63 protein-coding genes and 1 pseudogene (1 of these 64 only partly in view) are annotated in these 56881 nt (G+C 34.2%); 26 read left to right on the top strand and 38 right to left on the bottom strand.

Annotation, left to right across the window (positions count from 1 at the left end):
* Positions 1 to 163 carry the 5' portion of a hypothetical protein gene (locus SIB75_RS11005; protein ID WP_269612303.1) on the bottom strand. It extends 23 nt beyond the left edge of the window, so only the first 163 of its 186 coding nucleotides appear in the window; it begins with the start codon at positions 161 to 163; the stop codon falls past the left edge of the window.
* 460 nt (positions 164 to 623) lie between these two features.
* Between SIB75_RS11005 and SIB75_RS11000 the strand changes: the two genes are divergently transcribed.
* The 5 genes from SIB75_RS11000 (at position 624) to SIB75_RS10980 (ending at position 2297) form a co-directional block, all read left to right on the top strand.
* Positions 624 to 794: a hypothetical protein gene (locus tag SIB75_RS11000; protein ID WP_413683367.1), complete on the top strand. Its 171-nt coding sequence runs from the start codon at positions 624 to 626 to the stop codon at positions 792 to 794.
* A gap of 684 nt (positions 795 to 1478) precedes the next feature.
* Positions 1479 to 1682: a hypothetical protein gene (locus tag SIB75_RS10995; protein WP_413683366.1), complete on the top strand. Its 204-nt coding sequence runs from the start codon at positions 1479 to 1481 to the stop codon at positions 1680 to 1682.
* Positions 1679 to 1888 carry a hypothetical protein gene (locus tag SIB75_RS10990; protein ID WP_413683365.1) on the top strand — a complete coding sequence of 70 codons (210 nt, stop codon included), beginning with the start codon at positions 1679 to 1681 and terminating at the stop codon, positions 1886 to 1888. The genes SIB75_RS10995 and SIB75_RS10990 overlap by 4 nt, the downstream gene beginning before the upstream one ends.
* Entirely contained in the window at positions 1885 to 2151 is a 267-nt protein-coding gene (locus SIB75_RS10985; protein WP_413683364.1) for a hypothetical protein, read from the top strand. The genes SIB75_RS10990 and SIB75_RS10985 overlap by 4 nt, the downstream gene beginning before the upstream one ends.
* Complete coding sequence (locus SIB75_RS10980) at positions 2151 to 2297, top strand: hypothetical protein (RefSeq protein WP_413683363.1); 147 nt, start codon at positions 2151 to 2153, stop codon at positions 2295 to 2297. The genes SIB75_RS10985 and SIB75_RS10980 overlap by 1 nt, the downstream gene beginning before the upstream one ends.
* Before the next feature lie 274 nt (positions 2298 to 2571).
* On the opposite strand, the gene SIB75_RS10975 is transcribed toward SIB75_RS10980, so the two are convergent.
* Together SIB75_RS10975 and SIB75_RS10970 are read right to left on the bottom strand one after the other, a co-directional pair.
* Positions 2572 to 5064 carry a tetratricopeptide repeat protein gene (locus SIB75_RS10975; RefSeq protein ID WP_413683362.1) on the bottom strand — a complete coding sequence of 831 codons (2493 nt, stop codon included), beginning with the start codon at positions 5062 to 5064 and terminating at the stop codon, positions 2572 to 2574.
* A 510-nt stretch (positions 5065 to 5574) separates the two neighbouring features.
* Positions 5575 to 5892: a pyrimidine/purine nucleoside phosphorylase gene (locus SIB75_RS10970; RefSeq protein ID WP_413683361.1), complete on the bottom strand. Its 318-nt coding sequence runs from the start codon at positions 5890 to 5892 to the stop codon at positions 5575 to 5577.
* Between the two features lie 90 nt (positions 5893 to 5982).
* On the opposite strand from SIB75_RS10970, the gene SIB75_RS10965 reads away from it, so the two are divergent.
* Positions 5983 to 6126 carry a hypothetical protein gene (locus SIB75_RS10965; protein WP_413683360.1) on the top strand — a complete coding sequence of 48 codons (144 nt, stop codon included), beginning with the start codon at positions 5983 to 5985 and terminating at the stop codon, positions 6124 to 6126.
* Here SIB75_RS10965 and SIB75_RS10960 read toward each other — a convergent pair whose 3' ends face one another.
* On the bottom strand, positions 6127 to 6402 hold the full coding sequence (locus SIB75_RS10960; RefSeq protein WP_413683359.1) for a DUF1651 domain-containing protein: 276 nt from the start codon (positions 6400 to 6402) through the stop codon (positions 6127 to 6129). It lies immediately after the preceding gene.
* A gap of 953 nt (positions 6403 to 7355) precedes the next feature.
* Here SIB75_RS10960 and SIB75_RS10955 point away from each other — a divergent pair.
* The 3 genes from SIB75_RS10955 to SIB75_RS10945 all read left to right on the top strand — a co-directional run bounded on the left by SIB75_RS10955 (position 7356) and on the right by SIB75_RS10945 (position 9817).
* Positions 7356 to 8084 carry a hypothetical protein gene (locus SIB75_RS10955; RefSeq protein ID WP_413683358.1) on the top strand — a complete coding sequence of 243 codons (729 nt, stop codon included), beginning with the start codon at positions 7356 to 7358 and terminating at the stop codon, positions 8082 to 8084.
* A 350-nt stretch (positions 8085 to 8434) separates the two neighbouring features.
* Complete coding sequence (locus SIB75_RS10950; protein ID WP_413683357.1) at positions 8435 to 9202, top strand: potassium channel family protein; 768 nt, start codon at positions 8435 to 8437, stop codon at positions 9200 to 9202.
* A 243-nt stretch (positions 9203 to 9445) separates the two neighbouring features.
* On the top strand, positions 9446 to 9817 hold the full coding sequence (locus tag SIB75_RS10945) for a hypothetical protein (RefSeq protein ID WP_413683356.1): 372 nt from the start codon (positions 9446 to 9448) through the stop codon (positions 9815 to 9817).
* A 210-nt stretch (positions 9818 to 10027) separates the two neighbouring features.
* Here SIB75_RS10945 and SIB75_RS10940 read toward each other — a convergent pair whose 3' ends face one another.
* From SIB75_RS10940 to SIB75_RS10930, 3 genes are all read right to left on the bottom strand, one after another.
* On the bottom strand, positions 10028 to 10420 hold the full coding sequence (locus SIB75_RS10940; RefSeq protein ID WP_413683355.1) for a hypothetical protein: 393 nt from the start codon (positions 10418 to 10420) through the stop codon (positions 10028 to 10030).
* Positions 10421 to 10793: 373 nt separating this feature from the next.
* Positions 10794 to 11033 (bottom strand): hypothetical protein, encoded by a 240-nt coding sequence (locus SIB75_RS10935; protein WP_413683354.1) that lies wholly within the window; start codon positions 11031 to 11033, stop codon positions 10794 to 10796.
* A 476-nt stretch (positions 11034 to 11509) separates the two neighbouring features.
* Positions 11510 to 11827: a hypothetical protein gene (locus tag SIB75_RS10930; RefSeq protein ID WP_413683353.1), complete on the bottom strand. Its 318-nt coding sequence runs from the start codon at positions 11825 to 11827 to the stop codon at positions 11510 to 11512.
* A gap of 312 nt (positions 11828 to 12139) precedes the next feature.
* Between SIB75_RS10930 and SIB75_RS10925 the strand changes: the two genes are divergently transcribed.
* The 3 genes from SIB75_RS10925 to mrdA are packed head-to-tail and all read left to right on the top strand — an operon-like array spanning position 12140 to position 14997.
* Positions 12140 to 12751 carry a hypothetical protein gene (locus SIB75_RS10925; protein WP_413684869.1) on the top strand — a complete coding sequence of 204 codons (612 nt, stop codon included), beginning with the start codon at positions 12140 to 12142 and terminating at the stop codon, positions 12749 to 12751.
* Between the two features lie 16 nt (positions 12752 to 12767).
* Positions 12768 to 13145 (top strand): hypothetical protein, encoded by a 378-nt coding sequence (locus tag SIB75_RS10920; RefSeq protein WP_413683352.1) that lies wholly within the window; start codon positions 12768 to 12770, stop codon positions 13143 to 13145.
* Positions 13146 to 13161: 16 nt separating this feature from the next.
* Positions 13162 to 14997, top strand: coding sequence for a penicillin-binding protein 2 (gene mrdA / locus SIB75_RS10915; RefSeq protein WP_413683351.1), 1836 nt, complete (start codon positions 13162 to 13164; stop codon positions 14995 to 14997).
* A gap of 2 nt (positions 14998 to 14999) precedes the next feature.
* Here mrdA and SIB75_RS10910 read toward each other — a convergent pair whose 3' ends face one another.
* Genes SIB75_RS10910 through SIB75_RS10900 form a run of 3 tightly spaced genes read right to left on the bottom strand, consistent with a single transcriptional unit; the run spans position 15000 to position 19202 of the window.
* The gene (locus SIB75_RS10910) at positions 15000 to 15524 is read right to left on the bottom strand and encodes an NADPH-dependent FMN reductase (protein ID WP_413683350.1); all 525 of its coding nucleotides are present in this window, start codon (positions 15522 to 15524) and stop codon (positions 15000 to 15002) included.
* A 49-nt stretch (positions 15525 to 15573) separates the two neighbouring features.
* Entirely contained in the window at positions 15574 to 17424 is a 1851-nt protein-coding gene (locus SIB75_RS10905; protein ID WP_413683349.1) for a flavin reductase, read from the bottom strand.
* A gap of 2 nt (positions 17425 to 17426) precedes the next feature.
* Positions 17427 to 19202 (bottom strand): flavin reductase, encoded by a 1776-nt coding sequence (locus SIB75_RS10900; protein WP_413683348.1) that lies wholly within the window; start codon positions 19200 to 19202, stop codon positions 17427 to 17429.
* Between the two features lie 295 nt (positions 19203 to 19497).
* Between SIB75_RS10900 and alaS the strand changes: the two genes are divergently transcribed.
* A complete protein-coding gene (gene alaS / locus SIB75_RS10895; RefSeq protein WP_413683347.1) occupies positions 19498 to 22158 on the top strand; it encodes an alanine--tRNA ligase in 2661 nt (886 codons plus the stop codon).
* Position 22159: 1 nt separating this feature from the next.
* Here the strand turns inward: alaS and speA are convergent, their stop codons facing one another.
* The gene (gene speA / locus SIB75_RS10890) at positions 22160 to 24103 is read right to left on the bottom strand and encodes a biosynthetic arginine decarboxylase (RefSeq protein WP_413683346.1); all 1944 of its coding nucleotides are present in this window, start codon (positions 24101 to 24103) and stop codon (positions 22160 to 22162) included.
* A gap of 142 nt (positions 24104 to 24245) precedes the next feature.
* On the opposite strand from speA, the gene ndk reads away from it, so the two are divergent.
* Positions 24246 to 24701, top strand: coding sequence for a nucleoside-diphosphate kinase (ndk, locus tag SIB75_RS10885; RefSeq protein ID WP_413683345.1), 456 nt, complete (start codon positions 24246 to 24248; stop codon positions 24699 to 24701).
* A gap of 37 nt (positions 24702 to 24738) precedes the next feature.
* Here ndk and thiO read toward each other — a convergent pair whose 3' ends face one another.
* A complete protein-coding gene (gene thiO, locus SIB75_RS10880; protein ID WP_413683344.1) occupies positions 24739 to 25842 on the bottom strand; it encodes a glycine oxidase ThiO in 1104 nt (367 codons plus the stop codon).
* Positions 25843 to 25941: 99 nt separating this feature from the next.
* Between thiO and gatB the strand changes: the two genes are divergently transcribed.
* Positions 25942 to 27417, top strand: coding sequence for an Asp-tRNA(Asn)/Glu-tRNA(Gln) amidotransferase subunit GatB (gene gatB, locus SIB75_RS10875; RefSeq protein ID WP_413683343.1), 1476 nt, complete (start codon positions 25942 to 25944; stop codon positions 27415 to 27417).
* Here the strand turns inward: gatB and coaE are convergent.
* Positions 27414 to 28058 carry a dephospho-CoA kinase gene (gene coaE, locus SIB75_RS10870; protein WP_413683342.1) on the bottom strand — a complete coding sequence of 215 codons (645 nt, stop codon included), beginning with the start codon at positions 28056 to 28058 and terminating at the stop codon, positions 27414 to 27416. The two genes, gatB and coaE, sit on opposite strands and share 4 nt — an antisense overlap.
* Before the next feature lie 15 nt (positions 28059 to 28073).
* Here coaE and argJ point away from each other — a divergent pair, with 15 nt between their 5' ends.
* Positions 28074 to 29336: a bifunctional glutamate N-acetyltransferase/amino-acid acetyltransferase ArgJ gene (gene argJ / locus SIB75_RS10865; RefSeq protein ID WP_413683341.1), complete on the top strand. Its 1263-nt coding sequence runs from the start codon at positions 28074 to 28076 to the stop codon at positions 29334 to 29336.
* Between the two features lie 318 nt (positions 29337 to 29654).
* Here the strand turns inward: argJ and SIB75_RS10860 are convergent, their stop codons facing one another.
* From SIB75_RS10860 to SIB75_RS10840, 5 genes are all read right to left on the bottom strand, one after another.
* Complete coding sequence (locus tag SIB75_RS10860) at positions 29655 to 29924, bottom strand: hypothetical protein (protein ID WP_413683340.1); 270 nt, start codon at positions 29922 to 29924, stop codon at positions 29655 to 29657.
* A gap of 221 nt (positions 29925 to 30145) precedes the next feature.
* Positions 30146 to 30340, bottom strand: coding sequence for a hypothetical protein (locus SIB75_RS10855; protein ID WP_413683339.1), 195 nt, complete (start codon positions 30338 to 30340; stop codon positions 30146 to 30148).
* Between the two features lie 3 nt (positions 30341 to 30343).
* On the bottom strand, positions 30344 to 33595 hold the full coding sequence (locus SIB75_RS10850) for a DUF4214 domain-containing protein (RefSeq protein ID WP_413683338.1): 3252 nt from the start codon (positions 33593 to 33595) through the stop codon (positions 30344 to 30346).
* Positions 33596 to 33678: 83 nt separating this feature from the next.
* Positions 33679 to 34836, bottom strand: a complete 1158-nt coding sequence (locus tag SIB75_RS10845; RefSeq protein ID WP_413683337.1) for a tyrosine-type recombinase/integrase — start codon at positions 34834 to 34836, stop codon at positions 33679 to 33681.
* Between the two features lie 675 nt (positions 34837 to 35511).
* The gene (locus SIB75_RS10840; RefSeq protein ID WP_413683336.1) at positions 35512 to 35910 is read right to left on the bottom strand and encodes a hypothetical protein; all 399 of its coding nucleotides are present in this window, start codon (positions 35908 to 35910) and stop codon (positions 35512 to 35514) included.
* 192 nt (positions 35911 to 36102) lie between these two features.
* On the opposite strand from SIB75_RS10840, the gene SIB75_RS10835 reads away from it, so the two are divergent.
* Positions 36103 to 36618, top strand: coding sequence for a hypothetical protein (locus SIB75_RS10835; protein WP_413683335.1), 516 nt, complete (start codon positions 36103 to 36105; stop codon positions 36616 to 36618).
* Between the two features lie 178 nt (positions 36619 to 36796).
* Here the strand turns inward: SIB75_RS10835 and SIB75_RS10830 are convergent, their stop codons facing one another.
* From SIB75_RS10830 to SIB75_RS10815, 4 genes are all read right to left on the bottom strand, one after another.
* Positions 36797 to 37141, bottom strand: a complete 345-nt coding sequence (locus SIB75_RS10830) for a DUF4214 domain-containing protein (protein ID WP_413683334.1) — start codon at positions 37139 to 37141, stop codon at positions 36797 to 36799.
* Complete coding sequence (locus SIB75_RS10825) at positions 37125 to 37685, bottom strand: hypothetical protein (RefSeq protein WP_413683333.1); 561 nt, start codon at positions 37683 to 37685, stop codon at positions 37125 to 37127. The genes SIB75_RS10830 and SIB75_RS10825 overlap by 17 nt, the downstream gene beginning before the upstream one ends.
* 352 nt (positions 37686 to 38037) lie before the next feature.
* Complete coding sequence (gene cynS, locus SIB75_RS10820; RefSeq protein WP_413683332.1) at positions 38038 to 38481, bottom strand: cyanase; 444 nt, start codon at positions 38479 to 38481, stop codon at positions 38038 to 38040.
* Between the two features lie 225 nt (positions 38482 to 38706).
* Complete coding sequence (locus SIB75_RS10815; protein WP_413683331.1) at positions 38707 to 38862, bottom strand: hypothetical protein; 156 nt, start codon at positions 38860 to 38862, stop codon at positions 38707 to 38709.
* Between the two features lie 536 nt (positions 38863 to 39398).
* Between SIB75_RS10815 and SIB75_RS10810 the strand changes: the two genes are divergently transcribed.
* A complete protein-coding gene (locus tag SIB75_RS10810) occupies positions 39399 to 39779 on the top strand; it encodes a VOC family protein (RefSeq protein WP_413683330.1) in 381 nt (126 codons plus the stop codon).
* Between the two features lie 511 nt (positions 39780 to 40290).
* Here the strand turns inward: SIB75_RS10810 and SIB75_RS10805 are convergent.
* From SIB75_RS10805 to SIB75_RS10775, 7 genes are all read right to left on the bottom strand, one after another.
* Entirely contained in the window at positions 40291 to 40908 is a 618-nt protein-coding gene (locus tag SIB75_RS10805) for a tetratricopeptide repeat protein (RefSeq protein ID WP_413683329.1), read from the bottom strand.
* A 2-nt stretch (positions 40909 to 40910) separates the two neighbouring features.
* Positions 40911 to 41378 carry a thermonuclease family protein gene (locus SIB75_RS10800; RefSeq protein ID WP_413683328.1) on the bottom strand — a complete coding sequence of 156 codons (468 nt, stop codon included), beginning with the start codon at positions 41376 to 41378 and terminating at the stop codon, positions 40911 to 40913.
* A gap of 101 nt (positions 41379 to 41479) precedes the next feature.
* Positions 41480 to 42040, bottom strand: a complete 561-nt coding sequence (locus SIB75_RS10795) for an FAD-binding domain-containing protein (protein ID WP_413683327.1) — start codon at positions 42038 to 42040, stop codon at positions 41480 to 41482.
* Between the two features lie 173 nt (positions 42041 to 42213).
* Entirely contained in the window at positions 42214 to 44046 is a 1833-nt protein-coding gene (locus SIB75_RS10790) for a DUF4214 domain-containing protein (RefSeq protein WP_413683326.1), read from the bottom strand.
* A 115-nt stretch (positions 44047 to 44161) separates the two neighbouring features.
* The gene (locus SIB75_RS10785) at positions 44162 to 44752 is read right to left on the bottom strand and encodes a hypothetical protein (RefSeq protein ID WP_413683325.1); all 591 of its coding nucleotides are present in this window, start codon (positions 44750 to 44752) and stop codon (positions 44162 to 44164) included.
* A gap of 138 nt (positions 44753 to 44890) precedes the next feature.
* Positions 44891 to 45223, bottom strand: a complete 333-nt coding sequence (locus tag SIB75_RS10780) for a hypothetical protein (RefSeq protein ID WP_413683324.1) — start codon at positions 45221 to 45223, stop codon at positions 44891 to 44893.
* A 106-nt stretch (positions 45224 to 45329) separates the two neighbouring features.
* Positions 45330 to 45536 (bottom strand): hypothetical protein, encoded by a 207-nt coding sequence (locus SIB75_RS10775; RefSeq protein ID WP_413683323.1) that lies wholly within the window; start codon positions 45534 to 45536, stop codon positions 45330 to 45332.
* A gap of 509 nt (positions 45537 to 46045) precedes the next feature.
* Between SIB75_RS10775 and SIB75_RS10770 the strand changes: the two genes are divergently transcribed.
* Positions 46046 to 47230, top strand: coding sequence for a hypothetical protein (locus SIB75_RS10770; RefSeq protein ID WP_413683322.1), 1185 nt, complete (start codon positions 46046 to 46048; stop codon positions 47228 to 47230).
* 755 nt (positions 47231 to 47985) lie between these two features.
* Entirely contained in the window at positions 47986 to 48162 is a 177-nt protein-coding gene (locus tag SIB75_RS10765; protein ID WP_413683321.1) for a hypothetical protein, read from the top strand.
* Between the two features lie 20 nt (positions 48163 to 48182).
* Here the strand turns inward: SIB75_RS10765 and SIB75_RS10760 are convergent, their stop codons facing one another.
* The 4 genes from SIB75_RS10760 to SIB75_RS10745 all read right to left on the bottom strand — a co-directional run bounded on the left by SIB75_RS10760 (position 48183) and on the right by SIB75_RS10745 (position 50630).
* The gene (locus SIB75_RS10760) at positions 48183 to 48392 is read right to left on the bottom strand and encodes a hypothetical protein (RefSeq protein ID WP_413683320.1); all 210 of its coding nucleotides are present in this window, start codon (positions 48390 to 48392) and stop codon (positions 48183 to 48185) included.
* Between the two features lie 182 nt (positions 48393 to 48574).
* Positions 48575 to 48721, bottom strand: a complete 147-nt coding sequence (locus SIB75_RS10755; RefSeq protein WP_413683319.1) for a hypothetical protein — start codon at positions 48719 to 48721, stop codon at positions 48575 to 48577.
* 262 nt (positions 48722 to 48983) lie between these two features.
* The gene (locus SIB75_RS10750; protein ID WP_413683318.1) at positions 48984 to 49319 is read right to left on the bottom strand and encodes a hypothetical protein; all 336 of its coding nucleotides are present in this window, start codon (positions 49317 to 49319) and stop codon (positions 48984 to 48986) included.
* Between the two features lie 786 nt (positions 49320 to 50105).
* Positions 50106 to 50630, bottom strand: a complete 525-nt coding sequence (locus SIB75_RS10745) for a hypothetical protein (RefSeq protein WP_413683317.1) — start codon at positions 50628 to 50630, stop codon at positions 50106 to 50108.
* Positions 50631 to 50944: 314 nt separating this feature from the next.
* On the opposite strand from SIB75_RS10745, the gene SIB75_RS10740 reads away from it, so the two are divergent.
* Positions 50945 to 51253, top strand: a complete 309-nt coding sequence (locus SIB75_RS10740; protein WP_413683316.1) for a hypothetical protein — start codon at positions 50945 to 50947, stop codon at positions 51251 to 51253.
* Between the two features lie 214 nt (positions 51254 to 51467).
* Here the strand turns inward: SIB75_RS10740 and SIB75_RS10735 are convergent, their stop codons facing one another.
* Both SIB75_RS10735 and SIB75_RS10730 read right to left on the bottom strand, forming a co-directional pair.
* The gene (locus SIB75_RS10735; protein WP_413683315.1) at positions 51468 to 51680 is read right to left on the bottom strand and encodes a hypothetical protein; all 213 of its coding nucleotides are present in this window, start codon (positions 51678 to 51680) and stop codon (positions 51468 to 51470) included.
* A 184-nt stretch (positions 51681 to 51864) separates the two neighbouring features.
* A pseudogene (locus SIB75_RS10730) lies at positions 51865 to 51969 on the bottom strand (hypothetical protein); the annotation flags it as partial.
* A gap of 807 nt (positions 51970 to 52776) precedes the next feature.
* Here SIB75_RS10730 and SIB75_RS10725 point away from each other — a divergent pair.
* The 4 genes from SIB75_RS10725 to SIB75_RS10710 all read left to right on the top strand — a co-directional run bounded on the left by SIB75_RS10725 (position 52777) and on the right by SIB75_RS10710 (position 54718).
* Positions 52777 to 53172, top strand: a complete 396-nt coding sequence (locus SIB75_RS10725) for a hypothetical protein (protein ID WP_413683314.1) — start codon at positions 52777 to 52779, stop codon at positions 53170 to 53172.
* Positions 53172 to 53699: an NAD(P)-binding protein gene (locus tag SIB75_RS10720; protein ID WP_413683313.1), complete on the top strand. Its 528-nt coding sequence runs from the start codon at positions 53172 to 53174 to the stop codon at positions 53697 to 53699. Before SIB75_RS10725 ends, SIB75_RS10720 begins: the two co-directional genes overlap by 1 nt.
* 17 nt (positions 53700 to 53716) lie before the next feature.
* A complete protein-coding gene (locus SIB75_RS10715) occupies positions 53717 to 54286 on the top strand; it encodes a hypothetical protein (RefSeq protein ID WP_413683312.1) in 570 nt (189 codons plus the stop codon).
* A 159-nt stretch (positions 54287 to 54445) separates the two neighbouring features.
* Positions 54446 to 54718 (top strand): hypothetical protein, encoded by a 273-nt coding sequence (locus SIB75_RS10710; protein ID WP_413683311.1) that lies wholly within the window; start codon positions 54446 to 54448, stop codon positions 54716 to 54718.
* 60 nt (positions 54719 to 54778) lie between these two features.
* Here the strand turns inward: SIB75_RS10710 and SIB75_RS10705 are convergent, their stop codons facing one another.
* Positions 54779 to 55081 carry a hypothetical protein gene (locus SIB75_RS10705; protein WP_413683310.1) on the bottom strand — a complete coding sequence of 101 codons (303 nt, stop codon included), beginning with the start codon at positions 55079 to 55081 and terminating at the stop codon, positions 54779 to 54781.
* A gap of 95 nt (positions 55082 to 55176) precedes the next feature.
* Positions 55177 to 55533 carry a DUF2237 family protein gene (locus SIB75_RS10700; RefSeq protein ID WP_413683309.1) on the bottom strand — a complete coding sequence of 119 codons (357 nt, stop codon included), beginning with the start codon at positions 55531 to 55533 and terminating at the stop codon, positions 55177 to 55179.
* 799 nt (positions 55534 to 56332) lie between these two features.
* Here SIB75_RS10700 and SIB75_RS10695 point away from each other — a divergent pair.
* On the top strand, positions 56333 to 56440 hold the full coding sequence (locus tag SIB75_RS10695) for a high light inducible protein (RefSeq protein ID WP_413389548.1): 108 nt from the start codon (positions 56333 to 56335) through the stop codon (positions 56438 to 56440).
* A gap of 11 nt (positions 56441 to 56451) precedes the next feature.
* Here the strand turns inward: SIB75_RS10695 and SIB75_RS10690 are convergent, their stop codons facing one another.
* A complete protein-coding gene (locus SIB75_RS10690; RefSeq protein WP_413683308.1) occupies positions 56452 to 56640 on the bottom strand; it encodes a hypothetical protein in 189 nt (62 codons plus the stop codon).
* Between the last annotated feature and the right edge of the window lie 241 nt (positions 56641 to 56881).

Genomic DNA, 56881 nt, shown 5'->3' with positions numbered 1-56881 from the left:
CAAACTGCAAACATTCATTCTCGTAATCGACCTCATCAAAATCAGTTTCATAATTCGAAACCAGATCGCACCAATCGTTCCCTTGCATAGGAACTCCACAAGATTTTGAGAATGTTTCCTTTACGTCTTCGATTGCATGTTTAAATGGATTACCGCATGACATGGTTTGACCTCCTAATAGTGCCTTGATTTATATCTACTCCTCCTAATTCAAAAAATCTATAGGACAAAAACCCTAAAGTATTAACTCTGATTACCGCACAAAGAAAGACCCCTGAAACTAATCAGGGGTTTGGGTTGTTCCGACCATTGCAGAGACCGCACGAAAGGTGACTCTGTTCACATCAGGAGGTGTGAGATTCCTCCTTAGAGTCAATGCACATTTCCCCTTTTTAATATCTTCGAGAGTGCGATGACTCTTGATTTATGTCTACTCCCCTTCTTAGAAAATATCTATACAGAGAACCCAAATGTAGAAATACTCTGGTGTTCTTACCCATAGCAATTTCCATTCAGTAGTAGTAAAACATTCTCAGGAGTCAACGCACTTCCTTAGGTCTGGAGTGATGGACTCAAAGGGGGCGACCAAAATCTCGCCCCCTTACTACTTTTGAGGTATATCTATGACCAGAAAAAGAGACAAGATCTGGACAGCAATTATTGCAACTAAGCAATGGTTCACTAAACTTTTTACAAGTGAGGCAGATGCTTTAGTTGATAACTTCGGAAATAATCCACCACCAGAGATAGGACCTCAATCTTATTCAGGAGATATTCACGATAAAGGAGACTGATTTCATTCATTTAAATTGCATTAAGAAAGGGACCCTGCTGCTTCAGCGACCTTGAGTCCCTCTCTTCATTTACAGAACGATTTTGGTAAGGAGTTGTTCTGCTTTTCCTTTTCTAATCAATTTCACAAAGGTTCTGCATCCGAAAAAATTCCTAATTAGATATCGTCCTCACTGTTTCCGAATGGGTTGTATCTGATATCAAAAATCAAAACTACTGCTGTGCTTAAAAGCAGTAATCCAAAAACAACTTGGGGAGGTGGAAATATCATTAGACCACTCTAGAAAAGGCACAAAAAAACCGCCCAGTTCTGTTAGGGCGGTTTCTTTGTGAGATCAGGCGCAAGTGTTTCCTTGTTTCCACTGCGGAGGATCTCAACTCCTCACAAAATCAACTTATTAGACGTAACTAGGGGTCTCAAGTGTCAGCAGATGAGTTTCTCAACTGTCACATGTGCCAATTCTATAAAATCAACCATTAAAAAAGCACCCCCACTTACGAGAAGTCGAGTGCCTTTTTACAACAGAACTATTGTGTGAGGAGTTGTTCTGTTATTTCATTTCTACTCCTGTCTGCACCTTTTGTCACTAGGGAAACACAAACTGATGAGACCCTGTAAAAAAGGAACAAGAACACATGAATAGATCTACAGTTCAAAAGATTATTGAAAGAGAAGGAGTGGCAGCATGACTAAAAAAAATAATTATGCAGGTGGATTATCTAATTACATTGTTTTGAAGGGAGAGAAGGAAGTTATTTTTTATTTGCATAACCCCTATCCAGATTGCTTGGAAATTCCAGCAATCATGAAGGCACGCTTCCCTGAGGATTACAAGAGCATAGTTGTCAGTTCATTGGATGAGTTTAAAAAATATGGAGGGAAAGCATGAGCACCAAATGGGATGACACCTCATGGCAAGAAGAGTTCTTAGAAATGAAGACACATAAACCTGAAGTAGTGAGACTGCTAATGGAAGGTCCAAGAGGATTCCGAGACGCATGGCAACTGGGTGCACTTCATGAGGAATACAAAAGATTGAAGAAGACATATGAGCAACTAAAACTGCAAAATGAACAAGAGGAAGAACAGCAATGAGAGAACAAATAGATTGGAAGCAAGAACTACTTGATTCAGCAAACTTCAATGGCAAACAAGAAAAGATATTGAAGCATGGTCAAAAGTCTTTAACTGATAGTTGGTTATTAGGTGCGTTGTATATCCGTTGGAAAAAGATGAAAGGATATCGAGAATCTCCAACTCCTAATTGTCAGAGTTCATTTCTTGAATGGGAAAAGCGACTTGCAAAAAAAGAGTTTTATGTCCTTATTGAGGACGATGTTCTCTATCCAGATTGGTAATGAGATTTCAAGTCACGATGATCGACAAGGAGGAGAAGACTTTTGAAGAAACAATCGTTGCAGGAAATATGGACGAAGCAAAAAAGATTGCAAAAGAAAGTAACCCAGAAGCAAAAATAGTTTCTGCTAACTGGGTTTATAAGTGATTTATTTTTACGGTTTATGAGTCCCCACTTTTCCTTGGATAAACTTTCCCCGTATGTTTCCCGTGCTATATTGCATTTAAGAAACCCAGTCATTACTGCGTTTTTATACCCCATATATGGTAGGAACTATTGAGTGGGAGTAACGGAAACGTCTACTTTCTAGTGATAATTTGATTTTTATGGTTTCACGTGGCACACTTTTACCGTCTCCATGGAGAAATCGTAGAAAGATGCTTTTCTCTATAAAAATTAAATATTTTGGGTGTGGAATTTGTCAATTCTCATTTTTACAAACCCAGAACTGATACATTTCGCTGAAAGTGTTGGGATGTTTTTCTTCAAACTTTGCCCAGTTTTGTAAGTTGATTTGCTTCTTATCTTCTGGGAAATATCTTTTATAGAGAGATTTAACTGGTTGTTGAAGTAAGAATCCAAGGAACTTTAATTCATTTGATTGGAGTATTTCCAGTATTTGTTTGATTGTGAATCTGTGTTCCTTTGTATGAAAGCAAAGATCACGGCAGGAAGAAAGTGTATAGAAATCACTACTCTTTAATAGAGAGTTAAGTTCTGGTCTTTTTCCAGAAAAGATAGTTTGTCTGAAATCACGAATATCATCCTGATTTGATTTAAGTTTATTATGATTAATATATTTTCTTGCCGAAATAATATTTTGTCTTGCTAACTCACTATATAAACCTAACTTAAGGAATCCATTGTGTTTTAAAACACCCATTAATGTTGTTAACCCCTTCGAGGGATTATGCATGTGATGCAAAACACCTCCACATTCAATAATGTCAAATTTTATTTTCAGTAAATCAACTTCTAAGATGTCCATGTGAATTAGTTCAACATTATTAATTTCAAGTTCATTTATCTTCCTTTGAGCATAAGCAAGACTAGATAGACTTAAATCTATAGCGGTTATTTGAGCATTTTTATACCTCTGTGCTTGTAAGATTTGCTGACCTGTTCCACATCCAGCAATCAGAATTTGTAATTGATCATCACCTAAAGTTTGAGTTATATAATTAGGGTTGATTTCATTATTAACTCCTTGAACAAACGTTATCTTTTGACATTCTGAGTGATTTCCATATCTCCATCTAGGATATGGACTTTCTTCATATTGAGTTTTTACTCTTAGAGAAGTATTATCATTAATTGATCCAATATTTTTGACATTTTGGGATAATTCAATTTCTTTTAGTGGCTCTATTATTTGTAATTTTATTAGTTCTTTGAAACTTTGATCTGAAGAATAAAAAGATTTTAAAGATGGTATTTGATCAAGTAGTTTATATAGTGGAAAATAACAAGATAAAATTGACAAATTTATTTCATTTAATTCATTTTCTTGACATCTTTGGATGATACAATCAAGAGATACTTTTTCTTCTTTGGAGAGAGAGTAGACATATTCATTAAGGAAGCATTGTTCTCCTAAGGCAATAATAAATTGCAATTGAGAGTAACAAATATTCTTTTTATTTTTGATTATCTGTTTGCATATATTTTTTCTTAGTTTCGTTAGAATTTCTTCTAATTTTTGATCACTAAATATAATTTTTTTTAGTGCATTAATGAAAATTTTATCATTAAATATTAATTTATTTTTGAAGTGCCCTGAGTCTAGTATTTCCAGATTATTTATTATTTTATCTCTATATAAAAAATTAAATGCTTTGAATAATTCCTTATGAGATAAATTATCTTTTTCTAAAAGAAGATTTAATATATGTTTTAAGTTTGATTTATTTAACTGTGAAGGGTCTGAATCTCTTAGCAATTCCGTTATGAAGGAATATATACGAGGATAAGTTTGATTAATTTTAATTACTCGTAGGTAAGAAACAAAAGATTCTTTTGATTTTCCAATATTTCTCAGTATGCTTCCAAGATTCAAATGAGCATCTAAGTAATCAGGATTAATTTTAATAGCTTTTCGAGTGCAGATTTCTGCTTCTTTTAATTTGCCAAGATCTATCAATATGGATCCGAGATTGAAATATGCTTCTGCGTAATCAGGATTAATTTTAATAGCTTTTCGAGTGCAGATTTCTGCTTCTTTTAATTTGCCAAGATCTATCAATATTGATCCAAGATTGGAATATGCTTTTGCATAATTAGGATTAATTTTAATAGCTTTTCGAGTGCAGATTTCTGCTTCTTTTAATTTGCCAAGATCTATCAATATGGATCCGAGATTGGAATATGCTTCTGCATAATCAGGATTAATTTTAATAGCTTTTCGAGTGCAGATTTCTGCTTCTTTTAATTTGCCAAGATCTATCAATATGGATCCGAGATTGAAATAAGCTTCTGCATAATTAGGATTAATTTTAATAGCTTTCCGAGTGCAGATTTCTGCTTCTTCTGATTTGCCAAGTTTGCTTAATATGCTTCCTAGATTTAAATGGCCATCTGCAAAACTAGGATTAATTTTAATAGCTTTTCGAGTGCAGATTTCTGCTTCTTGTAATTTGTCATGATCTATCAATATGATTCCATAATTAGAAAAAACTCTGTAATCATTAAAACCTTTAGCAATAAAATATTGATAATATTGTGCTGCTTTTTGAGTATTTCCTTGTGAATGGAAATCAAATGCTTGCTTAATTATTTCTTCTTTAGAGGGTTTAGAAGGAGTACTTGTATTAATAGTAAAATTTTCTTTGATTTCTCCTAAAGCAAATGGAACGGGGAATGTTTTCACCTTAGTAATTTTCGTCTTTACTTCTGCTTCTTGACTAGAGCTATTCATCTTCTCTTGTTTTTTCTCTCTTTTAGCTCTTCCTATTTTACTACTAATTTAAATCCTGATTAATTCCTTCTAAAATCATTACCATTGATAGAGAGCCATTAACTACTATTTTCAGTTGACTTTTTTACGATTATTAAATAAATCAACTCATAAAACAATACCAATCCTTTTCATTGCTGGACTTTGTCGGTTTGTTACGGGTTTGTCACGATAAAATAATCTTTGAGAACCTAGTTATACCCTCAATCTTTTTGGTAGGAACTATTGAGTGGGAATAGTTCAGGGCAGTAAAAACATAGTCAGTCACTTAAAAATGATGTTCCACTTGAGATTGATGTGACAGAGTAACAATGGTTTTGGAGTAGTCAGTTCCACGCAAGTTCCACGTGCCATCTTGTCACCTTCTCTACAAATTCTTATGCCCTGAGGATTTAAAAAGGCACAAAAAGACCTGCTCTAAAGCAGGTCTTTTTGAAGATCTATCGCAAGTGTTTCCTTACTCTAATTTTTCTAATTATCAAAATAAGAGCATGTGTAGTTTGCTAATTTTAAAACCTCTAAACAAAATGAAGAATTTTTTGGGACATTAAAATCCATACCCTCTGTTATTAATGTCCAATCTTTATCACCTGCAATTTTGACATTTAGTTTTCCAGAATGGATTTCTATTAGTTCTCTTGAGGCAGTCTTAAATTCATATCCACCCTCCAGCATCACTCCTAATGTTTTTTTTGAACCATCTTTTAAAAAGATGTTTCGACTAATAACTTTACCATCAAAATAAATATTTGCTAATTTATCAACATCTACATTTTGATAGTTATCCATTTAGAAGACCCTGAATCTAATTTTCTAATCACTAATTATAATCTATAGATGTTGAGTTTCATTTAAGCAATTGTTATCCCAGTATTGATCTTGGGATTGCTTTATCTATTCATCATTAAAAATAATGGTCTTCCAGATTGGATGGAACGTGTCTCAAGAAATAGTGGTTCAGTTTGGACTTATGGAATTATTGCCATCGCCCTAGTTGTAATTCTTAGATATCTGATTCGATGACTAAGCAGCAGTATCATTAATTTGATGCTCTAGCAATTCCCAATCATTAGATAGCAATTCATTCCATGTCTCATGGGCAGATTCATAGTCCAGTTTTCTTGTGTTCTTTAATTTGGTTGGTATGCCTTCTTCACTGCAATACCAAAGTTGTGTGAACACAGTCGGTGCAACCATCACCGATTTCGGATCACGAATAAAGAACAGACAAAAATCTCTAGTAGGTGCGACTAACCATCCTGTTGGTGTTGGCAATGCTTCTCTGATTGGTTGATTCATATAACTGATGTCCGATGGAGTCACCTAAAAGAAGAGACAAAAAACCACGATGCTCACTTCGTGGATCACTTGCTTTTAGTGATGGGGCTATACTAATACAAATGTATTAGTTAAGGTAAGAAAGTCAAGATAATTATTTCTAATCAAATATCGTCTTCATTGTTTCCGAAGGAGTTGTATCTGATATTGAAAATTAAAACCACTGCTGTACTTAAAGGCAGTAACTCGAAAACAACTTGTGGAGGTGGAAATATGACCGGCTACTCTAGAAAAGGCATAAAAAAACCGCCCATCTCTGTTAGGGCGGTTTCTTTATGAGATCAGGCGCAAGTGTTTCCTTGTTTCCACTGCGGAGGATCTCAACTCCTCACAATCAAAACATAATTGAAATGGAGTCAAGATGAAACCTTTTAATGGCGGGTTTAAGTATTGGCACAGGTACTAAAAAAGCATAATATTTTATATCTCTTCGCAAATTCCAAAGATATGCTTTCAAACAAGTTCTACTTAGTAAATTACAGGGACAATCCCTTTTTGCTATTTAATAATTTTAGTAAGTGCTATTAAGTGTGAGTAAGGGAAACATCTACTATTAAGTGATAATTTGATTTATATAGTTTGGTTTTGATTTTGAGTTGGATGACGGATGTCTATATAACTAAGCTTTTATTGGGTATCTTTTCTATATACTCTTTTTCCTATCTTTACAAAAAATTCGTATAAGGACATCTTTCCCAAGAAAAATAATTTTTATGCTCTTGAAAGTCAAAAGATTTTGTAATTTCAAAAAAGTTTAATTCATGATCAATATTTAAAGTGAGAAATTTTTGTTCTCTATTAAATTCTCTTTCTTTCGCTCCTTGGTCGAATTTTGTATTCCAACAAAAAATTTTAATTATGGCGAGGGTTCAAAAAAGGGGTGATCATTTCAAATAAGAGATAGTTAGCATCTAATGTCATTTGAAGTTACTTACAATGGGGATATTCAATATATTAAGGTTTTCTACTCAACTGAAAAAACGAGAGCTGGAAAATACTATGGCGAGTTTTATAAAAAAATGGATGTACTAGCCAGTGACTTAAAACGTCTAAAAAATGAACTTGATGAAGATAGTGAAAAGGCAGCAAAAATTGCTAAAGATGCTGCTAATAAGGCACTTTCCGAAAGATATGGTCCACTTAGATATATTATTGATGAGCGTCACTGGGACGAAGATATGGTGATCAGCAAGATTCTTGATGATAGAAAAGAAGAGATGTTTGCACTAGCACAGAAAACTTTTAATAATGAAGTACTTCTTGAGGAGGACGGTGCAGCGGAATATCAAATTCACTTAAGTGAAGGAGAAATAGAAGTTGATGGTGAACCTGTAGAGACATCGATAATGGAGTTATTTGATTCTGACAATTACCACGAATTGAATGAAGCAAAATTAGAAAAATTGGAAAAACTTGATTGGTTTATTATTTGGTCAAGAACAGAAGCAGGACAGTTTAAGACAGAGGGAGGAATTCATCAGGGAAGTTATTCATCGAAGGAATTAAATATGGCCTATTGTTTGCTTACTTATAGAGACTTACCCCTTATCATCCCCTCGAATGGTACTGATATTTTTAGTAATGAACTGGAAATTCATTTTGTAGATGAAACAAGGTTATCCCTAGAAATGAATAATACTTAACTAGCATCCTCATTAATTTTATATTCACTTTATTCGGAAGGCTAGTAAATTAGTTCCCATCAAGTTTCTGCTGAATCATCTAAATCCATTTGTCTTGTTTTTTAACTTTTTGGACTTTCTCTAATCGATTAATACACCAGAAATTTTTCAATACACTTGGCTAATTCAAAGGCTTAAGAAGTACATTGCTCACTGCTAAGCGAATGTTCTTTGTTGAGTGGGACCACTTGGGTGAGGTGAAAATTAGTAATTTAAATTATTTTGATGTTTTGGGTTGGCAAGTAATTAAAGGAAAAATACACAAGATTTGTTTAAGTTATAGATATTCCTATTTCAGTCTGTAGGTAGTGATGAACGAATTACGTTTAAAAATCTATGAGCAGATAATAAATGACTCACCAAGTGTGAAAACCTCTTTATTTAATAAAATCTGTGGCGTTACCATTTTTATTTCAATTTTTTTCGCAGTTGTCATTACTGAAAACTCAATAGATTATCAATTTGGAGATCAGATAGATTTTTTGGATTGGATTATTGGTGGTTTGTTTTGCGTTGAATATTGTTGTCGTTTATGGGTCGCACCACTTGAAAAAAAATATGGGAAAGGCTGGAAAGGTGTTTTGCGTTATATGGTTTCACCGATGGCAATTATTGATGTCATTGCAATCGTCCCATCGTTTATTGGTGTTCGTGCTGAATTAAAAATTCTTAGGATTATTCGCCTCTTAAGAATATTAAAAATTGGAAGAAGTGAAAAATTTAAGCAAAGTATCTATCACTTTAATTATGCATTTCGATCAAAAAGCCAAGAATTACAAATTTCGATTTTTTATACAGTCATTCTTTTGTTGATCAGCAGTACTTTTATGTACCTAGCTGAATCTTCTATTCAACCAAGATTGTTAGGTTCAATTCCAAGATGTCTTTGGTGGTCAATTACAACTGTCAGCGCTGTTGGTTATGGAGATTCAATACCAGTTACAGCGGTTGGAAAAACCATTGCATCGATAACCTCTCTCATGGGTATTGCTGCAATTGCAATACCTACTGGAATACTTGCATCTGGATTTAGTGAATCAATTGGGGTACAAGATAAAAATAAAAAGGATTTGTATTAAAATGAGTTTTCAACGAGTACTGAATAAAAATGATCTTTACATGTCTAGGAAAATATTTTCAGCAAAGAAGAAGCGATATATCCTATGGTCTCATTGAGTACAACTGATGGAATTCATAAAATAAATGGAAAGTTTTTTTAACTCATTATCAAAGCTTGAATTAGAAGCCCAGTTAGACCAGTATTGGAAAACTTGTTTGAATCAAATAAAGTCTTTTAGTTGATTGGAAGAGCATGGAAATTTATGAATGAAGTTTGGTTACAAGAGCTAAATAAAAGGAATCTTATGGTTCAAGGAGAGGATTGCTCTAAATGGGACTTTGCAACTGTCACTGTATCTTCTTCAGTTTTAGAAAAATTAAGTCACGAGGAACAAGCGAAATTTCAAATGACTGAATTCAAACGAGCAACTAATGAAATTGAACATTGGGCAAGGGTTGAAGAAATATGTGACTTTTTTGGTGTTGAAGACCCAGATTATGCTGGAGATGTATATGTAAGAAGGTTTAAAAATTTAACTTTAGATGATGAGACTCAATGGCTAGATTTAAGAGATTTTAGTGAAGATATACCCGAGGGCTTTGGAGTGAAAGTTGATTGGGGTATGAAAAAATAAGTGAATGGAGAAAAATAATATATATAGTTCATACGAAGCTTTTTGATTTAGAGAGAGCAAAGAAACTCTAAGCATTCAATATGATTTGATATAAGACTATATTTATCTCGTAAAAACTTTTGTTCTCCTCAAGTCGAGCCTTTCAATTTTTCTAGCTATAATTTATTAAAAATATAATATAAGTTAAAAAATAATATGCATTTTTAAGAATTAATTTATAAAAGCACAAACTTGATCAATCACACCCAAAATTAATTTGTCTCCATTGGGATCTTTCCACGCTGTATCCTCATTTTTGAATTCATTAAATTTCTTTGCACCTACTGCAATATCTCTGAAGGATTTTTCCGAACAGTTAACATCCATTGTATATAGAATATCTTGAGTAATTTCAGTAGTGCTTTTAGGAATAAATTTGCTTAAAACTCGTATAAATCCATCTTGATGTTCCTCAATGCTGTTTTTATCCCATAACTGAGCTCCATATTGACTTTTTGGAACTGCTATCCACTCATGAGATAAAGCATCTATTTTTGGCGAATAGAAAATTATTAGAAGAGCTAAATAACCAAGACAAATACTTTTAATAGTTTTGAGGCTCATTGGATAATAAACAATATGTTTATCCATGTTGGAGAATTTATTTCACCGAGACATCCTTGCATCAATTTATGAATAGATTACTCTCAGTTAAAAGATCTAATGATATTCAAATTAAATAACGAGAAACCCTTTACCAAGCAGTCATGTAATAATAGATTTTTAATGTAATGGTGTCATTTGTCATTCAGGGGGCTGATGCAAATTCAGAAAAAAAGTGGTGAGTTTTCTATGACTCTTTATCACAGAGACAATTGCAGGATAAGTGGGAACAATACTGGAAAACTTAAAGACATAAAAAATGGGAAATATTGTTCACTCCATTCCTGTTTTTGATTGATTACTGGAATAATTCTTTTGACTTATTGACTAACAACTACTTACCACCATTGCAGAAGCGAACCGCATCCGAAGAGCTTTTTCCATTCGCTTGAACCTCTTCAACACATTCGTTGAAGACTTTTGATTCTTGTTTAACAGAACATAAACTAAGGGCTATTGCAGCAAGAGCAACAGCAGAAATCACACTAGAACTTAGTTGAAGAATGCCATATACAAACATTGCTTTACCTTTTCCACTGCACTTCTTTTTGTCTGCTTTATTTTCTTCAGTCATTTAGTGAATACTTAAGTTAATTATCTAATTTAATTCATTCATTGAGAAAAGAATTTTAAAAATTGTAGAGAATACCGCTCTCATTATCTTTTTAGGTTGTGCTTTTTCTAAGTCAAAATAAGCACAAAAAAACCACCAAGTTCTTAACAAGGTGGTTTTTTGGAGATCAGGCGCAAGTGTTTCCTTGTTTCCACTGCGGAGGATCTCTACTCCTCACCTATACATAATTGCTCATTTTTTGCAAAATATAAAATTGAGCAGGTGAGTTGATTGACTGTCACATGTGACAATTCCAAAATTAGTCATTAAAAAAGCACCCTTCTTACAAGAAGTTGGATGCTTTTTCTTAACAGAACGATTGTGTGAGGAGTTGTCCTGTTAATTCATTTTTACTCCTTAGAGGATTATTTGTCACTATTAAAAAACAAAATGACTTAGTTCATGAGGCTGAATTGATTTATAACCTGCAAGATTATTTAGTCTTCTGCATTTTCAAACTGTTTTGCTAATCTAAAGCCTTTTCTAAGAATTAAATATATTCCGTATAAACCAGCAATCAAAGGAAGAACGATTAGAGGGTTTGGACTGTAGTTGCTATAATCTTTTACACCATCAACATATTCGATACCAGAACATTTTAGGAATAGAAAACTTGTGAAGACAATGCCCCAACCAATAATCGAGAGAATTCCTCCTTTTTTATCACCTTCATAAAATCTATCTAAACCCCATCCCCAGCCAACAGCAAGGATAACTCCTCTGGTGATGGCATTTTTTTCTTGCTTTCGTAGCATTGTATTTGTTTGAATATGTTCGAGATGAACATAACTGAATAATTGTTGTTTTGCAGGAACTTATTAGAGAAGATACTTATTCCTGTAAGAATTTGTATGTTTTGTTTAATGTTTAGATGGAATCTAGTATATGAAATAGTCTGATATGGCTTTTCCAGTGAAATTAAAAGAATATAAAACTAGATGAAAATAAATTGTATTTGTACTTTTTGAAGTTAGCTTGAATTTGTTACGGATATGGTGATTATTCTTATTTACGGGGGTGGTCTACTTCAAAAAAAAAAGATAACTTGGTTCAATAGCTGGTTACTTTTGACAGTTGCACAACAAACTGATTTGCAGTTAAGCCGACGGCTTCAGAAAGATAGCATTACCATTTCAGGAAAGGTTATTTTTATCAATCCTTTTCTTTATTGGCGACGCTTTGACAACAATACTGATAGATGGTTAAGAGAGCCTGGGCAGCTAGGAGAAGAGCAGATCAATTTTAATAGAGCTCGTTTTTATCCTGAAGTTGATTGGACTTTTTTAAAAGAGGAGGAGCGGATTATTAAAGACGCGGCAGTTGAAATGTTTTTAAAAACGCTGGAATTAATAGGTACTTTTCACCCTCAGCTTACTGCGGGGCAATTGCTAGAAGTAGAGAGAAAAATGGCAGTTACTAAAAAAAAGTCTTTTGAGCGTTGGGTAGAAAAATCTTTTAAAAAGAAAATCAATCAGGCATCAAAAGAGCGTAATAGGTTTGCTAGAGAACGTTTTGTAAGAGGTTGGCGAGAATGGTTATCTCTTGAAACAACCCATCAAGCTTTTCTTCCATTCGCAGCAATAATTGTGATGTCAATCTTTGGAGGTTGGTCTATAGGTATTTCTAATAATAGTTGTACGCCTTACTTTCCCACGTCAGAAACAGGTATTCTTAAGTAGCTTTAATTAAGCCATTATGGCTAAAGATCAAATAAGGGATTTGCATTTATTTGCAATGGAGTCTGCTTTGCCTTTTGGTATGGGCATTATTAATAATGCTAAAACTGGTGGATTTCAAAAAATAATCGATGTATTGAAATCAAAAGATCCATATTCAGAATTCCAGGTTGATGGCAAAACTTCTGCAAAGACAGTGAGGGATAAGATTGATAAATTGATTCCTGGTTTAGGCTATCCAGTCGTTTCTGTTGACGTGACTGTTGAAGAAAACTATCCTGATTATGACAGCAATGATCAAGATTCTTTAGTTTCCACTTTAAATAGAATTGATAGCGAACTAGATAAATTGAGGCATTATATTACTCATGGCGCAAAAAACATAGATGATAAATAACTCTTGAATTTTAGCAATGAAAAAAAGGGAAAAATTACATCTCAGTTCTAAAAAGCATGTAGGTGCTTTTAATCAACCCTTAATTTTCTTTCTGTTTACTTGTTTAATTTTTTCAGTAACAGGTGCCCGTCTTTTTTGGATACAAATTGTTAATGGCTCTTACTATAAAAAACTTTCAGAAGAAAATAGAATTAAGTTAATTGCTAATCCACCAATAAGAGGAAGATTATTAGATCGTAATGGTGTTGTTCTTGCCGACAATAAACTCATTTATTCTTTATCTATTCAACCTAGGCTTTTAACTAATAGTGAATGGATTGATCTAAGAAAGACTTTATCTGACTTGTTGAATGTTTCTATAAATAAACTAGAGATTGCATTTAATAGAAGTAATGCCGACACTCCTTATAAAAAAGTACTATTGAGTGATTTATCGGTAGAGCAAGTTATTAGATTTAAAGAACAAGAGAGTAAATTGTATGGTGCTCAGATAGATATCGGCTTAGTTAGAAATTATCCTTATAAGTCTTTAGCTGCACATGCGTTAGGTTATACACAATTGATAACTCAAAACGAGTTTTCTGAACTTTCAGAAAAAGGTTATAAATTTTCTGATCGAATTGGACGAAAAGGTATTGAAGCTGCTTTTGAATCTGAATTGAGAGGCCAATGGGGAGGGGAAATGCTGGAGATTGATGCAATGGGTACGGTTCAACGGAGTCTAGGATTAAAGCTGCCTAAAGCTGGTAAGGATATCAAATTAACTCTTGATCTAGAGCTGCAACGGACTGCCGAAAAAGTTTTGTCCGATAAAGTTGGAGGAGCAATAGTAGCGATTGATCCACGGACAGGTGCAATTAGAGCAATTGCAAGTCAACCTACTTTTGATCTCAATTTTTTCTCTCAGCCTTTTACTAATCAACAATATGACAACCTTTTTGTCTCGTTAAAGCGTCCTCTTTTGAGTAGAGCATTTAATGCATACGATCCAGGTAGTACATGGAAGCCTGTAACTGCTATTGCAGGTATGGAAAGTGGTAAATTTCCTGCTAGACAAAAATTAAATACGGTTCCTTGTATTACATATGGTAGTCATTGTTTTCCGGAATATAATAAGAGAGGTTTTGGGTGGATTGGATATGAAGATGCATTTAGAGTATCGAGTAATACTTTTTTTTATCAAGTCGGGGTTGGAACTGGATCTAAGGCTTTATATGATGCGGCAATCAAACTTGGCTTCGACAATCATACCGGCATAGAAACTTTAATTGATGAAAATAAGGGCTTAGTAGGGAATGAGGAATGGGCTGATAAAGGTCGTGGTTGGGGGACCCCCGGAGAAACCCCATGGATCGTAGAGGATATGGCTAGTGCATCTATTGGTCAATCGGTTGTTCTGGTTACTCCATTGCAATTAGCGCGAGCATATGCAGTTTTTGCAAATGGTGGCTATTTGATTACTCCACATTTAGTTGATGGCAATAAAAACTGGACATCAGAAAAATATTTCCAAAAAGTAGACATTCAAGATACGACACTCGAGACAATCCGTCGTGGACTTCGAAAAGTAGTAACTAGTGGTACTGGTATGGGAATAAATATAGATACCTCTATTCTTCCTCCAGTCGCCGGTAAAACTGGAACTGCTGAAGATAGCAGTGGAGGTTCTGACCACGCATGGTTTGCTGGCTTTGCACCTTATGACTCTGGAGAAATAGTTGTTGTTGCATTTGCTCAGAATACTCCTGGCGGTGGCTCAGTACATGCTCTACCTATGGCAAAAAAAATATTGGAGACATGGTATAAGTTAAATTCTAATGATGAATTCATTAGCGGTAATGATCAGCTATAAATTTAATGAGAGTGATTTAGTTGTAGGAGTTGATTTAGAATTGCGTTGATTGATTTATCCTCAGCAATTTTTGATTTGTTAGTAGCTAATTGACGACCTAAGACTAACGCTCCAAGATGAGTTAATTGAATTCGCATCGAAAGTAATAACTCCATACATCCTCCTCCTGAAAAACTTGCTATTGCAATTGGACGTTCGTTAAATAAACTTCGAAAATCTTTTCCTTGCACAGAAAGCCATGCTATTGCATTTGTAAGAATTGGAGGAATTGAACCGTTATATTCAGGCGCACAAATAACCCAGTGTGAATGACTTTCCATTTGAGTATTGATCGACTTAAGATTTGCTGGTGCTTTATCTTTGGGATTATGACGTGGATTAAATATAGGTAAATCATTTTTTGATTCAGTCAAATCAAGTAATTCGCATGAATAATTTAGTTCCTTACCTGCGACTAGAAATCTCTCGGCCAGTTTGAGATTTTGACCATTACTAGCAGTTATGACAAGAAGGCTTTTATTAGACATTGTGAATCAGGGGGGAAGTATAAAAGGATTAAGTCATTGTGTAATGGATCTAGTAGTTCGCTCCGGTTTTTCGATGATGAACTGCTGTTACTCCATCTTTTTTAATGACTTTTCCATGTTTAATTTCAGCATATATCAGCCAATGATCCCCACACTCCATTCGTTGATTAACTGTACCTTCCAGCCAAGCTAGAGCTTCATTCAATAATGGCTGATTGCTTGGACTTGATTTGATCTCAAGATCGGTAAATCTATTATCTCCAGGCTTGAATGATTGAAGAAATTGTTTAAGCAGACTTTGGTGATTGTTTTGTTCTAAAATATTCAAAGCAAAGTTATCACCTGTATGAAGTAAGTTTTCTACAGCTCTTTCTTTAGCCACTGCAATAGTAATACCAGGAGGAGAAAAGCTCGCTTGACTAACCCAACTTGCAACCATAGCTCCGTTAATTAAATTATCTTCTTTTCCTTTTTGAGCAGTCAATATACATAGTGATCCGACGACTCTTCCTAGTGCATTAATTGTTGGATCACTTTTACTTGTATTTAGTCCAACATTAGCCTTTCTTTGTTGACGTAATTTCGCATTAATTAATTGCTTACCAAATTGGATGCCTGTTTCTTCAAGTTTTTTAATCATTAAAGGATCAGGACTAAATTTGATTTTTATAGGTTCGAATCCAAATTTAAAGCCCCCATCTTTCAATTTTTTTTCAAGTAAATCAAGAGCTTCACCACTCCATCCATAACTTCCAAATACTCCAGCAGGCTTGCCTCTATCACCCTCAGCCAAAAGTGTGCCAAGTGCTGAAACAATCGGGGTGGGTGCATGCCCTCCTAATGTTGGGGATCCAATTAAATATCCGTCTGCTTTACGAATTTCAGTGATTAAGTTATCTGATGCAGTGAATTCACAATTAATGATCTTCACTTTGATGCCTGTCTTACTAATTCCTCTGGCTATGGCATCAGCAATAGCGGCAGTATTTCCATATGCACTAGCAAATAATAGAGCTACTCTTAAATTGCTATATTTTTGGCTTTCCCCCCAGCTTTGATAGTTGTTTAACAAACTTCTCCAACTACCGGTGATAGCAGGTCCATGTCCAGGCACTATTGTGTCAATCTCAAAGTCTTCAAATTTTTCGATAATACTATTGACTTGAGTAGACATTGGTGCCATAAGACAATCGAAGTAATGTCTTCTTTCTTCTTCCGTACTGATACTGTTTAATTCCGCCCATCTTTCCTCATAAACATGTGCACCAAATAATTTATCACTCATCAGTAAACCAGTTTGCTTTTCAAAAACAATTAGTCCACCTGGCCAACGAGCTGTTGGCGAGGGAATTAATGTAATCTCAAAATTATTATCGAGTGACAGAGTCTCTAATTGCTTAATAATTTGAATATTTGGAAGGTCTTTGACTGTCTTCAATGCTTCTTTTGGATTTGTATTTCTGGATGGTTTTCGTAAATTCCAAATCTCCTTGAATAATTTTGCTCCTGGATTAGAACAAATAACTGTTAAATTTTTATATTTCACATTCATTCTTTTCACAAAAGCTACTTTATTGGGATTGATATGACCCATGACTAACTTTATTTGAGCGGAATCACTTCTAATTAATGGCTCAAACTCTTCTAAGAATTCTTTTTCAAATGTTAAACCAGGAGGATGAATTAAAATATATTCTTGTAATTTAAAATGTTCATCTTTAGAAGACTTGAATAAAAAAGAATTAGTGCAACTTCCTTTTTCAAGCGAATATTCAACTTCAAATCTTGTTCTTTTTGGGTTTAGGCTTCTTAAGCAAATGAAGTTCTCTTCAATGGGAATCTGAATGGTTTTTTTTATAAAAGTATTTAAATTTGTCGAAGAAATTTTTTCTACTATCATTGTTAATAATTACTACCAACTCTTCTGTGATGAACTGCTGTTTTACTTTGAGTATTAGATAAATTACCTTTTTCAACTAATGAATAAATGATCCAATGATCTGTTGTCTCCATCCTTTGAATAACTTTACATGATAGGAACGCTAGCGCGTCAGATAGAACTGGTCCCCCAGCTGCAAGATCATTCATTAATTCAACTCCTTCAAATCGATTAGCACCTGGTGGAAAGCGTTTTAAAAAGTGTCTGAAGAGGTGCAAATAGTTATTTTCTTGAAGAATATTCAGAACAAAACGATCATTGACTTGCAATAGTGATTCAATGGCTCTGTCTTTAGCTACCGCCACGGTTATTCCAGGGGGTTCAAAACTTGCTTGACTAACCCAACTTGCAACCATCGCACCGTCTCGACTGTCCTCGCCTTCAGTATCTTTTGCTGTAACAATGTAGAGTCCACCGCTTAAGCAACCCAGCGCTTTATTTAAGTCTCCATCAAGGCTTTTAGTAGCGGCTAAATTTTTCTTTCTAGTAAGAATCTGACCTAAATCTGTACCAGCTTCTTCAAATTGTTGGTAAACACTTTTGTTTGGTTTGTCACGAACTCGAAGTGGTTTAAAAGCTTCTTTTTGTCCAAGCTTTCTTAATTGGTTAGTAATAAAGTCAATAGGCTCTTCATTTCCGCCATAGGAGTCATAAGTAGCTACCCACTGCTTTTGTTTTAAGGATGCAAGTAGGGTTCCAATATTGCTTTGTAATTCTGAATCAGATTTGATAGGCCATGTTGGGACAACGACTGCACTTGCGTCACTAATTAGAGCGCTTAACTCCTGAGTGTCTGAAGCAATAAGATCAACTAATTGGACTTGAGCATTTGCTTTGCCTATGCCATGAGCAATTGCTTGACTAAGCCGATCACAAAAACCATATTGGCTTAGGTAACAAACTACAGCGTAATTTTCGCCTGTACTTCTTTGCTTACTCCATTCTCTGTAGTTATTTAGCCATAACTGCGTATTAAAATTAAGGATTGGTCCATGTCCAACACCAATAGTCTTGATAGTTGACAATGCATCAATTTTTTTTAATGCTTGAACTACGCTGCGGGCATTAGGACCCATGAGGCAGTCGTAATAAAATCGAAAATCTTCATTTAATAGACTTGGATTTTCGTCGTACAATTTATCTGAACAGTAATGCAAACCAAACGCGTCACAAGTATATAAAACTTGTGTACCGTGATCAAAAGAAAAAATAGTATCGGGCCAGTGTAGATTTGGCGCACTAATAAATTCAATTTTGTGCTCGATTTCGCTGATTGAATTAATTTCTAAATTTAGATCCTCGCCACTTTTGACTGCTCTTGACCGAAAAGGTTGATGGATTTGTTCTTCTAGGAATTTTATAGCTACTTTAGATGCGACGATTTCAATATTTGGGTTTAATTCAATTAAGTATTTAATGAGTCCTGAATGATCTGGCTCTGTGTGACTGACTATTAAATAATCAATTTCTGTTGGATTGATTTCTTGTCTTAGTTTTTCAAACCAAATATCATTGAACTTTAAATGGCTTGTATCTATTAGTGCAGTTTTTTTGCCTCTTATTAAAAAGCTATTGTACGTAGTTCCATTTCGAAGGCCAAATTCAATATCAAATCTGCTTCGATCCCAGTCCAATGACCTTAGAGTGTGCGTATCTGCAGCAATTTTTTCATATTGCAGTGAAAGCTTAGGACCATCACTTTTTTGATTTTCTAAAGCTGTCGATTCAGTAAAAATCATGTTCCCAAAGACATTAATTAGAAGAAGCCTGAAGGTCGCAATAAATCAGGCTGCTAAGTGAAAATACCTAGATCTTTTTTTTTACCATAATAGGCTATTGGGGTTTGTAAGTGTGATACTGCTTCCCGTAAATAGTATTTGTTTGCAATAGGGAAGGTTCTTGACTCATATTTTTGAATATTTTGTCTTTCGAAGTCTCACGGGTTTCCATTTTGTTATTGTTTAGGGTGAGTTGAGCAAATTTGACGTTTTTTGTGATTGTTCTCAAAAACCTTTTTAGAGATAATTTTTAGGTATGCAAAAACATTCTTCCTCCTCAATGAATCCACCATTCCTTTCTGGAGATGAGATAAGAGAAGCATTTATAAACTTTTTTACCCAACATAATCATAAGAAATTAGCAAGTTCTTCTTTGATTCCAGATGATCCAACAGTTTTATTGACAATTGCGGGGATGTTACCTTTTAAGCCTATCTTCTTGGGATTAAAAGAGTCTTCTACGCGGAGAGCAACATCCAGTCAAAAATGTATAAGAACAAATGATATTGAAAATGTAGGGAGAACTGCGAGGCATCATACTTTTTTTGAGATGCTCGGTAATTTTTCTTTTGGTGATTATTTTAAAAAAGAGGCAATTAAATGGGCATGGGAATTAACTACTGAGGTTTTTCGACTAAATCCAAAGAATATAGTTATTAGTGTTTTTGAAGAAGACTCAGAAGCAGAGCAAATATGGAAAGAAGTTGTAGGGGTTGATGCAAAAAGAATTATCAGAATGGGTGCTTCTGATAATTTTTGGTCATCTGGAGCTACAGGACCTTGTGGTCCATGTTCGGAACTTTATTTTGATTTTAAACCTGAATTAGGAACTGATGGATTAGATCTTGAAGACGATAGTCGATTTATAGAATTTTATAATTTGGTTTTTATGCAATACAACCGAGACTTAAAGGGCAATCTTGAACCATTGGCGAATTGTCATATTGATACAGGAATGGGCTTAGAAAGAATGGCTCAAATTTTGCAGGGGAAATCTAATAATTATGAAACGGATCTTATTTTTCCTCTCATTGAGTCAGCGGCTTTATTAGCTCAAATTAATTATGAAACTACAAATAAAAAAAATAAAACATCATTAAAAATTATTGGAGATCATTGCAGAGCTGTCACTCATTTAATTTGTGATGGTGTAACTGCTAGCAATCTAGGGCGAGGCTATATTCTTCGTCGTCTTATACGGCGTATGATTCGACATGGTCGACTGGTAGGTATAAATCAGTCGTTTTTACCTCAGCTAGCTGAAGTTGCTATTGAGTTGATGAAAAATGCTTATCCTCAATTACTTGAGAAAAAGAAAATCATTCTTAATGAGTTAAAAATAGAAGAATCTCGTTTCCTTGAAACTCTTGAACGGGGAGAGAAACTTCTGGCAGAGATAACAGCTTATGAATGTGATCTTATCTCTGGTGCTCAGGCGTTTGAGCTTTATGATACTTATGGTTTTCCTTTGGAATTAACAGAAGAGATCGCGAATGAAAAAGGCATTTCTGTTGATATCAATGGTTTTGAGAACGAGATGGCAAAGCAACGTAAACGTGCAAAAGATGCTTCTGTCAGTATTGATTTAACTGAAGAAGGTTCAATTGAAAGAGAAATTTCTTTATTTGATGAAACAAGATTTGAGGGCTATGAAAAATTAGACACTACTTCAACTGTGATAGGAATTTTTAAAAATAATGAATTAGTGAAACAAGCTGTTGAGGGTGATTTAGTCAAGATTATTGTTAATACAACGTCTTTTTATGCTGAGTCGGGTGGCCAAATTGGAGATAAAGGCTTAATAACGTCTCAAGATCTAGAGGTGTCTATAGAAAACGTTAGAAAAAAGAATAATATTTTTATTCATTCTGGAATTGTTAATACTGGAGTTCTCAAAGTTAACTCATCTGTTCAGATGAATGTTACTCCATCTTTTCGTCAACGAACTACATCAAATCACACCGCTACACATCTATTGCAATCAGCTTTAAAGTTATCGATTGACTCAAGTGTAAGTCAAAGAGGCTCGTTAGTTTCAAATGATCGATTGAGATTTGATTTTAATGCTCCAAAACCTTTGACAAAAAAAGAACTTGAAGATATGGAAGTACGAATAAATCAATGGATCAACGAAGATCATCCAATTCAAATTAAAACAATGCCAATTAAGGAGGCTATGGCTGCTGGTGCTTTGGCAATGTTTGGTGAGAAATATGGTGATGTGGTACGTGTCGTTGATGTCCCAGGTGTTTCTATGGAGTTATGTGGAGGAACCCATGTAACTCGCACATCACAACTAGGTACGTTTAAGATTATTAATGAATCAGGTATTGCTTCAGGCATTAGACGAATAGAGGCTATGGCTGGTCCATCAGTTTTAGATTATTTTAATGAGCGTGATTTGGTAGTTAAGGAGTTAAGTAAATCATTCAAGGTTCAATCATATGAAATTGTTGATAGAGTTTCATCTCTTCAACAGGAATTAAAAGATAAAACCAAAGAACTTATCAAAGTAAAGAATGAACTCGCATTAGCGAAGGCATTGGGTTTGGCGAGTTATGCAAAATCTGTTGGTAAGAGTAAATTATTAATCAGACGTTTAGATGGAGTCGACGGATCTGGATTGCAATCTGCGGCTTCAAGTTTGATAGATCATTTAGGCAAGTACTCTGCTGTTGTTTTTGGAGGCATTCCAAATCAGGAGATCGATAATAAATTAGTTTTTGTTGCTGCATTTTCTCCTGATTTAGTCTCAGATGGTTTTCATGCAGGCAAACTTATAAGTGGGGTTGCAAAAATTTGTGGTGGTGGTGGTGGTGGTCGTCCAAATTTGGCCCAAGCTGGTGGTAGTCAACCTCAATCGTTGGATCTGGCTTTAGAAAAAGCTAATGATGATTTGACTCAACAATTGTCTTAATTTAGCTCTGTAGGTAAGTGCTTTGACGGAGGCTTGCTTCTACATGTTCTATTAGTTTTTGTGCATCATGGATTTTCAGATACCCGCCTTGAATAGCTGATTCGCTTGATTTTCGTAATCGCTCTAATAATATTTCTGGATCATGTTCTAAATATTCAAGAACATTTGATTTTGTATTCCCACGAATGACATGCTCAACTTTATATTTCCCTTTTTCTGTAAATCTTATATGGACTGCATTAGTACTCCCAAATAAATTATGTAGATTTCCCATGACTTCTTGATAGGCACCACCTAAGAAAAGACCTATTAGATATTTTTCGTCTTGAATAAATTCATGAAGAGGTAGTAAATTTTTAATTTTTCCATTATCAATAAATTGGTCAAGCTTTCCATCTGAATCGCATGTTAAATCTGCAAAGTGACCAAGTTTGTTGGGTTCTTTGCTAAGCCGATGGATTGGCATAATTGGAAAAACTTGATCAATGGCCCAAGTGTCTGGAGCCGATCTAAATACGGAAAGATTTGCGTAATAGGTTACAGCTAAACTTTCACTTAATTTCTTTAGTTCTTTAGGTAGAAGTATATTTTTTGGTAATTGATTAACAATTGTTTTTGCACAGGCCCATGTCAACTGCTCAGCTTTTGCACGTTCAACTAAATCTATATAACCGAGACGAAAAGCCGCTAGTGCATCTGCTTTAAATTTAAGAGAATCATTCCATGCTTCTTGTAGTTTGGTTAAATCTTCTTCTTGCTTAAGTTTTTGAGAATTTATATGGACTAATGTTTCACGTAAATTTCTGACAGAGAGACATTCTTTTTCGTCTTCTTTAGGAATGTCAGAAGGTAACGAATTTTTGCCTAAAATATTGAAGATTAAGATTGAAAAGTGACTAGCAATAGCTCTTCCACTCTCAGTAATTAAAGTGGGTAGTGGTATCTTTTTTGATTCACAACACTCTTTAATCGTTGCTACTACATCATTTGCATAATTTTGAAGTGAGTAGTTAGTAGATGCTATTGAGGCAGTTTGACTTCCATCGTAATCAATTCCTAAACCACCTCCAACATCTAAGTATCCCATAGGTGCCCCAAGATTAATTAATTCGGCATAAATTTGTCCTGCTTCTTGTAAGGCATCTTTTAAAACACCTATATCATTAATTTGACTCCCTAGATGAAAATGTAAAAGCTTTAATTCATTGAGAAGATTTGCTTCTTTTAACCTTTTGATTGCTTTCAATATTTCTGGAATTGAAAGTCCAAATTTCGACTTGTCACCAATCGAGCTACTCCATCTCCCACTGCTTTGACTTGATAGTTTGGCTCTTATGCCTATAAGTGGAGATGCTCCCAGTAAATTACTAGATTTGATTATAAGATCAACATCACTTGCTTGTTCTATAACTACTACAGGTTGACGTCCAAGCTGACGTGCCAAAATAGCTGTTTCAATATAACGTTGATCTTTATAGCCATTACATATTAGTAAAGCTTTAGGATCTTCTAGTATTGATAAAGCAATGAGTAACTCTGGTTTGCTTCCAGCTTCTAAGCCAAAATTCCATTTGGAACCACAGGTGATTAATTCTTCAACTACATGACGCTGTTGATTACATTTTATTGGAAATACACCTTGGTATTTTCCTTGATATTGATAGTCATTAATTGCTTTTTCAAAAGCTTTATGTAAGTTTTTTAAGCAGTCTTCGAGAATATCGTCAAATCTTATTAACAGAGGAAATTTTAGTTTTCGACTTTCGAGTTCATCTAATAGTTCCATCAAATCATGAGATTTGTTTTTGGAACCGTTAGGACAAATACCAATATTTCCTTTTTCATTGATTGTGAAATAACCCTTTCCCCATCGATCAATCCCATAGAGGTCTGAGCTGTTTTGGATGGTCCAAGAGAGAGATTGATTAGTATTTTTCACAGCCATTTATGCGATAACAAAGTTGCCAAGTTTTGATCATTCACGATTAATACAATTAAATCTAAGAACAGTTTTATTAAGTGTCATGTTTTACTTGCCAAGAGGGTAGTTTTAGGAAGACTATGGCTTCATATTATTGAATATCGCAATGACTTTGGAAAGAACTTTTGTTGCTATCAAGCCAGATGGTGTGCAAAGAGGTTTAATCGCTGAGATTCTTGGTCGTTTTGAAACCAAAGGATTCAAATTAGTAGGCCTAAAGCAACTAACACCCAGCAAAGAACTTGCCGAAAAACACTACGGTGTTCATAAAGATCGTCCTTTCTTTTCAGGTTTAGTTGATTTCATAACAAGTGGACCTGTTGTAGCGATGGTTTGGGAGGGTGAAGGTGTAATTGCAAGTGCGAGAAAATTGATTGGAGCAACAAAGCCTCTTGAGGCTGAGCCTGGAACCATTAGAGGTGATTTAGCTGTGAACATTGGCCGTAATGTCATTCATGGTTCTGATGGTTCTGATACAGCAGTATTTGAAATTGATCTATGGTTTCAGAAAAATGAACTTGTTGATTGGACTCCAACAGATCAATCATGGAGAGTTGAATAAGTTATTGTTGAACTTCACAATCTTTTTTGAGTGGTTTTTAAAATCTGTCCCATCTGAATTGGGACAAAAAACTACTTTCCTCATTACTTAAAGAGCTCGAGCAAATTGATTTTCCAATTAATTCTGCAGTTATCGCCGCCAACAGAACTCCATTGCGATGATGCCCAGTAGCAAGCCAGAGTCCATTAATTGATGACATTCCCAGTAAAGGTCCTTCGTCCGGTGTGCATGGACGGAAACCCCACCATCTCTCCATATGAGGTAGTTGATTAAGTTCTGGAATAAGAGAGTGAATTCCTTTTTGTAGCTCGCTTTGTCCTTTTGGAGTAAGTCCTTTTTGGAAGCCTGCCTCTCGCTCACTGGTTGCCCCTACGATTATTAGACCGTCATCTCTGGGAACTAAGTAAATGCTAGGTCCAAAAATAATTCTTTTTAGAATCTGTTTTGGTCCCTGAATAGATAACATCTGGCCTTTAACAGGAAAAATAGGGAGTGTTTTAAATATTTGTTTGCTCCAGGCTCCGCAGCAGAGAACTGCCTCTTGGCTTGTTAAATGATTGATTTTTCCATTAATGTCTTTAATTTTGACCCCATTAAATTTATTTGAATCTTTTATTATTTCAATCACTTCAACTCCTTCTTGAAAGTGAACACCTAATTCAACACAAGCTTTTTCAAGTGCTCTCATTAAAAGTCTTCGATTATCGATTTGACCGTCCTGTCTAAAAAGTAAACCTAATTTCCATTTTTCTGAGAGTCCTGGAACTTCTTGAAGGAGCTCATTCCTGTTTAGCTTTTCACCAAACTTATATGTTGGGTAGGATTCACAGTCTTTGAGGTTTTCAAATGGGACAACAATCCCACAAGTTTTAAGACCACATGACATTTTGCTATTTTTCTCAATGCTTTCTATCCATCTAGGGTGTCTTTGAAGACTACTTTGACCAAGATTTAAAAGCTCACCTTTAAGCCCCTCAGCGTGAGGGGCTAGCATTCCGGCAGCAACAAAGCCTGCTGCTTCACTTCTGCTTCTACTTAAAATTTCTACGCGTTTGCCTTTTTGAGCAAGTTCATGGGCTATTGCAAGACCCATTAATCCTCCTCCGAGTATTAACAATGGTTTTTCATTTAAGTTACCCATTGCTTGGATTTGGAAAATGTTATTTTCAATGTTTTAGATTACGTTAGCTTCCATGACTGAGCTTTTCTTTCATAAGATTTATATATCTAGGTCAAATTAATGTCAGAATCAAATGTTTCTTGGGAAGTTGTAATCGGATTAGAGACGCATGTGCAGTTGGGGACTAAGAGCAAAATATTTACTAGTGCATCAACCAACTTTGGTGACGATCCAAATACTCATATCGACCCAGTGGTATGTGGCTTACCAGGCACTTTGCCAGTTCTAAATAAGAAGGTTTTGGAATACGCAGTAAAAGCAGCGATGGCTTTGAATTTAAATATTGCCTCTCACAGTAAATTTGATAGAAAGCAATATTTTTATCCAGACTTACCAAAAAATTATCAAATATCTCAATTTGATGAACCTATTGCAGAAGATGGTTGGATAGAGGTTGAAGTAGCTGAAAAAGGCAAAGAAACTTATGTCAAAAAAATAGGTATTGAAAGATTACATATGGAGGAGGATGCTGGAAAACTTGTTCACGCAGGTAGTGATCAATTGTCAGGCTCCACCCATTCTTTGGTTGATTACAACAGAGCAGGTGTAGCACTAGCTGAAATAGTTAGTAAACCTGATTTAAGAACAGGCAGAGAGGCTGCGGAGTATGCAGCTGAGATTAGAAGAATTATGCGTTATTTGGGAGTATCTGATGGGAATATGCAGGAGGGGTCTTTGCGATGTGATGTGAATATTTCAGTTAGACCAACTGTTAATGATCCATTTGGTACAAAAGTTGAAATCAAAAATATGAATTCATTTTCAGCTATTCAGAAAGCTTGTGAATATGAAATTAAGCGGCAAATTAAAGCCTATGAATCTGGAGAAGAAGTAAAACAAGAAACGAGGTTATGGGATGAAGGTAAGCAACTGACTAAAAGCATGAGATCAAAAGAAGGTAGTAGCGATTATCGTTATTTTCCTGATCCTGATTTAGGTCCGATTGAAGTAAGTCATGCTTTAAAAGAAAAATGGCGCTCAGAATTACCAGAATTGCCAGCTGCAAAAAGGAATAGATATGCAGCAGATCTTGGACTTTCTATTTATGATGCAAGAGTTTTGACTGACGAATCTTCAATGGCTAAATATTTTGAAAAAGTTGTTAATGAAGGTGGAGCAGCAAAATCTTCAGCAAATTGGATAACTGGAGATATAGCAGCATTTATTAAATCTAATAGATTATCATTTGATCAATTATCTTTTAAGCCAAATGAATTAGCAGAAATGTTAAAAATGATTGATGCAGGAGAAATAAGTGGAAAAATTGCTAAAGAAATTTTGCCTGAACTATTAAGTAAAGGTGGTTCTCCAAAGCAATTAGTTAAAGAACGTGGTTTAGGTATGATTGGTGATCCAAAAGTTATTGAGGAAATTATTGATAAATTGATACTTAATCATCCTAATGAGGTTGAATCTTTTAGAGCTGGAAAGAAGAAATTGCTAGGTTTTTTTGTGGGTCAATTAATGAAAGAAACAAAAGGGAAAGCGGATCCAAAACTTGCTAATCAACTATTAAATAAAAAGTTACAAGGCTAGAAATTATATAATTTTTTTAACTGCATTTTCCATTTCTCATCATTATTAGAATTATTAATTATGTGATCTGCAAATTGTTTTTTTAAAGCGCTGTCCCATTGCGCATCGATTCTTTGATTAGCTTCTTCAAGACTTAATTTTTCTCTTGACTGCAGTCGCTTTAATTGCATGCTTCTAGAGCAATCTATGTAACAAATTTCACTACATAAACCTGTATAATTTTTTTCAAATAGAAGTGGAATAATCAAAATTACTATAGAATTTGATTTCAATTTTGTTAACTCTTCTTCAATTCTTTTGTTTACGAATGGATGTATTATTCCCTCTAGCCAATTTTTTTCAATGTCATTTTGAAAAACTATTTTGGCTAATGATTTGCGATTAATAATTCGATCATTTTTACTTGAATTTTTAATTATTTTACTTCCATATCTCAATAAGACTTTTTTCGCTATTTGATTTTCAGCACTTAATGCTTCATGAGCATATAAGTCAGCGTCTAAAATAGGCCATTTCTTGGCTTGAAAAAGAAAATCTCCAATGGTCGTTTTCCCACTGGCAATACCTCCAGTGATACCTATTCTTCTTTGCTTGCCTTCCCATCTAAGACAAAGTTTGTTGGTTTGTTTTGGGTCAATCATTAATATTGATAGTAAGTGAAAAATGCTCTTCTGGGTTTGAGTCTTTTGACATCCTCTGTATGGTCTCCAATCTCTGGTGGTATTACGACACCTGATGGTTTTCTAGCAGCTGGTATTTCCGCAGGATTGAAGCCTTCTGGGAAGAAAGATCTTGCTTTGCTGTTTGCACCTGAGAATGCTTATTGCAGTGGGACATTTACTCAATCAGTGACTCGTGCTTATTGCGTAGATCTATGTATTGAGCGACTTAAGGCATCTGGGGGGAAAATACGTGCTGTAGTTATTAACTCTGGACACGCAAATGCTTGTACAGGTAGTAGAGGCAAAATCGATAGTGAAATTATTACCTATGAGCTTGCTCAACGCCTGGGATTATCTGATGATGAAGTTTTGATATGTTCTACGGGTGTGATTGGTGAGCCAATACCTGTTGAAAAGGTTAATAGTCATCTAGATCGCCTTATAAACAATTTAGATAAGGAGGCCTCTTTGGATGCAGCAAATGCAATCTTGACAACCGATCTTCAAGTCAAGCAAATTGCATATCAAGCTGTGTTAGGAGGCAGACTAATAACTATTGGAGGAATGGCTAAAGGTTCAGGCATGATTCATCCTTCAATGGCAACAATGTTGAGCTATATTACGTGTGATGCAGGTGTAGATCATGTTTTGTGGTCGGATATGATAAAGCGAGTTGCAGAGTCATCTTTTAATTCCATCACAGTTGATGGAGACACGAGTACAAATGATACTTTTTTAGCTTTTTCTTCTGGAGCAGAATTAGATCCAAGATATTTATCAACCCTTGAAGAGGGACTACATATAACAGCTCAATATTTGGCTAAAGCAATAGCAAGGGATGGAGAAGGTGCTAATTGTTTGCTAGAGATAAAGGTTGCGGGTGCTCAAAGCGACTTAGATGCTCGTGTGATATCTCGCACAATTGCTTCATCCTCTTTGGTTAAAACTGCAATTCATGGCTCCGATCCTAATTGGGGAAGAATTATTGCTGCACTCGGTCGTGCAGGCATCTTTTTTAATATCAATGATGTCAAATTATGGATTGGACCTTATGAAATATTTTCTCATGGAACACCTTTAGGCTTTGATAGACAAATAGTAAGCAATTTTATGAAAGCCAGATTAAAAGGGAAATATTTGATCGATGATCTTATCAGTATCAGAGTAGAAGTAGGGATGGGAAATGGTACGGCTACATCTTGGGGGTGTGACTTGTCTGATGAATATGTACGAATTAATGCCGATTACACTACGTAGCGTATAAAGCTAGTTATAGTAGGTGATCTAAAGGTATTAGAGTAGAAGGGTAACACTAAGGTAACAGTACTAAAAGACATATTCCTTAGTCCTATGTACCGACTTAATAAGGGGTATGAGGGGTAAATAGAGTCCTGGCTTATACGTTAATGGGGAAGAGAAATTTATGGTGAAAACTAAAGGACTCAAATAGTCATCTATCTTTAATCTTCAATGATGAAGGCTTTGATTCAGAAGATATCAACAGTGCCTGTGTATAGGACAGAGGTTTCTTTTTAGGACTGTGTTGTACCTTCTCGCTTCTAATTTTAATTGAGTTCATGTTGATTTTTGATAATGGAATAAGGCTAAAGACATACCTTCTTCTTCTCTAAGAAGTTGGTATTCACCAGCCGGTTTGGAATAAGAAAGGTAAAAAAGTCCCCTATAAAACATTGCTGTTTTAAGTGCTTTTGATTTATCTAAGAGATGCTGCCATGCAGGCTTTACCGAGCTCGGATACGCAAAAGAAATAGGGAGTCCCCAACCCTGAAAGAAAGCAAAGTCTTTGACCTGTCTTAGTGACAGCATCTCGTTTACTTCGATCACCAGTACTCATGACTGGCAGCATGAATCCGTTGCTATCTCGGATTATCGGTCTACGCCTGTTATAAGGCTATTTCTGCTGCGTTTAACGTCCAGCTGGACGTGTTCTCCCTGTATACATGACGAATCAAAACTTTCCCCTGTATACATGACGACTTGCTTTTTTCTCTGTATAGGTGACGACTTGAGCTAAACCCAGTCGGAGACAGAATCAGTTGGTTGGACTATTTTTCTCGTTTCTTCTTCAACTTCTCTTCTAAAAGCTTTTGTTCTCTTTCTTGCTTAGGTGTCAAAGGTATTTCGCTATCGCCTAGATCTAATTCGAAAACTCCTCCTTCACCAAAGTGATTGGTGTTTGATTGTGATGGGGTGGGGAAGAGGAGTGAAGTGGTTAGAACTAGTAGTAAAAAGTATTTCATTGGTTATCCGAACCCAGTCATTTCAGTAAAGAGAGTTTTGTTCTCGGCTGATTCTGCAAATCCTAAAAGTAATTCGTATCTGGTTTCTATTCCTGCATTTAAATTCCCTAGCCAATAGTTATAACCCTCTTGGTCATAGTCTCTACCAAGGACATTGACATATAATGTCTCGACGTATTTAGCATTTGAGACATTGTCTCCATATCTTTCTTTAAATTCATCAGAGACAAGGAAAGATGATGCAACAGCTCTTTCATCGTCGACTCCAGAGCTGAATTTATCAATCCAATATTCGAGTCCAGAAGCATCAGGGAAGCGAGCAAAGGCAGCGTTGTAAAGACGGAACATTTCACCACTCGGAGTCTCTTTGCCGGTCACTTGATCAAAGACACCTTTGATATCAGCGATAGCACTTACGCTTTTATCTGCAGTTTTATCATCAAAGGTGAGCTTGGGGATACCTGTAATGTCATCCTTTATTCCACTACTGTCTTTGATTTCATAGTTATCATTCCCTTTGTTGTAGAACTTATAGTCCCTGAAATTACCAGTGAATGTTTTAACCACATTGACCTTGTCAGAAGCAACAAGTTGATCAGTGAATTGGACATATTCAATGTTTTGAACCGTATCAACCCCATCAGGTGATGTGACTCTGATATCTGTAATTTGAATAGTTGTTGTGGTCTTCGTGATGGTGTAATCGTTGAACTTTCCTGTGTAGGTAGCGGTATCTGTTCCAGCTCCACCATCAATGACATCAGCCCCACCACCACCTTTGAGGTTGTCATTATCCGTAGTGCCGTTGAGGGTGTCGTTGGAATCTGTGCCTGCGATGTCGTTATTCTTGATCGTTCCAGTTGCAATGACTTCACTGCTTAAGGCAGCACCAGAGAACTTGACTTGAATGGTTTCATCACTTTCAACATCTGCATCACCATTAACGGAGATATTGAGCGTGGCAACTTTTTGACCTTTGGTAAAGGTAACAACACCAGCTGCAGTGACAAAGTCTTCTCCTGTTGTAGCAGAACCTGTTGTTAAAGTCTGATAGTTGATAGTTGTTGTCTCTGTTGCTTCTTGGTCAAGGCTGATTGTGTATGCAAGTGTTTTGGTGCCTGTATCTGTTTCTGTAATTGAGGGGCTATCAAGAGAGGCTTTATAAGTCGATGCTGCTTTGTCGTTATTGGTGATTGTTCCTGTCGCAATCACTTCTTCTTTCAATTTGGTGCTACTGAATTTAACTTTTACTGTTTCATCCTCTTCTAAAAGAACATCACCATTGACTGTGATATTGAGAGTTGCAACGCTTTGACCTTCTAGGAATGTCACAACACCAGCTGTTTTTACAAAGTCTTCTCCAGAGGTTGCTGTACCAGTTATTAATGTCTCATAGTTGATATTGGTATTTCCTGTTGCTTCTTGATCAAGAGTAAGTGTGTAGGTGAGAGTATTGGTATTCGTATCAGCTTCGACTACAGAAGGACTATCCACGCTTAAGGCATAGATGGTACTACCACCAGCAATGGTGACGGATTGAGTGGTTCCAACTTGTGTGCTGCGTCCAGAGTCAGAGAAAAGTTTAATTTCTAAGGTCTCATCACCTTCATTGAGGAGATCGTTTGCAAGCGTATGAGCAAAGGAAAAGTTGCCATTACTATCAACTGTGCCTGATCCAGTTAATGCACCAGAAGAAAAATCTGCACTAGTAATTCCTGTTCCAGATAGTGAGTAATAAAGAGTGGTATTAGCAGCAACGTTGGTGGTTGAAATTGATGTGGTTAATGTTTCACCTTCATTGATAGATGTAGAGGAAGGACTGATGGTATAGGACGGAGTCTTAGATGTATCAGTGATTGTGACAACAGTGGTTGTTCCTACTTGAGTAAATCTAGCTGAGTCAGAAAAGAGTTTGATATTGAGATTTTCATTCCCTTCTGTTGTGACGTCATTGGCAAGGGTATGAGCGAAAGAGAATATGCGAATACCATCATCATCCGAGCTGTTTAGATAATTAAGAATTCCAGAGCCTGTCAATGAGCCAGACGAGAAATCAGCATTAGTAATTCCTGTTCCACTGAGAGACCAATAAAGAGTGGTATCAGCAGGACTGCCAACACCCATATAGCTTGAGATGTTAGTAGTTAATGTTTCTCCTTCATTGATCGTCGTCACTGAGGGAGTAATTGAATAGCTAGGAGTTTTAGATGTATCAGTGATTGTGACAACAGAGGTTGTTCCAACTTGAGTCGTACGGTCTGAATCAGAAAAGAGCTTGATATTTAAGGCTTCATTCCCTTCTGTTGCGCTGTCATTAGCAAGAGCATGAGAGAAAGAGAAGTCACCATTGCTATCAACAGTTCCTGATCCAGTTAAGGCACCAGAAGAAAAGTCAGAACTTGTAATTCCTGTACCACTGAGAGACCAATAAAGTGTCGTATCTGCAGCAACGTTCGTTGTTGAGATGGATGTTGTTAATGTTTCACCTTCATTTATTGAGGTTGTAGAGGGACTGATGGTATAAGAAGGAGTTTTAGATGTATCTTTAATTGTTCCTATGTAGGTAGTTCCAATTTGTCTTGTAAGAGCTGAGTCAGAAAATAGCTTGACATTATAAGTTTCAGTCCCTTCTGTAGTTTGATCATCTGCAACATTCATGAATATTTCTGTAAAACCTCCTTGAATAGAGCCATTTAAGGAACCATAGGAGTAGTCAGAACTAGTGATTCCTGTTCCACTAATCGAATAATAGAAAGTTGAACCACTCGCAACGTTAGTTATATTGAAAAAAGGGTTTAGTTGTTCACCCTCCTCGCCTGGTCCTCTTACATTGATTACATATTCACCAAAAAGGTTATGGACTTGATTTTCATAGCCATCATGTCCCCATGTAATGATTGAACCATCTGTCGTTTTAGCTGCTCCTGCTGCATAGTTAAAGCGAACATCAGAAATATTGCTGGATAAAAGTTGTTGAACGGTACTTTGCTCTTCACTGTCGTTAGTTGCATAACCAAGAACTAATAGTGAACCATTACTTCTTTGGGCTGCATACATTCCATATCCACCGGCAAATACTTTCGTAAAGCCACCACCATTAATTGCTGCCGTCTGATCTGAATTCAGATCACTTGTGTAAGAACCGGTTACGCTGATTGTTCCATCAGAATTAAGAGTAATAGAGCCAACTTCATTAGATACTGAACCAGGAGTAATTGTTGATCGGATGACATCCCAGATAGGATCATGACTCATGACATCTAACCCTTTTCTTTATCTGATCAATACTTTGATTGTAGCCTAGTAGATCTAGTTTTCTAGAAATACCTTTATCGAACCTATCTGGCCCCAATCCACCTCAAACTTTCCTCTGCTGGCTTGATCTTTCGACCTTGACCAAGGATCTCAGTGGACTCATCAGCTCTGTAATGGAAGTAATGCTCTTGGATATATTTCATGCTTGTGTCGGTGTTAGCTGCAACTGTTGGGAGAGGAACTCCAGCTGATAAACGCATGGTGATATATGTATGCCTGAAGCTATACCAGGTGATGTTCTTCCCTGAGTGAATGACTACCTTTTTAACTTGACTATTTGCATCCTCTCGCCAGTCAGCAAGTCTTGCTTCGACTAACAGATCAGCAATTGAATCTTGCCAAATTCTTTCACTGATCTGTTTGCCTGTGTCCTGATTAGTGAAGATATAGTCATCCATCTTTTTGTATTTAGTGATCACTCGTATTCGTTCTAAGAACTTGGCAATTGGAGCTGCAACTCTGTAAGACCTACCAGTCTTGGTCTTCTCGGCTGGTACATCAATATTGACCCAGATCTTTCTTTCTTCTTTTGGTATTGCGGTGTTCTCACCGATATCTCTCCATTTCAATTTTCGTAATCTACCTGGTCTCATCCCAGTATCCATAGCCACTCTCATGGCTAAGTAAGCAAGCTCTCGATGGACTAATTGCTTCTTACCTCTCTTCCCTCCAAATGCTTGGTTTGATTTGGTTTGATACTTTCCATTCTTATCTTTGGTGATTGTGTAATTCTCATCGAGGATTCTTGTTGTTCCTTTGATCCAATACAGCCTGGCAACTCTCTCTAGTTCTTCCCATTCTTTGGCAGTGAGATCATCTCTTCTGTGTTTTTGATCTTTAGGCAATCGGATAGAGGGAATGTCAGGGACGGTATCTTTACTGATAAATCCATGAGTCACAGCAACTTCTGAAAAGACTCTTCTCAGGCAAGACATCTCTTGGTTGATAGTCGTTTGTTGCGGAATCTCTTTTTTAAATTCAATGGCTCTTTCTTTTCTCCATGTTTCGTAGTTCAAGAAAGCATTACGTTTGAGCTTATGGATTTGCTTTTTATCATCATTGATATAGTCCCTAAGCCATCTACATTGGTTCTCTAGCAGTCGATATCGAGCTTTTGTGATTCCTTGTTGAGGGATACTGCTGATTCTTTTTCTCTCCTTATCTAGAAACTGTTGGATCAAGTTCCCAAAGGTAAGGGATTTAATTGCATCCCCTCGATCTGACTTGCCTTTTAGTTCAATGAACTTCTCAACACCTAATAACCAAGCTTGATCTTGTCCTTTGATTGTTGCTTCTGGGAATGTGTTCTCTTTAGTTCTTAGTGCAAAGCGATGTCGATTACCTTTATCTCGATCATAGAAATATAGGTGCCATCTAGATCCTTTATCCGCTCTACGATAGATGTAGGCATTGGTATCACCTGGAATATCTTTTCTATCTAAGACGTTATTAGTAGTGGATTGAGAAGTAGGAATTAGCCTAAAAGGTAACGATTGGGTAACACCTGTACGTCGAGTACTGATTTCTCAGGCATTATGTACTAAGGGTAACACTAAGGTAACGCTATAAGCGAATGGTTAAAACCCTGTAATAACAGGAATTAAGCTATTACATCCACATTAATGCCGATTATACAACGTAAGCTGAGACTGATTGATATAAAAGGGATTTATGGCTGTCTGATTTAGGTGCTACCGCAATGCTACCACTTAATACGCACATAGTTGAATCTGTTTAGAGAGATAGATATGCTTTCTCTCTAGATAACTAATTTCAAGCGGCGTATGGGGGTAAATGAGTGGTGGTTCTGTAAATAATGAGAGTGAAGAAGTTTTTTTAGATTCTATTGAATTTACTTATGCAACTTTTTCCTCTTCTTCGTTAATCACTTCTACGACTTCTGGACTAAATGAAGAAAGTGCGTCGTCACCATCGTCATCATCATGTTTTACCTCTTCTGATTTCTCTTTGATTTCATTAATTGGTTGGACTACATTTAATAGCTGCTCATCTTTCTTTGATACAGCTTCTTCCATAGAGGTTATATCTCTTTCTTCAGGTGAAAGAGAGTTACTTGTTAAAATTCCTATTAGATTTTTTAGAGATAAGAAAAACTTTTTACAAATATCAAATAAATTGGTCAGTTCTTCTTTGATTACCTCTTGAGAATCTTTTTTTATAAAGTAAGTTGAGATAGTCCATCCAGTAAGTATTATTAAAAATAAACTTATCGATATCGTAATAAGATTTAGCATTATAAAAAGAAAAGTTGTACAAGTTATATCGATTCTTTGTAGGTATTTCAAGCCAGAAAAAATTTGTCAAAGTCGATAAAGTTATTTTAGATGTTTTCTTTAGTAGTTTTTTTTACAGTATTTTTATCAGCATTCATTAGCTGGTTTTATATCCAAATATGCGATATATAAGTTTAGTCGAAGATATTGAAGATGCCTGTTTTGACTTATCTGAAGAGTAAGCAAAAGAAAATTGAATCCAAATACCATCGAGTTACACAACGATTTGAGTCCCAATACGAGTTAATTCATCGGAAGCTAGCATCAAGGTTTCATAGAGAACCAACCGAAACAGAGCTCATTCGCTACAAAATTAATAATTTAATAAATCAATCTAAAGAATCTATTGAAAGCAAAATTAATTCAACAAAATTTATACCTGCTTTTTCAAGAATGTCTACTAAAAAAAATGATATGTTTTATCCAGATATTATAGATTGGTTTCAGGGTAGATTTTCAGGACAAACAATTAGAATAATTGTAAGAGAAGGAAAAATAATTGAGAAGATTTTCGTGTCTCCTAAAGGCAATAAAATCTCTGTAAAGAGAAGTAAGTTAGAGTTGCGGATTAGATCAATACCGACTATTCAAATTAAGTTGAGGTTAAGGATGAGGTCTCTGCCGATTATACAAAGTAACCTCAAATTAATTGGTATAAAAGGAATTTAGTTCTTTCTAATTCAGCTGCCTACGCAATACTCACACATAATCCGCACATAGTTGGATTGAAACAAAGTGATAGATTTGATTCCTTTGAGCATAGCTAAACAGTAGCGGAGTATGGGGGGATGAGTGGTGGTTGTATGAATAATGAGAGTGAAGAAATTTGTGGTGGATATTTAAGTGATTAACCAAAACCAGTCATTTCAGTAAAGAGAGTTTTATTCTCATCTGATTCAGAAAAACCTAAGAGAACTTCATACCGTGTTTCATCGCCACTATTGAGTTGACCTAACCAATAGTTCAGCCCACTTGTATCAGGTAATCTTCCCAGAACATTTTGATAGAGATTGTTGAGATAAATAGTGTCAGAGACATTTTCTCCATAACGTTGCTTGAACTCTGCAGAAACTAAGAATGAAGATGCTACTGCTCGTTCATCATTTTCCCCAGAACTATATTTCCCAATCCAATACTTCAAACCATCAGCGTCAGGAAGTCGTTTGAATGCAGCGTTATAGAGACGGAACATTTTTGCATCCCACAACTGCAGAAATTGCTTCTTCTTGATGAGGACGAGGTGTCCTGAGATCTTTTCTTCTTCCGCTGGACAAGTCTTTTGGAGACTCAGGAAAAATGATTTGAGAAGTTCGAAAATCTTCTAGTAAGAACCTAACTACTTCATGTCTTTTCAGAACTCGATCAGTATTAGTCCCAATACGATCTGTACTGGCAATGAGTAGTCGACCTTGGAATCTTGAGTCTGATGATTCAGCAATGAAACTATCCATATCTTCTTTCTTGATGCTCCTCTCTGGAGAGAAGCACTTCGCTTGTACTGCCCAACATTTTCCTTCCTGATCGTTGAAGACCAGATCGATTCCACAATCAGGTCCCCACTCAGGTCTGTTTGGATGCTCGTCCCATAACCAGATTTCTTTAACTTGAGATTTCCAGACAGGATCAGTCTTTAGGAACCATTTAACGAATTTTTCAAACTGCTTTCCTCTAATATCCGAATCGGGATCCAGTGATATATAGAACTCGTCAAAGGTCGCCAATTCTTTTTCTGGCAATTTGATCGTCTTTCTATTATGCCTGTTTACATAGTTTGTCTCTTGATTGATATTTTTTTGTAGAAAATGATTGCTCTTAATTATTATCTAAATTAAGTTGTCATATACCGCTTTTATACCGGTGGTTCCTCTATGACTGGATCCTCACCGACTGAAATGACGATATACCACCAATATACCGGTAATTTGCCTCCCGAGATCCATTGCTATGACTTGATTTTTTCTCTATATCAACATCAATGCCGACTATACCACTTAGCCTGAGATCTATTCCACTGGAACGGATTTGAGGGGTTGCTTTTTCAAATATACCACTTTTATACCACTTGAACATAAAGAAAAGAATTAATCTTTACCATTTCTTGTAGGGTAAAAACTTCCCACACATTGAAACCTTCACTCTGTCACCTTTCGGATCTTCGACTTTATCTACATTGATTGTAAAATCTATTGCACTCATGATCCCATCACCAAACTTTTCTTGAATCACGTCTTTCATTGGCATGCCATAAACTTGCATGATTTCATAAAAACGATATATCAATGGATCGGTGGGAATTACTGGATCTAGTGATCCTTTTACTGGTGGAGTTGTCAATATCTCTTTAAGTTCCGTACCAAGTCCTAAAGTAGTTAATAATTTATCAGCCTCTTCATCACTGGCAGTTGATTGTCCATAAAAAAGACTAGCAACCCAGACTTCATCTAGTCCTAATAGAATTCCAATATCTGCAAAGGTTAATCCTTTTTCTTTTTTTGCTTTTAATAATAATTGAGTTGATTCAGGAAATGACATAGAAACAAATTTAACAACGTAAAGAGAGGCATATCTAATGAGAGATATTCATGAGATAGCTAATTAACTAATACGATTAAATCTTGATTGTTTCAGTTAGAATAGTTACAAAATTGCATGATTAATAATGTATGCAAATTAACAATAAAAATTGTGTTTTTGTGCGATCGAGTTCATTTATTTTTATTGCTAAAATTTTAAATCTTAGAAGACTTCTAAAAATTTTTATAATAAATCATATTTTGAATCCTCCTTTATCTCTTTCCAAAGGTCTCCTAATGATTGATTGAAACCATTTAATCTGAGGAAACTTCTAGATTGATTAACTCTATCTTGAATAATTTTTTCCTGCGGAGTCATTTCACTAGAGGAATCAGACATTTGTTTAAGCCTAATAATTAATAATATTAATAATGAATTTTCTTGAATATCATGACAAGTGATAGTCGCTACAATATAAGTACTTTTAATAGTTAATCACCATTTTCATTTCTTTAATATATTGGTGAAAATTATCTATATAAAATTGATATCTACCCTTTTATACCGAAATTTATTTAAAGTAAATGAAAATAAGTAAAATTTTATTTTTTATATTATCTACATGAGTTAGTTATATACCACTAAAATACCGGTAATTCTTTGACAACTGGGTTTTCGGGTGAACAACTGCAAATATACCACTAAAATACCACTAACTTAATCCTTATAATCAACTGCTATCACTGGGTTTTGATCCTTATGTACGTATCAATTCCGACTATACTACCTGAAAACTATGATGATTCAAAAGTATTGCTATCACTAGCCTAAAGGGCATGCTTGTATTACATTATTGGTATGATTATATTTGAAAAAAGATTCATAATCAAAAATCAAGGCTTAGACTAATCACCGAATTTCTGTTTTCAATCAAAATGAAATTACATCATTTAGGAATAGCAACTAAAAATATTAAAAAGTCAAAAGAGTTTGTTCTTTCTACACACACAGCAATTAGTGAGATAGGTCCTGTCTGGGATCCAAACTTAAAGGCTAACCTTCTTATGATTCAAATAGTTGAGGGCTTATCAATAGAGCTTGTATCTGGACCGGCAGTCGAATCTATTTTAAAAAAAGGTATTAGCCTTTATCATTATTGTTACGAAGTTGAAGATATAAATGACAAGATCAATGAGTTTCAAAAAGCTGGAGGATTGCTGATTGTCAAACCTACTCCTGCGGTGCTTTTTGATGGGCGATTAGTATCATTTATTTTTACGCCAATTGGTCTGATTGAGTTGCTGAATAGAAAGTAATTTGACTAATAGGGATGAAGTGATTAATTCTTCATTCTTCATAGGTAAATAGCCTTCTATGCACAAAGGAAGTTGAGATTAATTTATTACTTTTAAGGAGTCGGTCATGAAGGAAGCGGCATGACCGTAGATATAAGTTGTGCTACATCTCAAAAGTAAAGTGTGATTATTTTTAGAGAGAGTGTGATTATTTTGTGACTATTGCTCTAAAGTCTAAAGACATTGACACCAATGATTTCAAGGATGTAGTGAATCACAAAAGTGGATGTTGTGAATCAATGCCGATTACACAACTTAGACTAAAAAGCTTGTAATAGCAGTAAGTTATAGAGATTAAAAAAGATTGGTAATCATACTAAACGACATATTTAAGCCTAACTTTCGACCTTATGGGACCCCATGGGGGGGAAGCTAGTCCTAGCTCTATACGTAATCACCTTTCAGACATTAATGCTCTTGGATATATTTCATGCTCGTATCTGTATTGGAATAAAGACAGCAAGGAAGAGATTCACTCGTAATGCTCCCTTAAGAATTTTTTAGCATCGTCATCCCCAAGATCATCTGCTTTTCTCCAGTCTTTGCAAGCACCTTCTATATCTCCAATTTCTTTTTTTACACTGGCACGATTAAAAAATGCATCTGAATCTTCTGGGTTAATTTTTAGAACTTGTGAATAGTCTTGAATGGCACCATCAAAATCTCCCTTTTTAAACTTGGCAATACCTCTATTGAAATATCCATCGGCATATAAAGGATCAAAATCTAATGCCTTATTTTGATCAGAGATTGCGCCATCAAAATCACCTAAATTACGTTTTGCATTTCCACGCATTGAGTAGACAAGACAAATCTCTTTAGGTGAAAGTTCCAATGCTTTGTTGTATTCGAGTATTGCCTCTTCATAATCTGCAAGTTCAAATTTATCTTGTGCTCTATTAAAAAAATATTCATAGTTTCTTGCTTTTAGATTTATATCATTCTTGTCTTTTAAAGAAATCATTAATCCTGTACCGACAACTACAGCAGTCGATCCAACAACAAGATCCTTCTTAACTTGCAGCAGCGATAAACCAGTAGCAGTTGCGGCACCAATTCCTAAAGCTATAGCAGTATTGCGGAGTTTCATAATTAATTCATGCTCCACTCACATTGACTTGAATACCTTTCATAGATACTCGCAAAGCCTTTTTCAACTAGGTGTTCTTGAATATTCATAGGACCTTTGGATAATTCAGCGACTGTTCTTCCATATCGATCTTCAGTGATACGGCGAATGCTTATTGCTGATCCAGCAACTAAATCATTGAGATAGTCTCTTGCTGCTTTTGCAGGAATTAGATCAGCTTTCTTGCCTCTCATTTCAGGAGTATCAATACAAGCAAGTCTGATCTTTTCTCCTTCTGTGGTTGTACAAGTATCTCCGTCGTAGCACTTTTGTATGGTTACTGTTGGCAGATTAGAAGCACTTGGATAAGTAGTCAGTGTCTGGAACAGCGCAGTCATCGCTAGTACCAAGACAATAAACAATGCTGAGAAAAATCCAATAAGGAGATTCCTAATAAATCGTTGTTCGGAGTTCAGCTTGTTCTTTGGCATTGTGAAACTAATTTGATCCAATCCATCTGGGACTTTCTTCTGCTGGTTTGATCGTTTCTATCTTTACCAAGAATCTCCGTGAACTCATCAACTCTGTAATTTTAAAGCTTGAGGGTTAATTGATTGTGTACATCGGGATTGTTTTGCTTCTTTTTCAACTTTGACTTTCTCCTTTTTCTTGAGCCATGTTTCTCAAGGATATTATTAGCGATGTCAAAGAAGCCTAGTTTATTTCTTATCTCTTTTAGCTTTGCTCGTACTGTCTTTGTACTAATAATTGGATCTACAATATGTAATGGATAATTTTTTCCAAGAACGAATGATGAATCATTTTGACGAAATAGATCAATTTTCCATGGTTCATGGATGAATTTGCGTGGAAGGTATTGTAATTCTTTTACCCAAGTTCGAATAAATATTCCCTCCGGCTCATGATCATATCCTTGTTTAGTTGGGTTATAAATTCTAATCGTATTAATAGCTGTCGTACCAGATTGCATTTGGCATTGTGTCCAGTGAATTCCTGGCTCGTAGTCAATAAATTTGCGTGCTAGGCATAAGCTACTCTCTTGCCATGGAAGCCATAGTTGGTAGCTAGCAAATGACATGAGCATTGCTTTCATTCGGAAATTAATCCACCCATGACTATTTAGGGATCTCATGCATGCATCTATAACAGGTATTCCAGTTAGACCTTGACTCCATGCTTTTAAAAATCAAAGTGATAGATTTGATCTTTTTAAGCATAGTTAAATTCAAGCGGCGTATGGGGGTAAATGAGTGGTGGTTCTATGAGTAATGAGAGTGAAGAAATTTGTGGTGAATATTTAGGTGGTTACCCAAAACCTGTCATTTCAGTGAAGAGAGTTTTATTCTCAACTGCTTCTGCAAATCCTAAAAGCAACTCATATCTAGTTTCAAGTCCGCTATTGAGATTTCCAACCCAGTAGTTATATCCTTCTGTATCTGAGTTTCTTCCCAAGACATTTGTATACAGGGTTTCGACGTATTTCTCATTAGTGACATCTGTCCCGTAACGTTCCGCGAACTCTGCTGAACCAAGAAATGATTGGGCAACAACCCTTCTCGTATTTCGTCCTGAACTAAACTCATCAATCCAATACTTCAGTCCATCCGCATCAGGGAATCTTGCAAAGGCAGCATTATAGAGACGAAACATTTCACCTGAGTCTGTATTGAGTCCTGTGACTTGGTCAAATGTTCCAATAATATCTTGATCTACATTGATAGCTTGATCCTGAAAGTTTAATACTGTTTGACCAGTGATTGTATCGCTGATTGAGTCATCTTTTATTTGGTATTGACTATTTACCTGTTTATAGAATTTATAAGAATTGAATTTTTTATTATATGTTTTTTCGATTAAATTATCTACTTCTATGTTAAATAAAAAATCTGAATCTGTTTTATTGCCAGCACTATCTTTTGCATATACTAGCAATGAATATGAATTTTTTATTTCATAATCAGGTGAAGAATTTATTTTTAATTTATTTCCTTCTATCATAAAATAATTGGCATCTGGATATTGATTATTATCCTTGATAAAATGAAAGGTATGAGTATCATTTTTATCATCATCATCAGTTGATAATAAACCTATTATTGTTTTTCCTCTTAGTCCTTCTTGGATTCTTATGTGAGTATTTGTAGTATCCCAGTAAGAATAATTATTTGTCTCTAGATATAAGTTTTTAGGTGCAGAATTTTTCACATCTTCAATAACGTTTTCTATTGATACCATGACAAATTGGGAAGACGAATTTCCTGCGGTATCAGTTGCTCTAATATTTATGGAATAAACACCGTTAGCGTTGCTATCAAGATTATTTTCAAAATCAGGAGCATTTTTAAATGTTAAAAACCCAGTTGAAGAGTTAATAGAAAAAAAGCTTGGGTCAAGTCCTCCATCTAATGACCAAGTAACTGTTTCATTAGCACTAAAAGTGTAAACAGACTTAGTATTTTCCTTGATTGTTTTACTACTACTAGAGGCACCAGGCCCGCCTGAAGGACCTGTAATCAAAGGGGCTACAGTGTCTTCAATACCCCATATATTTTGCAGTGCGGCTATATCTGCAGGCCGCCATGATGGCGCTTGAGTATAAAAAAGATTTTCATTGTATATAAAATTGTAAGACATAACAGTATCATTGGAGTTATGCCAACTTCCATATGGATCATTATTGGGGTGCTCAAGCCCCAATGCGTGTCCTATTTCATGAATTAGTGTATAAGCGTCTCTGTCTTTTAATGATCCATAATTTCCATTGATATAAGAATGCTTCCGTTGCTGCTCCCAGAATATCTCTACATTTGAGTCATATGGAGTTGCTGAATAGGCTAGTCCCGCTGCCCCTTCATAGAAAGTTCCAAGATAATAAATATCAATATTTCCTTGAGCTTTGGAATATGTACGTTGGAAATCAAGTGTAATATATCCATCAATACTCTCAAAAACATTTTCTATAAATTTTTCGGTACCTGACGGATGAGGATAAGAGTACTCATAACCATAATAAAAAGCATCACTATATATATTCCCATAAGAATTATCTATGTAGTAATAAATAGTTTCTTTTCCAGCAAAATCAATTTTGATATGTTCGGTAAAAGTACCTATTAAATCAGAGGTGTTAACTGGCACAAATTGATGTTATTACGTCTATATTAATATTAATATATATCCTATCATTAGAGTTTTGATGGATTGATAAACCCATATTAAAAACTCGGACATCTCTTATCTGTGCTTATACAATTTAGAAAGAGAAAAAATCTTCTGTTCGTCTTTGCTGAACCTGTATAAAATTATTATTTTTGGAACTATTGTTAGTTGATAATAAGGGATCAACATAATTGATTTTTTTTATTTTAGTTTGAGATTGATTTGATGATTTTTTTTGAGCCATTGATAATAAAGATTTTGTCGATTGATTCTCTGTCTTGATATTGACCTGACTAGTATTCAATCCTTTATATGAATTTTGGATGGATTGTATCCTTAAAAGACTTGATCCTCCTATGGCTACAACAGCCAAACTACCAATCCCCCACAATTTCGAAGGTGGTATGAAATTTAGTTTTTTAATATTTGGCTTTTCTGATTTTTCGTTATTCACTGTTGCTGACTCAAGAGTTAATTGATCTTCTAGCTTTTCTTTGACTAATTCAAGATGTAAACTATCGTCTACTTTTTCAATAAATTGATTTGTTTGATTGTCGAGGATGTTATGAAAGTAATAACCTATTAATGCAAAGACAATTAATAGAAAAAGTATCAATATTGCATCTGTAGGAATTGAAATTTTACTAGCATCGGTCAACTCAAGCTCCGTGATTCCTAGGGACATTTAATACCTATAACTCTATATATTAAAACTACCTTTAAAAAATATGGCTAGACTTCTTTACTTATGTATTTAATTTCAACGCGTATTAATACTGGATATACACAATTTGAAAGCGTGATTTTTTATGAAAGAGTGTGATTAGTTTGTGCCCATTACTTTTATTTGATTACTAGCATCACAGAATTTCATCAACTCCTTTTTATCTTCATCAGTAAATGTTTCGACTCTTCTTGCATACACGGCATCTGCATTTAGTTCTTCGATCATTTCATAACCGAAGAACTCCAATAATTCCTCTTGATTCTTAAAGCATCTATCACTCCATTCATAATTCTTGTTCCCCTTCGCATTTTCATACTCATAGCACTCATAAAAATAATCAGTTCTATATCGCTCTACTAATGCAAACTCTTTTTGTTCTTCTTCTGGGAGTTTGTCATAAATACTCCACCCAATTATCAAGACTGGCATAAGTTTGCATCTTCAATTTTTATCTCCTCCCTTATACGGGTGGGATCGCTCTAAACGTAGTCAGGGAGATGGATAGAAGAATCAGTAATTGATGAGAGTGAAGCGCTCATATAGATACCTCATCTAGTTCTGGAAAAAGCATGTTGATATAAGCCATTATTATCACAACTAATGGAGGCATATTTGTTTTGTCTTCTTTTGTTAGTCGCTTCATTTCTGATAAGAAACCCTTAGCCTCTTTCTCACTAATTTTGTATTTTGGGTTCTTTTCTACTTCGTCAACGAGGGATTGGATTTGATTAGCAGAATCCATTAACTAATGTTTTATTCTATGCCAATAAAACGAATGAGATATTTGATTACAAGTTTAGATCTAGAAAACTTATCATCTCTTTATGTTAGGGCTAACGCCTGCGAGATTTAGGATGTATATTGGTTTGCCATGTCTCATGGAGTCTATTTATGAACCAACTGAGTCGATGTAGTCAAGAGAATTTTGACTTCACCTATATCTCATGATAAGCGGTGTTTCGATGATCAATGAAAATGAAGAAATCGGGTGAAAATTAAATTGCTTAATTAAATCCTTTCCAGTAACTAATATTTTTTTAAATTAATTATATTATTCAATTTTTAATATCTCATATATCAAAAAGTACTGATTCCAAGTCAAGATAAGGTTGTGGGTTAGTAACTAATTATTTATGTAAAAGAACCAATCAAATTAATTTAATATTATATTTTAATTTATTATAAAAGTAGCACTAGCTCCTTGAAAAAACAAAAACATCTTTTACATTATACATACTAAGGTTGATTAAAATGCATCGGTCGTACTTGAAAACAATATTTAATTCAACTTTAAATACTAAATTTATTATATTTATATTAATTCAATTTTTACCACTAAAAGACTTAAATTCAGAAGAATGGGAAGAAAATAATCTGAATATCAAATTTATAGAAAATTTAAATACAACAAATTTACCCAAATGGGAAAAATTAGAAATAAATGAAGAAAAATATCAACAAAAAATAATATGGGATAAGATTGAAATTAAAAATGACTTTATAAGAGAAGACTATAATCCTAATAAAGATAGTAATAAGCTATTAGAGCGCAGTAGAAATTCTGAAGATCTTACTTTAGGAAATAAATTTAGATCTGTATCACGTAATTTAATATATAAAGGAAATTTATATCCGGAAATGAGTTTTTGGATACCTTCATCCTTTAAACATTCAAAAAGATTCACTTATACATTAACTGGCCAGTTACTAGGAAATCCAACCAATAGAACCCATAAAGACGATTGTACCTGGGACGAATTTTGGACAGATTGTGCGGATAGTCAATTCTTTTTTGAAGCCACACCAGTCAACACGAAATATTTCTCATTAGGCCTTAACTACTCTCAGCAGGAAAGTTTTCTAGGAAATCGCGCAGATGGGACTTGGCGAGATGCTGGTCAAGCTATTGGATTCCAACTAAAAACAAATTTGAATTCTTCACAGGGATTTTCGATAATTGGAAATAATCTATACAACCCTTACGGGAAAGGTGGGCCGAACAATAAGCACCCCAAGCTAGAAGAAACTATACAGGCAGATCTAGGTAGATCCTATTTATTTTTATATTCTAAAGCATGGGATTTAGGAAAATATTTTAATAGTAATTCCCATTCATTAATGAACCTTAACGCAGGATTCGGTAATGGAAGATATAAATCAGCGAAGGAAATTGAAACAAATTGGATAAACTTAGGTAAGTATGAGCCAATATTCTCTTTTGGAATAGCTTTAAATAAAAAATTCTCTATTTTTACCGAGTATGCAGGACAATATGCAGGAGTGGGAATTAGCTTACGACCTTTAAACTTGCCTCTTACTGCAACGTTTATGCTAAGAGATTTTCAAGGATCTAATCAAGGTATAATCAATTGCAAAAATGGAGACCCAGAAAACTGTCGTGCAACAATTGATTCCCGATTAGTTTTTCACTTTTAACTTAATGAAATAAACTTAAATCAAGAAAATATTTTGCTTAGGTGATTATATTATATCAAAAGTAAAATTATATCTTAACCGTTTATCTATCCAGTCGTATATTTTATCTTTTTATAATTTAGGGGTCAAAAGTCTCTAATAGTTTCGATCTGATTCGAAGCATAGTCTCTTACTAAAGTCGTTGCTATCTACTTTTCAGATAAGGGGGTCTCCTGAAAGTAGCATTATATAGACTTCATATCTCACACGTAGCATTCTTCTCCTGGTGACCTTATTAAAGACTCCTTTGCTATAGGTGTTAGTATCTACATCTTTAATTGAATGATTAAAGGCGAGCTTGGATATTTCTGTGAGGTCATCTGTTATTTCCTTAGAGCTTTTGATTTATAGTTGCTATTATCTTTATTATGAGATTTATAATTTCTAATATTTTCTGTAAAGGACTTCTCAACGCCTACTTTTGATTCTTATATAGTTTTATTTGCTAATCGAACATATTTAATATTTAAGAGAGTATCTATTGCATCATTGATGCCTGTTCTTTCTTGTATATCGTTTCCCCTGTTGGTTTCAATGCAAACTATTAAAGTTCCTAATGATTAATCAGTGGCTAAAGGATCAAGAATCCTAAAGAAACTGGATGAGAGAAGAGTAAATTGTCAGATTAAAGACTTATGAAGGTTTGCATCTCAACTTGTGTATTCATTGATTTTCAAAATATAGGTTAAACTATTTAAATAATTCAGAGAATACAATTGAGTAATCTCCAAGATATTGAAGAATTAATAGCTGACTCTATGACCGGTTTAATGACCCGCGCTGAAAGACTTGATGAATTCGATCAATTAGCTATTAGTGAAGAGTTTAGAGAGTGGTTGCATGAGGGCGTAAGGATTGAGGATGTCTTGAAAGTAGTGAGTATCAAAAAATAATCGACAATTAGCAGGAGAAATCATGCCGCAATCTTATCAATATCTAATAGTTCAGCAATATCATGATCTACAGCATCTCCTTCTTCTTTACGCTTTACGAATTTATCAAAGTCAATTACATTATAATTTCTTCGCTTGAGTTCACTATTTCTATTTAAGTAATCTAGCGAGACTAGAAATACTGGAATAACACAGAATGGAATAATTAAGATGTAGAACTCAACAGTCATTTGTATTGATAATGATAAATTAAGCTTTACTTAAGTAGTCAATGATCGCAAGTCCGATAATGCTAATTTGCTGCTTTCCTTATAAGCTATTTTGGTTTAAGAAATTTAATTATCTAATTAGGCAGCAATTTACTCCTTATTGTCCCCCATAGGATACTCAAACTGAGTTGATTATTGAGTTTTTATGCAGCTTCATTTTCCAGTCGACCATATCGATATCTCATTATGTCTATTACTTGTTCCTTTGTACTCCAAGTTTTAATTTTATCTTTAATGCTAAGTAGTTGTGATTCAGTTAGTTCAAGACGTGCTTTTTCAAGATTTGTCATTTAGTTAAATACTTGTAGCGGTGATGATGATGATTTGCAGGCAGAGCAAACAGCAAAGAGTAACCATGGAATCTCTCACACATATGGTTGGATGAATTGATTTTCACATTTCTATATAGTTTGTCAATTCCCATTATGAAATAATCAAAAACCACTCTTATCAATCATGCACGTCATAGATGATTCATGATTCATGCATTTTTAATTTTTTCATTTTGCTAAAATAGATTATTTTCAACTATTTTTTTTAAACTAATCTATATTATGCAACTTTTGGATCTTCTTCTTCATGTAATACTTTCTTGACCTTAGAATACTTCCTGCCAATTTTGTATTGCCTATGGAATAGATTTAGCTGGTTACTGTCATCATTAGTAGCTTTAGTTTCTATCTCTGCGACTGGTTTTGTTATTTGACTCCAAACAAAAAGCATTGCAAGTGCAGATACAAGTAATGGAAGATACGCTTTAATAAGACTAACGACTACTAGAGTAGTTATAAAACAAAGAGAAAAAAGAGTCCATTTAGGAATTTTAGTATCTAATAGCATTTTATTTTTTTCCTTTGAAGAAGGAATGATTGGTAGCTCAGGAGTCATTCGTTATTGAGTGGTAGGTGTATTGGCTTAATGGATGTAGTAATTAGTTTTATAATTTGCAAATATATATTCTACAAATGAGCTTTATTTGATAGATTTTTTAATATGCGATTTAGATAGCCTAAATTTTTTGAACCATCGTGATATCTGAGATGCAACGTTGGATAATGACACAGAGATTCTATTTTAACTAGATAATTTTTAACAAATTCAATCAAGTTTGTAAATGTTTATGAGTGAATCGCCCATAGAATTTAGTATTTTGTTGGTTTTCTATATGCTTCATTCGCGCAATTGTTTGCTATGAATTTTTAGATGAAAAGGCTTTTAGTAGTTTTGATAACTCATTGCCCTCTGGTTTTGTATCCACATATATGGTAAAAGCGTTATTAGGAGATTTTGTAAATCCTGGTTGCTACTTATCTAAAGGATAAGACTAATAAAATCGAATTACAATATAATTAAGTTACAAATAAATTTGGATTAATTCATCAAAAGTTAACATCAAAGTTTCATCGAGAAATAACTGAAATAAAACAACTAAACACTAATATTAATCAATGATTAATTAATCTCATTTATCTATGAAAAACATAATAATACCAAAGAGAGCTATATCTTTTTGCAATTCTTCCCTAAAAAATAATAGGAAAAATTATACTTTTAAGATGATAGCTATATATCAAGAGTTAGAAACTCACTATAAAACTTGTAAGTATCCTTTTCAGTAAATGTATATGTATTTAAGCTTTAATTTCTTTTTAGAAGTTTGGCTTGCTGATTTGATTATTTGATTTCACATTGTAGTTCTGCTAGTGCTTCATTAGGAAGACCAAGAAAGGTATCTAAGATTTTATTACCAGTTATAGGGATTGTGGAAATTCCTACTAGCTTTATTTTGCCGTTTTCCTGAAGAACTTGACCCTCTTCTTGATGTAATTTACTTTTTACCTTTCCTGTTTTGAGCAAGCTGTTAACTATTAACGCGGGAAATTTAAGTTTAGCTCCAATGCTAAAAATAAATTTAGATTCAAATTTCAATAATACTTCTCCAGATTTCTTATCAATAGTTCCTTCCAACTTATCCATAGACATTTCGATCTTTAAACCTGGTGGAAATGGAAGAGATAAAAACTTTGTTGTTCTTGAATTAAGAGGAGGTATTGAAAATGTTTCAGATGAAAAACTTACGTGTAGGAGATTATTTTTTTGGCTTGGAATTACTGTTGCCTTGCCTCCTCCCCCATAAGCATTGTAAGTAAATGGTGGATATGAACCAATTGTTAATCGACAACCCTCTAAACTTTTCATTTTCATATGCTTAGCAAGAACTAGTTTTTTATATTGTAATAGAAATCAATTTGTTCAATAAAGCTAATAATAGCTAATCTTATTCCTTAAAGTTATTTCAATAATAATAAGAGTAGTTATTAGCAATTGATTCTTGTTAAAGTTCATTGCAGAGGTAAGAGCAAAGTCTTTTTTTGGTTATTTTGCTAGAATATTAATTGGAGCATAAAATGAGTAATTGACTATTTTTCAATCAAATCATTATGTTCATTTGGTCATTCTATTAATTATTAGGCATTCTGTAAATTATAATGTTGTATTAAATAGAGTTACTTATGTCTGAAAACTCAACTCCAGATTGGTCATCAGAATTTGAACACTATAAGAAACTATCCAGAGACGTAGTTACCAATGAAGATATAATTAATTTTTTTAATCAGCATCAGAAAGCTTTTTATTTGGATAGCTTCTCTTCAAGTTGGGCTAATATGATGGAGGCATATGAACTTAAGGAAAGTTTAAGTTCAGAGGAATTAAACAAGCTCGAAGAAATGCAATGGCAGGAGATGCCTGAATCATTAAAATTGTTTGCTTATGATTTTTGCATTAAGAATGGATTTTGTTTTACTGGTACATCTAGTTAATATAAGAATTAACTTTTCATAGTCCTAAAATTTATTATTTTTAAAAATTAGTATAATTTATCATGCTAATTTTAAAGTTATTTTTTTCTCTCTAATTTAGTAATGGATAGATTAGATTTATTAATTACTCTCAGTCAAAGCTAGATAGACAATAAAATTGAGTGTGATTACTAAAAGGCTTGAGTTTTAATGAATTTTTCAGAATAATTAAAGATCAGTTATTAATACTCTCTTTTCTTTTATCTTTTAATCTCTCTCGATTGGAAAGCCAAGATTTAAAGTTTTCATCTTCTTCTTTTTCTCTCCACTCTTTATAGGATATGGGGAGTTTTGTTTTTTTCTTATGTTTTTTTTGATTCAATGTTAAATATAAATTTAAATAAGCAGCTATTACTATAAGAATAAGGCAGATGGTATTGATATTCATTTTTTAGAGTTTATGCTTACCTAAGCAAATGATAATCAACTTGAGGAAATAAACCTAGATTTTTAAATAGCTTAGATAATTTTTTGAGTGAGAACGGAGGTGGTAATTATTGAAGCAAAACTTGTGAATTCAGAAAAAAGTCCTTTGTCATCAATTGATTAAGAGCAATCTAAATAAACCTATATCAATTTTCTGTTCCATATTGAGTTTTCCTAATCAATAAGTTCAAGCGATTGGTGTTCATATTTTTGCCTAGATCGTTTTTATAGAGAGTATTTACATAGATTGAATCCGAGACATTTTCTTCATAATTTTCTTTAAATTCAGCCCAAGTTAAGAATGATGGGACTACTGCTCCCTCATCATATTAATATAACCAAAATTACCACTCTAATAACAGATCCATCAGGATTAGGTAGACGTTAAAATGAGTTACTATATATAGCTTAAATATATTTCGAGTTTTACCAGTAGAGCAAGGTAAGCCTCAGAGTCGTAATAAAATAATCTCTCTATTTGAAGGATTATTAGCTAAGATATCTCATCTATCATCTTTAACCGATCTTTCAGTGGAGGAATAAGACTATTAATAAAAGTCGTATTGCTCTCACCTTTGTCAAAATTTCTTGAACCTCTACAAAAGTAATATTTGCGACTGTGTTATCTTCTGAAATTTTTTTACCAATAACTACTTTCGAGAATATGTCAAAGAAATTTGTTTATAATGTATAGGAATGATCTAGGAGGGCAAAAAATTCAGGGTTAAATAACGCATCATTATCCGGAAAGCTGAGAGAAACAACAGTAGAACAATGAATTGAATATGATAATTGTGATCTTTGATATCGTTAGCATTATTCCAAACTACTTTTCCATTCGATTAATGAAAATAAGCATCAATTTTATTTGTACCCTTAAACTGTCTTGATTTATATATTTGCCCAGAGAAACTTATATAAATCATTTGCAGTCAATCTCTATGTATTTTCTGTATGATTGCATTATTTGAATTATTACTAAATAGCTATTATTAACTTAGTATCAAATTTTTTAAAGCTATTCTCCGATTCCATAAAAGTATTTTTTAATTTTTGTTATGAATCTGATCAAAAAAGAATTTTTTGTAATCATCATTATAGGATTATTCTTCTATTCTTTCCTGAAAGCACCATCTTTAAAAGCTATAGAGTTTGATTTAACAGCAGCTCAAAATTCAGTAGGTAAGAGATTCGCTAGTAAATTTTGCGAAGCAAAGGAAAAGGGATTTTCCACAGAATCTTCAAGTGAGTTTGCATTAAATAATACTTATTTAAAATTTGTAGCTTTTCCTGAAGATGAAAAATTCATAGAAGATCTTTGGGAATTCACAGTAGAAAGAATTCGATATGATTGTGGTAGTTATGTGACTAAAAATCAAGAGAATAATTTAAGAGATTTTTTTCAAGAAGAAGGCGAGATCGCAAGTAATCGTGATTTATATCTACCAAATTAATGAATAAAAATTATGATTTTATAGTCATAGGTGTAGGTATTTCTGCTTGTACATTCGCATCAGTATTAAATAAAAGATTTTCAGATGCTTCTATATTGTTAGTTGAACATGGAAGGAGAATTGGGGGGAGAGCGACAACAAGAAAATCAAGGAAAAATAAAATTTTGGAATTTGATCATGGATTACCATCTATTAGTTTTAGTAAACATATATCAAAAGATTTATTAACATTAATTTCACCATTAATCAATTCGAAGAACTTGGTAGACATATCAAATGATATTTTAATAATTAATGAATGTGGTGAGATGAAATATTCATCTAATAATTATAAAACCTATAGGAGTTTACCTTTTATGATAAATTTTTGTGAGGAAATAATTAATCAATCTATCAATCAAAAAAAAATTAGCTTTTTATTTCAAACACTTACTAAATCTTTTAAACGTAAGAATAATTATTGGGAGATGAACTTAATACTGAAACTTTTGTTAAATCTAAATATCTTATTCTATCTAGTTCTTTAATAGCACATCCAAGATGTTTGAAAATTCTGCAGATTAACTCTTTACCATTAAGGGATGCTTTTATCAAAGGTGAAGATGAAGTTGTTGATCGTCTATTAAGAGAAATAAGTAAACAAAATTATCTAAGTCGAAAAGTATATATTTTCCATGTTCTCAACTCTGCAGTAGCTCAAAACTTTAATCAGCAATATTTACAAATAACCTTTTCACAATCAATAAAAGATAATTTGAATTTTGAAAGAATTATTTTTCAAAGACAATCTGACGGTTCTATTATTATTACTTTACACTGTTATTATATAAGTAATATAATAGAGATTGAGACTGATAATATTGTTAAATCTTTGATAACAATTTTCGTAAATTATCAAAATTTTTTAGATTTATTTGCACAAGCAAGACTTATAGATAAAATGGATTGGAGAGCTTCTCAATCTCTTAATAACTTATTATCCAAAGATTTACAGTGGTCTTCAATTAATAAAATTGGTTTTTGCGGAGACTGGTTTGATTTAAATAGTTTTGGAGGATTAGAGACGGCGATGAATAGTTCAATCAGATTGGCTAAATTGATTAATTGGGATTGACTTTTTAAATTTCTTATATTAACTATTCGATCATTATATAAATATCATCGATGGCTCTGAAAATATTTTTAGAATTATCAAATTTTCAAAGAATATATATTCTTTGACTTGCTTTATTTATGAGTAGTCGATATATATGATTTGTATTGATTTTTACTAATGATCACTCTCGTTTTTCTGCTAGCGCTAGGCCTGGCTGGTTGGACTTTCTCAACATTAATGAGTAAAGGAAAACATCAAGAGGAGATTACTAAAGAACTAAGCAATATTTTTGAAAGCTTAAAGTTGCTAACCTCTTCTATTACTGCGCTTGTAAAACTTTTGATGAAGGATTCTATTACTTCGGCTAAGGAAGAGGACTTTAAACCTATCAGTTCTAATGTTATAGATTTATTAAAGGTAGAAAAAAAGGAAGAAGAAGAAGCTGCTTGATTTCTTTATCTAAAGATTGAAATTTCTTTCTAAAGTTGCTCTTTTATTGAACTTACAATTTTAGCTTCTTCTAATCCATGAAGGTGCTCCAGAAAACCATTCTCCTAGATCATCTTGATCTGGATTGTATGTTGAATGGGGTTCTTCTGGACTTAGATCTAGTCCATTCAGCAATTCATCTATTGGATTAGATTTATGTCTGTTTCGTTGGATAAGTGAAGCTTTTCGAAGCCAAGTAGATACGTTTTGATTCTTTGTCGCATATTTATTGATATAAATCCTTTCTTCAAGAGTTACTTGATCTCCCATAGCAAGTCTACTTAATATTTCTTGTATTCGAAGACGCGAGGATGTAGTTAACATGATTCATTGTCTATTTTGTTCTTTCTAGCTTGAAATACATGAAGTGCAAGTTGATTTGGACTGATTTTAGAATTATTTAAATACGTTATCGAGGATCAATTATGTGAAAACTTTTTTAAAGTTTCTATTTGAATTATTTGTAAAGTACTTTCTTCTGTTGCTTCTAGGTCAACTAAAGGAGCCATTCCATCGTCAAATGCTTCTTTCCATCGAGGAGCACAAAGACACCAATGATCGCCTTTTTTTAAGCCTGGAAATCCTACTTGAGGCGAAGAGAGATCATTCCCTTGGGCTTTGCTGTATGTAAGGAACTGCTCAGTCATAACAGCACAGACAGTATGCATGCCTAGATCAGATAAGTCTGTTCTACAAGTCCCATCTCGATACCATCCAGTCATAGGACTGCAACTACAGGATTTAAGTTCAGTACCTAAAACGTTTTTTTGCTGCATGACTTTTAATCCTTAAGGATGCTTATGATATCTGTAATATAGGCTTTATCATTAAATATTGAAATGCATTATTTATTGTCAATTGTTCGGAGGTATTCAAATAATCATTTCTTAATTTCAATTATTTCATAGTATGTTCGATCATTGTAGTCGGCATCAGAGCAGCAGAGATCTTCATAGATATTTGCCAACATATCATAAGCCTCATCATGTTTTTGTAACGCTTGAGTCGTTATCTCATCAATCTCTCAAGCAATTCTTTTTATTTGGTAGCTCACTCATCTTTTATTAGTTTAATGATTATAAGTTTTTATGATTCACCTATTCAACATTGAAAGGATATGTCAAGAAGACTTTGGAAGAGTTTTTTCAAGTATTCCAATACAGTGCTATTCATCTTGCAACCATTTTTTAAGAAGAGCATGTGAGTCCCGGTGTAAATTGAGAAGCCATTCATAGATTAAGTTGCTAATTGCTTTTAAGTAAATTTAAAGTCGTATTAGAAAATTTAAATTTAAAAATGTATAATCTTTTTGGATTTTTGATCCATGAGTGCTGCAAAGATTATGGCGCATAGTACAATTGTATTATTATTGAATAACTCTAAGTGGAAGTTCTCTCTATTCTTTTGGTTCTGCAAAGTATTCTTTTGATTACTTCAGGGATTGTTTCTCATACTTTGTCAAATTAAATTTCTATTTTCCTTTTTTAAAATTTTCTTCATAAGTCAAATCGTTCGGTATTCCTCTCTCAACCACGTTCTTCCTGTAGTTATGCTTTATTTTTAATTTATTAAGTCATGAATTCAGGTGCTGAACGTTTTAATGGTTTGATGGCAATGTTAGGCATAGTTGCAGGCATTGGTGCCTATGCGACTACTGGTCAAGTAATACCAGGTATTTTTTGATTATGGTTAATTCAACAATCACCCAACCAATCAATCTTGATTTGTTTTTTTCTATTGCCTAACGCAGGTGCATTCATTCCGTCATAGTCTGGCCCAACCATGAAGCCTACTATTGCAAATAAAGCAATAAATACAATTCCTACAATAGGTGCTGTTGGTGCTGGTGTTGTGAGTAAGCCGCCAAAGATTAGTTGACTCATTTGTGTAAAGTTAGGATTAATGTTTTAGCGATGTATTCTTCCTAACGCGTCATATAGGATAATTTCTACTTTTTTTATGTCTAAAATACATTTAGAATTTTTAGTTGTGATAGCCAATTCATAATTGAGATATTTTTGTTTCAAACCATTGAAGTGTTTTAAATTCACCTAAACAATAATCAAATCTTTTTTTTTTAGAAAATTGTTACCTAATTTACCGACTTAGATCATTTTTTAGCTA

Origin of the sequence: Prochlorococcus sp. MIT 1011 (assembly GCF_047305235.1) — a bacterium.
In the GTDB taxonomy this organism is placed as follows: Bacteria; Cyanobacteriota; Cyanobacteriia; order PCC-6307; family Cyanobiaceae; genus Prochlorococcus_B.
This window is presented reverse-complemented; position numbering and strand designations above follow the sequence as displayed.

Excerpts from the sequence above, each read along its gene's own strand:
- thiO (WP_413683344.1), bottom strand. The coding sequence starts at position 25,842 with ATGGGTAACTTAAATGAAAAACCATTGTTAATACTCGGAGGAGGATTA.
- SIB75_RS10735 (WP_413683315.1), bottom strand. The coding sequence starts at position 51,680 with ATGAATATCAATACCATCTGCCTTATTCTTATAGTAATAGCTGCTTAT.
- SIB75_RS10740 (WP_413683316.1), top strand. The coding sequence starts at position 50,945 with ATGTCTGAAAACTCAACTCCAGATTGGTCATCAGAATTTGAACACTAT.
- SIB75_RS10805 (WP_413683329.1), bottom strand. The coding sequence starts at position 40,908 with ATGAAACTCCGCAATACTGCTATAGCTTTAGGAATTGGTGCCGCAACT.
- SIB75_RS10795 (WP_413683327.1), bottom strand. The coding sequence starts at position 42,040 with ATGAGATCCCTAAATAGTCATGGGTGGATTAATTTCCGAATGAAAGCA.
- SIB75_RS10815 (WP_413683331.1), bottom strand. The coding sequence starts at position 38,862 with ATGTCTGATTCCTCTAGTGAAATGACTCCGCAGGAAAAAATTATTCAA.
- alaS (WP_413683347.1), top strand. The coding sequence starts at position 19,498 with ATGCAAAAACATTCTTCCTCCTCAATGAATCCACCATTCCTTTCTGGA.
- cynS (WP_413683332.1), bottom strand. The coding sequence starts at position 38,481 with ATGTCATTTCCTGAATCAACTCAATTATTATTAAAAGCAAAAAAAGAA.
- SIB75_RS11000 (WP_413683367.1), top strand. The coding sequence starts at position 624 with ATGACCAGAAAAAGAGACAAGATCTGGACAGCAATTATTGCAACTAAG.
- SIB75_RS10835 (WP_413683335.1), top strand. The coding sequence starts at position 36,103 with ATGCCTGTTTTGACTTATCTGAAGAGTAAGCAAAAGAAAATTGAATCC.
- SIB75_RS10785 (WP_413683325.1), bottom strand. The coding sequence starts at position 44,752 with ATGTCCCTAGGAATCACGGAGCTTGAGTTGACCGATGCTAGTAAAATT.
- SIB75_RS10975 (WP_413683362.1), bottom strand. The coding sequence starts at position 5,064 with ATGAATAGCTCTAGTCAAGAAGCAGAAGTAAAGACGAAAATTACTAAG.
- SIB75_RS10905 (WP_413683349.1), bottom strand. The coding sequence starts at position 17,424 with ATGATAGTAGAAAAAATTTCTTCGACAAATTTAAATACTTTTATAAAA.
- SIB75_RS10705 (WP_413683310.1), bottom strand. The coding sequence starts at position 55,081 with ATGTTAACTACATCCTCGCGTCTTCGAATACAAGAAATATTAAGTAGA.
- SIB75_RS10950 (WP_413683357.1), top strand. The coding sequence starts at position 8,435 with ATGAACGAATTACGTTTAAAAATCTATGAGCAGATAATAAATGACTCA.
- SIB75_RS10710 (WP_413683311.1), top strand. The coding sequence starts at position 54,446 with ATGATCACTCTCGTTTTTCTGCTAGCGCTAGGCCTGGCTGGTTGGACT.
- SIB75_RS10745 (WP_413683317.1), bottom strand. The coding sequence starts at position 50,630 with ATGAAAAGTTTAGAGGGTTGTCGATTAACAATTGGTTCATATCCACCA.
- SIB75_RS10985 (WP_413683364.1), top strand. The coding sequence starts at position 1,885 with ATGAGAGAACAAATAGATTGGAAGCAAGAACTACTTGATTCAGCAAAC.
- SIB75_RS10995 (WP_413683366.1), top strand. The coding sequence starts at position 1,479 with ATGACTAAAAAAAATAATTATGCAGGTGGATTATCTAATTACATTGTT.
- SIB75_RS10910 (WP_413683350.1), bottom strand. The coding sequence starts at position 15,524 with ATGTCTAATAAAAGCCTTCTTGTCATAACTGCTAGTAATGGTCAAAAT.
- SIB75_RS10800 (WP_413683328.1), bottom strand. The coding sequence starts at position 41,378 with ATGCCAAAGAACAAGCTGAACTCCGAACAACGATTTATTAGGAATCTC.
- SIB75_RS10700 (WP_413683309.1), bottom strand. The coding sequence starts at position 55,533 with ATGCAGCAAAAAAACGTTTTAGGTACTGAACTTAAATCCTGTAGTTGC.
- SIB75_RS10840 (WP_413683336.1), bottom strand. The coding sequence starts at position 35,910 with ATGCTAAATCTTATTACGATATCGATAAGTTTATTTTTAATAATACTT.
- SIB75_RS10720 (WP_413683313.1), top strand. The coding sequence starts at position 53,172 with ATGAATAAAAATTATGATTTTATAGTCATAGGTGTAGGTATTTCTGCT.
- speA (WP_413683346.1), bottom strand. The coding sequence starts at position 24,103 with ATGGCTGTGAAAAATACTAATCAATCTCTCTCTTGGACCATCCAAAAC.
- SIB75_RS10760 (WP_413683320.1), bottom strand. The coding sequence starts at position 48,392 with ATGACTGTTGAGTTCTACATCTTAATTATTCCATTCTGTGTTATTCCA.
- SIB75_RS10855 (WP_413683339.1), bottom strand. The coding sequence starts at position 30,340 with ATGAAATACTTTTTACTACTAGTTCTAACCACTTCACTCCTCTTCCCC.
- SIB75_RS10990 (WP_413683365.1), top strand. The coding sequence starts at position 1,679 with ATGAGCACCAAATGGGATGACACCTCATGGCAAGAAGAGTTCTTAGAA.
- SIB75_RS10900 (WP_413683348.1), bottom strand. The coding sequence starts at position 19,202 with ATGATTTTTACTGAATCGACAGCTTTAGAAAATCAAAAAAGTGATGGT.
- SIB75_RS10960 (WP_413683359.1), bottom strand. The coding sequence starts at position 6,402 with ATGAATCAACCAATCAGAGAAGCATTGCCAACACCAACAGGATGGTTA.
- SIB75_RS10750 (WP_413683318.1), bottom strand. The coding sequence starts at position 49,319 with ATGACTCCTGAGCTACCAATCATTCCTTCTTCAAAGGAAAAAAATAAA.
- SIB75_RS10775 (WP_413683323.1), bottom strand. The coding sequence starts at position 45,536 with ATGGATTCTGCTAATCAAATCCAATCCCTCGTTGACGAAGTAGAAAAG.
- SIB75_RS10830 (WP_413683334.1), bottom strand. The coding sequence starts at position 37,141 with ATGTTCCGTCTCTATAACGCTGCATTCAAACGACTTCCTGACGCTGAT.
- SIB75_RS10690 (WP_413683308.1), bottom strand. The coding sequence starts at position 56,640 with ATGAGTCAACTAATCTTTGGCGGCTTACTCACAACACCAGCACCAACA.
- SIB75_RS10930 (WP_413683353.1), bottom strand. The coding sequence starts at position 11,827 with ATGCTACGAAAGCAAGAAAAAAATGCCATCACCAGAGGAGTTATCCTT.
- SIB75_RS10940 (WP_413683355.1), bottom strand. The coding sequence starts at position 10,420 with ATGAGCCTCAAAACTATTAAAAGTATTTGTCTTGGTTATTTAGCTCTT.
- ndk (WP_413683345.1), top strand. The coding sequence starts at position 24,246 with ATGACTTTGGAAAGAACTTTTGTTGCTATCAAGCCAGATGGTGTGCAA.
- SIB75_RS10780 (WP_413683324.1), bottom strand. The coding sequence starts at position 45,223 with ATGCCAGTCTTGATAATTGGGTGGAGTATTTATGACAAACTCCCAGAA.
- mrdA (WP_413683351.1), top strand. The coding sequence starts at position 13,162 with ATGAAAAAAAGGGAAAAATTACATCTCAGTTCTAAAAAGCATGTAGGT.
- coaE (WP_413683342.1), bottom strand. The coding sequence starts at position 28,058 with ATGATTGACCCAAAACAAACCAACAAACTTTGTCTTAGATGGGAAGGC.
- SIB75_RS10725 (WP_413683314.1), top strand. The coding sequence starts at position 52,777 with ATGAATCTGATCAAAAAAGAATTTTTTGTAATCATCATTATAGGATTA.
- SIB75_RS10920 (WP_413683352.1), top strand. The coding sequence starts at position 12,768 with ATGGCTAAAGATCAAATAAGGGATTTGCATTTATTTGCAATGGAGTCT.
- SIB75_RS10935 (WP_413683354.1), bottom strand. The coding sequence starts at position 11,033 with ATGACTGAAGAAAATAAAGCAGACAAAAAGAAGTGCAGTGGAAAAGGT.
- SIB75_RS10955 (WP_413683358.1), top strand. The coding sequence starts at position 7,356 with ATGTCATTTGAAGTTACTTACAATGGGGATATTCAATATATTAAGGTT.
- SIB75_RS10850 (WP_413683338.1), bottom strand. The coding sequence starts at position 33,595 with ATGAGTCATGATCCTATCTGGGATGTCATCCGATCAACAATTACTCCT.
- SIB75_RS10810 (WP_413683330.1), top strand. The coding sequence starts at position 39,399 with ATGAAATTACATCATTTAGGAATAGCAACTAAAAATATTAAAAAGTCA.
- SIB75_RS10945 (WP_413683356.1), top strand. The coding sequence starts at position 9,446 with ATGAATGAAGTTTGGTTACAAGAGCTAAATAAAAGGAATCTTATGGTT.
- SIB75_RS10980 (WP_413683363.1), top strand. The coding sequence starts at position 2,151 with ATGAGATTTCAAGTCACGATGATCGACAAGGAGGAGAAGACTTTTGAA.
- SIB75_RS10970 (WP_413683361.1), bottom strand. The coding sequence starts at position 5,892 with ATGGATAACTATCAAAATGTAGATGTTGATAAATTAGCAAATATTTAT.
- SIB75_RS10695 (WP_413389548.1), top strand. The coding sequence starts at position 56,333 with ATGAATTCAGGTGCTGAACGTTTTAATGGTTTGATGGCAATGTTAGGC.
- SIB75_RS10755 (WP_413683319.1), bottom strand. The coding sequence starts at position 48,721 with ATGACAAATCTTGAAAAAGCACGTCTTGAACTAACTGAATCACAACTA.
- gatB (WP_413683343.1), top strand. The coding sequence starts at position 25,942 with ATGTCAGAATCAAATGTTTCTTGGGAAGTTGTAATCGGATTAGAGACG.
- SIB75_RS10770 (WP_413683322.1), top strand. The coding sequence starts at position 46,046 with ATGCATCGGTCGTACTTGAAAACAATATTTAATTCAACTTTAAATACT.